The organism is Nocardia coubleae NBRC 108252, assembly GCF_001612805.1.
GTDB classification, from domain to species: Bacteria; Actinomycetota; Actinomycetes; order Mycobacteriales; family Mycobacteriaceae; genus Nocardia; species Nocardia coubleae.
This window is the reverse complement of sequence record NZ_BDBD01000016.1, coordinates 1-57,526: the sequence shown is the minus strand read 5'-3', so window position 1 is coordinate 57,526 and position 57,526 is coordinate 1. Positions and strand designations below refer to the sequence as shown.

Annotated in this window: 53 protein-coding genes, 1 tRNA gene and 1 riboswitch (1 of these 55 cut by a window edge); of the genes, 19 read left to right on the top strand and 35 right to left on the bottom strand. The window is 68.1% G+C overall.

What is annotated here, in order from left to right:
- Positions 1-172 carry the end of a LysR family transcriptional regulator gene (locus NCO8_RS16110; RefSeq protein ID WP_067495793.1) on the top strand. Its footprint begins 725 nt before the window's first position, so the window shows 172 of its 897 coding nt (coding positions 726-897); its start codon lies beyond the left edge, outside the window; the stop codon is at positions 170-172.
- Here the strand turns inward: NCO8_RS16110 and NCO8_RS16105 are convergent.
- Positions 169-1,518, bottom strand: coding sequence for an amidase (locus tag NCO8_RS16105; protein WP_067495903.1), 1,350 nt, complete (start codon positions 1,516-1,518; stop codon positions 169-171). The two genes, NCO8_RS16110 and NCO8_RS16105, sit on opposite strands and share 4 nt — an antisense overlap.
- Before the next feature lie 223 nt (positions 1,519-1,741).
- Here NCO8_RS16105 and NCO8_RS16100 point away from each other — a divergent pair, with 223 nt between their 5' ends.
- Together NCO8_RS16100 and NCO8_RS16095 are read left to right on the top strand one after the other, a co-directional pair.
- Positions 1,742-4,150 carry a protein kinase domain-containing protein gene (locus NCO8_RS16100; RefSeq protein WP_084457226.1) on the top strand — a complete coding sequence of 803 codons (2,409 nt, stop codon included), beginning with the start codon at positions 1,742-1,744 and terminating at the stop codon, positions 4,148-4,150.
- Between the two features lie 32 nt (positions 4,151-4,182).
- Positions 4,183-6,015, top strand: a complete 1,833-nt coding sequence (locus NCO8_RS16095) for a serine/threonine-protein kinase (protein WP_281201982.1) — start codon at positions 4,183-4,185, stop codon at positions 6,013-6,015.
- Here the strand turns inward: NCO8_RS16095 and hpt are convergent.
- The 4 genes from hpt to dacB all read right to left on the bottom strand — a co-directional run bounded on the left by hpt (position 6,006) and on the right by dacB (position 10,605).
- Positions 6,006-6,557, bottom strand: a complete 552-nt coding sequence (gene hpt, locus NCO8_RS16090; RefSeq protein ID WP_067495798.1) for a hypoxanthine phosphoribosyltransferase — start codon at positions 6,555-6,557, stop codon at positions 6,006-6,008. The two genes, NCO8_RS16095 and hpt, sit on opposite strands and share 10 nt — an antisense overlap.
- A 47-nt stretch (positions 6,558-6,604) precedes the next feature.
- Positions 6,605-7,750, bottom strand: a complete 1,146-nt coding sequence (tilS, locus tag NCO8_RS16085; RefSeq protein WP_067640533.1) for a tRNA lysidine(34) synthetase TilS — start codon at positions 7,748-7,750, stop codon at positions 6,605-6,607.
- A gap of 326 nt (positions 7,751-8,076) precedes the next feature.
- Entirely contained in the window at positions 8,077-9,135 is a 1,059-nt protein-coding gene (locus NCO8_RS16080; protein WP_067640825.1) for a zinc-dependent metalloprotease, read from the bottom strand.
- A gap of 12 nt (positions 9,136-9,147) precedes the next feature.
- On the bottom strand, positions 9,148-10,605 hold the full coding sequence (gene dacB / locus NCO8_RS16075) for a D-alanyl-D-alanine carboxypeptidase/D-alanyl-D-alanine endopeptidase (RefSeq protein ID WP_067640531.1): 1,458 nt from the start codon (positions 10,603-10,605) through the stop codon (positions 9,148-9,150).
- A 157-nt stretch (positions 10,606-10,762) separates the two neighbouring features.
- On the opposite strand from dacB, the gene NCO8_RS16070 reads away from it, so the two are divergent.
- Complete coding sequence (locus NCO8_RS16070) at positions 10,763-11,251, top strand: inorganic diphosphatase (RefSeq protein ID WP_067495803.1); 489 nt, start codon at positions 10,763-10,765, stop codon at positions 11,249-11,251.
- 68 nt (positions 11,252-11,319) lie between these two features.
- On the opposite strand, the gene NCO8_RS16065 is transcribed toward NCO8_RS16070, so the two are convergent.
- From NCO8_RS16065 to NCO8_RS16050, 4 genes are all read right to left on the bottom strand, one after another.
- On the bottom strand, positions 11,320-11,550 hold the full coding sequence (locus NCO8_RS16065; protein WP_067495806.1) for a hypothetical protein: 231 nt from the start codon (positions 11,548-11,550) through the stop codon (positions 11,320-11,322).
- Between the two features lie 90 nt (positions 11,551-11,640).
- The gene (locus NCO8_RS16060) at positions 11,641-13,371 is read right to left on the bottom strand and encodes a DHA2 family efflux MFS transporter permease subunit (protein WP_067640529.1); all 1,731 of its coding nucleotides are present in this window, start codon (positions 13,369-13,371) and stop codon (positions 11,641-11,643) included.
- Positions 13,368-13,847 (bottom strand): MarR family winged helix-turn-helix transcriptional regulator, encoded by a 480-nt coding sequence (locus NCO8_RS16055; protein WP_245655389.1) that lies wholly within the window; start codon positions 13,845-13,847, stop codon positions 13,368-13,370. Before NCO8_RS16055 ends, NCO8_RS16060 begins: the two co-directional genes overlap by 4 nt.
- Positions 13,848-13,936: 89 nt before the next feature.
- Positions 13,937-14,758, bottom strand: coding sequence for a crotonase/enoyl-CoA hydratase family protein (locus NCO8_RS16050; protein ID WP_067640525.1), 822 nt, complete (start codon positions 14,756-14,758; stop codon positions 13,937-13,939).
- A 119-nt stretch (positions 14,759-14,877) separates the two neighbouring features.
- Here NCO8_RS16050 and NCO8_RS16045 point away from each other — a divergent pair, with 119 nt between their 5' ends.
- The 3 genes from NCO8_RS16045 (at position 14,878) to NCO8_RS16035 (ending at position 16,335) form a co-directional block, all read left to right on the top strand.
- Positions 14,878-15,354: a YbaK/EbsC family protein gene (locus NCO8_RS16045; RefSeq protein ID WP_084457225.1), complete on the top strand. Its 477-nt coding sequence runs from the start codon at positions 14,878-14,880 to the stop codon at positions 15,352-15,354.
- Between the two features lie 72 nt (positions 15,355-15,426).
- Entirely contained in the window at positions 15,427-15,969 is a 543-nt protein-coding gene (locus tag NCO8_RS16040) for a flavin reductase family protein (protein ID WP_067640523.1), read from the top strand.
- 12 nt (positions 15,970-15,981) lie between these two features.
- Positions 15,982-16,335 carry a hypothetical protein gene (locus tag NCO8_RS16035; RefSeq protein WP_157104941.1) on the top strand — a complete coding sequence of 118 codons (354 nt, stop codon included), beginning with the start codon at positions 15,982-15,984 and terminating at the stop codon, positions 16,333-16,335.
- A gap of 5 nt (positions 16,336-16,340) precedes the next feature.
- On the opposite strand, the gene NCO8_RS32175 is transcribed toward NCO8_RS16035, so the two are convergent.
- Positions 16,341-16,508 carry an excalibur calcium-binding domain-containing protein gene (locus NCO8_RS32175; RefSeq protein ID WP_245655388.1) on the bottom strand — a complete coding sequence of 56 codons (168 nt, stop codon included), beginning with the start codon at positions 16,506-16,508 and terminating at the stop codon, positions 16,341-16,343.
- Positions 16,509-16,539: 31 nt separating this feature from the next.
- On the opposite strand from NCO8_RS32175, the gene NCO8_RS32170 reads away from it, so the two are divergent.
- Entirely contained in the window at positions 16,540-16,878 is a 339-nt protein-coding gene (locus tag NCO8_RS32170; RefSeq protein ID WP_067640519.1) for a hypothetical protein, read from the top strand.
- Between the two features lie 134 nt (positions 16,879-17,012).
- On the opposite strand, the gene NCO8_RS16025 is transcribed toward NCO8_RS32170, so the two are convergent.
- The gene (locus tag NCO8_RS16025; protein ID WP_067640517.1) at positions 17,013-18,326 is read right to left on the bottom strand and encodes an aminotransferase class V-fold PLP-dependent enzyme; all 1,314 of its coding nucleotides are present in this window, start codon (positions 18,324-18,326) and stop codon (positions 17,013-17,015) included.
- 41 nt (positions 18,327-18,367) lie between these two features.
- Positions 18,368-18,482, bottom strand: a riboswitch (SAM riboswitch).
- A 171-nt stretch (positions 18,483-18,653) separates the two neighbouring features.
- Here NCO8_RS16025 and NCO8_RS16020 point away from each other — a divergent pair.
- From NCO8_RS16020 to NCO8_RS16010, 3 genes are all read left to right on the top strand, one after another.
- Positions 18,654-19,091 (top strand): MarR family winged helix-turn-helix transcriptional regulator, encoded by a 438-nt coding sequence (locus NCO8_RS16020; RefSeq protein WP_067640821.1) that lies wholly within the window; start codon positions 18,654-18,656, stop codon positions 19,089-19,091.
- A 129-nt stretch (positions 19,092-19,220) separates the two neighbouring features.
- Positions 19,221-23,102 (top strand): Pls/PosA family non-ribosomal peptide synthetase, encoded by a 3,882-nt coding sequence (locus tag NCO8_RS16015; protein WP_067640515.1) that lies wholly within the window; start codon positions 19,221-19,223, stop codon positions 23,100-23,102.
- Complete coding sequence (locus tag NCO8_RS16010) at positions 23,102-24,433, top strand: M1 family metallopeptidase (RefSeq protein ID WP_067640819.1); 1,332 nt, start codon at positions 23,102-23,104, stop codon at positions 24,431-24,433. Before NCO8_RS16015 ends, NCO8_RS16010 begins: the two co-directional genes overlap by 1 nt.
- On the opposite strand, the gene NCO8_RS16005 is transcribed toward NCO8_RS16010, so the two are convergent.
- Both NCO8_RS16005 and NCO8_RS16000 read right to left on the bottom strand, forming a co-directional pair.
- Complete coding sequence (locus NCO8_RS16005) at positions 24,418-24,603, bottom strand: hypothetical protein (protein ID WP_067495829.1); 186 nt, start codon at positions 24,601-24,603, stop codon at positions 24,418-24,420. The two genes, NCO8_RS16010 and NCO8_RS16005, sit on opposite strands and share 16 nt — an antisense overlap.
- Before the next feature lie 38 nt (positions 24,604-24,641).
- Positions 24,642-25,097, bottom strand: coding sequence for a DUF2752 domain-containing protein (locus NCO8_RS16000; RefSeq protein WP_067640817.1), 456 nt, complete (start codon positions 25,095-25,097; stop codon positions 24,642-24,644).
- Between the two features lie 190 nt (positions 25,098-25,287).
- On the opposite strand from NCO8_RS16000, the gene NCO8_RS15995 reads away from it, so the two are divergent.
- Entirely contained in the window at positions 25,288-26,373 is a 1,086-nt protein-coding gene (locus NCO8_RS15995) for an alpha/beta fold hydrolase (RefSeq protein WP_067640513.1), read from the top strand.
- A 107-nt stretch (positions 26,374-26,480) separates the two neighbouring features.
- On the opposite strand, the gene NCO8_RS15990 is transcribed toward NCO8_RS15995, so the two are convergent.
- The 3 genes from NCO8_RS15990 to NCO8_RS15980 are packed head-to-tail and all read right to left on the bottom strand — an operon-like array spanning position 26,481 to position 28,851.
- The gene (locus NCO8_RS15990) at positions 26,481-26,849 is read right to left on the bottom strand and encodes a hypothetical protein (protein WP_245655387.1); all 369 of its coding nucleotides are present in this window, start codon (positions 26,847-26,849) and stop codon (positions 26,481-26,483) included.
- A gap of 59 nt (positions 26,850-26,908) precedes the next feature.
- Complete coding sequence (locus NCO8_RS15985; protein ID WP_067640511.1) at positions 26,909-28,270, bottom strand: alpha/beta hydrolase family protein; 1,362 nt, start codon at positions 28,268-28,270, stop codon at positions 26,909-26,911.
- Between the two features lie 8 nt (positions 28,271-28,278).
- On the bottom strand, positions 28,279-28,851 hold the full coding sequence (locus tag NCO8_RS15980; RefSeq protein WP_067640509.1) for a winged helix-turn-helix domain-containing protein: 573 nt from the start codon (positions 28,849-28,851) through the stop codon (positions 28,279-28,281).
- 133 nt (positions 28,852-28,984) lie between these two features.
- Between NCO8_RS15980 and NCO8_RS15975 the strand changes: the two genes are divergently transcribed.
- Together NCO8_RS15975 and NCO8_RS15970 are read left to right on the top strand one after the other, a co-directional pair.
- Positions 28,985-29,605: a hypothetical protein gene (locus NCO8_RS15975; RefSeq protein WP_067640507.1), complete on the top strand. Its 621-nt coding sequence runs from the start codon at positions 28,985-28,987 to the stop codon at positions 29,603-29,605.
- 115 nt (positions 29,606-29,720) lie between these two features.
- Positions 29,721-30,353, top strand: a complete 633-nt coding sequence (locus tag NCO8_RS15970; RefSeq protein ID WP_067640505.1) for a hypothetical protein — start codon at positions 29,721-29,723, stop codon at positions 30,351-30,353.
- 393 nt (positions 30,354-30,746) lie between these two features.
- On the opposite strand, the gene NCO8_RS31860 is transcribed toward NCO8_RS15970, so the two are convergent.
- From NCO8_RS31860 to NCO8_RS15940, 6 genes are all read right to left on the bottom strand, one after another.
- Entirely contained in the window at positions 30,747-30,914 is a 168-nt protein-coding gene (locus NCO8_RS31860) for a hypothetical protein (RefSeq protein WP_167353292.1), read from the bottom strand.
- A gap of 67 nt (positions 30,915-30,981) precedes the next feature.
- Positions 30,982-31,057 (bottom strand) — tRNA-Thr (locus NCO8_RS15960).
- Between the two features lie 67 nt (positions 31,058-31,124).
- Complete coding sequence (locus NCO8_RS15955; protein WP_157104939.1) at positions 31,125-31,397, bottom strand: hypothetical protein; 273 nt, start codon at positions 31,395-31,397, stop codon at positions 31,125-31,127.
- A gap of 151 nt (positions 31,398-31,548) precedes the next feature.
- A complete protein-coding gene (locus tag NCO8_RS15950; protein WP_067640500.1) occupies positions 31,549-32,748 on the bottom strand; it encodes a DNA polymerase III subunit delta' in 1,200 nt (399 codons plus the stop codon).
- 300 nt (positions 32,749-33,048) lie between these two features.
- Entirely contained in the window at positions 33,049-35,982 is a 2,934-nt protein-coding gene (gene topA / locus NCO8_RS15945) for a type I DNA topoisomerase (RefSeq protein WP_067640498.1), read from the bottom strand.
- A 268-nt stretch (positions 35,983-36,250) separates the two neighbouring features.
- Positions 36,251-36,457: a cold-shock protein gene (locus NCO8_RS15940; RefSeq protein WP_019044597.1), complete on the bottom strand. Its 207-nt coding sequence runs from the start codon at positions 36,455-36,457 to the stop codon at positions 36,251-36,253.
- A 434-nt stretch (positions 36,458-36,891) separates the two neighbouring features.
- Here NCO8_RS15940 and NCO8_RS15935 point away from each other — a divergent pair, with 434 nt between their 5' ends.
- Positions 36,892-39,282: a DEAD/DEAH box helicase gene (locus NCO8_RS15935; protein ID WP_084457223.1), complete on the top strand. Its 2,391-nt coding sequence runs from the start codon at positions 36,892-36,894 to the stop codon at positions 39,280-39,282.
- Positions 39,283-39,578: 296 nt separating this feature from the next.
- Here the strand turns inward: NCO8_RS15935 and NCO8_RS15930 are convergent, their stop codons facing one another.
- The 7 genes from NCO8_RS15930 to ssd form a co-directional block, all read right to left on the bottom strand.
- Entirely contained in the window at positions 39,579-40,052 is a 474-nt protein-coding gene (locus NCO8_RS15930; protein WP_084457222.1) for an Rv3654c family TadE-like protein, read from the bottom strand.
- Between the two features lie 80 nt (positions 40,053-40,132).
- Positions 40,133-40,447 carry a TadE family type IV pilus minor pilin gene (locus NCO8_RS15925; protein ID WP_067640496.1) on the bottom strand — a complete coding sequence of 105 codons (315 nt, stop codon included), beginning with the start codon at positions 40,445-40,447 and terminating at the stop codon, positions 40,133-40,135.
- A 41-nt stretch (positions 40,448-40,488) separates the two neighbouring features.
- Positions 40,489-40,698 carry a DUF4244 domain-containing protein gene (locus tag NCO8_RS15920; RefSeq protein ID WP_067495857.1) on the bottom strand — a complete coding sequence of 70 codons (210 nt, stop codon included), beginning with the start codon at positions 40,696-40,698 and terminating at the stop codon, positions 40,489-40,491.
- Between the two features lie 72 nt (positions 40,699-40,770).
- Positions 40,771-41,394, bottom strand: coding sequence for a type II secretion system F family protein (locus NCO8_RS15915; RefSeq protein WP_067640494.1), 624 nt, complete (start codon positions 41,392-41,394; stop codon positions 40,771-40,773).
- Positions 41,395-41,675: 281 nt separating this feature from the next.
- The gene (locus NCO8_RS15910) at positions 41,676-42,332 is read right to left on the bottom strand and encodes a type II secretion system F family protein (protein WP_376739946.1); all 657 of its coding nucleotides are present in this window, start codon (positions 42,330-42,332) and stop codon (positions 41,676-41,678) included.
- 476 nt (positions 42,333-42,808) lie between these two features.
- A complete protein-coding gene (locus tag NCO8_RS15905; protein ID WP_067640492.1) occupies positions 42,809-43,990 on the bottom strand; it encodes a TadA family conjugal transfer-associated ATPase in 1,182 nt (393 codons plus the stop codon).
- Positions 43,990-45,075 (bottom strand): septum site-determining protein Ssd, encoded by a 1,086-nt coding sequence (gene ssd / locus NCO8_RS15900; protein WP_067640490.1) that lies wholly within the window; start codon positions 45,073-45,075, stop codon positions 43,990-43,992. Before ssd ends, NCO8_RS15905 begins: the two co-directional genes overlap by 1 nt.
- Positions 45,076-45,526: 451 nt before the next feature.
- Here ssd and NCO8_RS15895 point away from each other — a divergent pair, with 451 nt between their 5' ends.
- Positions 45,527-46,306 (top strand): HAD family hydrolase, encoded by a 780-nt coding sequence (locus NCO8_RS15895; protein ID WP_157104948.1) that lies wholly within the window; start codon positions 45,527-45,529, stop codon positions 46,304-46,306.
- Positions 46,307-46,739: 433 nt separating this feature from the next.
- On the opposite strand, the gene NCO8_RS15890 is transcribed toward NCO8_RS15895, so the two are convergent.
- The 6 genes from NCO8_RS15890 to NCO8_RS15870 all read right to left on the bottom strand — a co-directional run bounded on the left by NCO8_RS15890 (position 46,740) and on the right by NCO8_RS15870 (position 52,992).
- A complete protein-coding gene (locus tag NCO8_RS15890) occupies positions 46,740-47,486 on the bottom strand; it encodes a Fic family protein (RefSeq protein ID WP_067495868.1) in 747 nt (248 codons plus the stop codon).
- Between the two features lie 11 nt (positions 47,487-47,497).
- On the bottom strand, positions 47,498-47,662 hold the full coding sequence (locus NCO8_RS31370; RefSeq protein ID WP_157104681.1) for a hypothetical protein: 165 nt from the start codon (positions 47,660-47,662) through the stop codon (positions 47,498-47,500).
- Between the two features lie 198 nt (positions 47,663-47,860).
- Positions 47,861-49,528 carry an ABC transporter ATP-binding protein gene (locus NCO8_RS15885; RefSeq protein ID WP_067640486.1) on the bottom strand — a complete coding sequence of 556 codons (1,668 nt, stop codon included), beginning with the start codon at positions 49,526-49,528 and terminating at the stop codon, positions 47,861-47,863.
- Positions 49,525-50,454, bottom strand: coding sequence for an ABC transporter permease (locus NCO8_RS15880; protein WP_084457220.1), 930 nt, complete (start codon positions 50,452-50,454; stop codon positions 49,525-49,527). The genes NCO8_RS15885 and NCO8_RS15880 overlap by 4 nt, the downstream gene beginning before the upstream one ends.
- Entirely contained in the window at positions 50,447-51,373 is a 927-nt protein-coding gene (locus tag NCO8_RS15875; protein ID WP_067640809.1) for an ABC transporter permease, read from the bottom strand. Before NCO8_RS15875 ends, NCO8_RS15880 begins: the two co-directional genes overlap by 8 nt.
- Before the next feature lie 59 nt (positions 51,374-51,432).
- Positions 51,433-52,992, bottom strand: a complete 1,560-nt coding sequence (locus NCO8_RS15870) for a peptide ABC transporter substrate-binding protein (protein WP_067640482.1) — start codon at positions 52,990-52,992, stop codon at positions 51,433-51,435.
- A gap of 396 nt (positions 52,993-53,388) precedes the next feature.
- On the opposite strand from NCO8_RS15870, the gene acs reads away from it, so the two are divergent.
- The 3 genes from acs (at position 53,389) to NCO8_RS15855 (ending at position 57,028) form a co-directional block, all read left to right on the top strand.
- A complete protein-coding gene (gene acs / locus NCO8_RS15865) occupies positions 53,389-55,341 on the top strand; it encodes an acetate--CoA ligase (RefSeq protein ID WP_067640480.1) in 1,953 nt (650 codons plus the stop codon).
- 153 nt (positions 55,342-55,494) lie between these two features.
- Positions 55,495-55,980, top strand: coding sequence for a phage holin family protein (locus tag NCO8_RS15860; RefSeq protein ID WP_067494480.1), 486 nt, complete (start codon positions 55,495-55,497; stop codon positions 55,978-55,980).
- Positions 55,981-56,041: 61 nt separating this feature from the next.
- Positions 56,042-57,028 carry an alpha/beta fold hydrolase gene (locus NCO8_RS15855; RefSeq protein ID WP_067640478.1) on the top strand — a complete coding sequence of 329 codons (987 nt, stop codon included), beginning with the start codon at positions 56,042-56,044 and terminating at the stop codon, positions 57,026-57,028.
- Positions 57,029-57,526: the final 498 nt, after the last annotated feature.

Sequence of the window (57,526 nt, the reverse complement as noted above, 5' to 3'; positions counted from 1 at the left end):
GTACCGCTGGCCCGGTCTCACCGCGCGGCCGGTCGCCGGCCTTTCGCCGTGCGAACTGGCCGTCGCCTGGCGCGCCGACGACACCCGTCCGACGATTCTGGAATTCGCCGGTCGCGCTGTCGACGGTGGTTTCTCCGAGCCCGCGCAGGCACCGCAGCCGATCGCGGTCTAGTTCGTCAGTTCGATTTGGGCGGCCAGGCCGAGCAGGGTCGCCTCGGTGCCGGGTGGGCCTGCCAATTGCGCGGCGAGCGGGGTGTGCGCCTCGGGATGGATGCCCATCGGCAGTGAGGCGGCAGGCCAGCCGACCAGATTCCACACGCCGGTGAACGGTGCGTAGCGCACCGAGGACGCGACATTGGCGGCCCAGCCGCGCCTGCTCCACTGCCGCGCCTTCGGCGGCGGGGCGGCCAGCGTCGGGGTGATCACCACGTCGAAGTTCTCGAAGAAGTCGAGCAGCCTTGCTTCGGCCCGGTCGGCTTGGCTCGGCCGGACCAGGCGCAGGCGGCGGATCAGCCGGCCGAGGGCCAGGTGTCTGCGGGTGCGTGGTTGGAGCCGCTCGGGGTCGGCCAGTCGCTCGGCGTCGGCCAATCCCGCTGTGGGCCAGCGCAGCAGCATCGCCAGTGCCGCGTCGCCGTAGGGCAGTTCGACGGGCTCCACGAGGTGCCCGGCCGCTGCCGCGCGCGCACCCGCGGTGCGCGCCGCCGCCGTCCAGTGCCGATCAACCCGGACCAGCCGCGACGGCGGAGCCACGGCCAGTCCGATACGTAGTCGCTGCGGCGGCCGTAGGTCGGCCAGATCGCTGCGGTCGGCCAGGACCGAGAGGGCGAGGGCGGCGTCGGAGACGGTGGTCGCGAGGATGCCGTTCTCGGCCATGCCCGACCAGGAGTCGGCGCCGATCCCGGCGGGAACCACGTCGCGACCTGGTTTGATGCCGAAGACCCCGCAGGCGGCGGCGGGCACCCGGATCGAGCCGAGCCCGTCGTTGCCGTGCGCGATGGGGACCAAGCCCGCCGCGACGGCCGCGGCCGCGCCGCCGGAGGAACCACCCGGCGTGCGGCCCACATCGCGCGGGTTGCGGGTGACGCGCCCGTCGGCGTCGGTGTTGGCCCACAGGCCGAGCTCGGGCATCGCGGTCAGCCCGACGACGATCGCGCCCGCCGCCCGCAGTCTCGCGACCACCGGGTGATCGGCCGGTTCCGCCGCGGCGGACGTGGCGGCCGAACCGGCCGTGGTCGGCTCCCCCGCGACGGCGATGTTCTGCTTCACCGCGACCGGAACCCCGGCCAGCGGCAGCTCGTCCAGGTCGGGTCGCGCGGTGAGTTCGAGTGCCTCCGCGCGCGCCTGCTCGGAGCGCACGACGGTGAAGGCGTTGATCTTGTGGTTCTCCGACGAGATGCGGGTGAGCGCGTCGGCGACGGCGTCGGCGGGCGTGATCGTGCCCGCTCGCACCCGCGCGGCCAGGGCTGCGGCCGGGCCGCCGATCGGGAAGTCGTCGGCGGGTTGGTGGGAGGAGTTCATCGCCACCTCAGCGTCCGTCACGCCGTCGTCGTCGACGGACTCCCATGCTACCGCTGTGAGGTCATCGTGCATGTGCGGATTCGCCCCCGTCGCATGGTCGTCGAAAATCGGGTGATCAGCTCTCCAGGCGCAAGTTATCATTTCGGGTACGGCTCGGGGCACCATGACGTCGGGTGTGGCGGAAGGAAATTCGTACCGATCCGCGCGAACCTTAGGTCGGCTGATGAGTGATAGCACCGCAAGCGGTGAACAACCCGACGCGAGTACCGGTCGGTATCTGAACGTGCGCGCCGACATGGTCGAGGCATTCGCCGCCGCCTGGGGCACGGTCGACGGCGAACCGCCCGATATCGCCGAGTTCCTCCCCGATGCGCGCACGTTGCGCAGGCAGGCGTTGCACGAGTTGATCCGGGTGGATCTGCGTCAGCGGTGGTTGCATCACGCCGCCGAAACCATCGCCCGCAAACGGCTCACCGAGTACTGCGCGGAGTTTCCCGAACTCGAGCCTGAGGCACTGCCCGCCGGGTTGGTCTTCGAGGAGTTCGTGATCCGCAGGCACAGCGGTGAGCGGGTCGACCCGCGCGACTGCCTGCGCGAATACCCGCACCAGGCCCCCAGCCTGCGCGCCCTGCTCAACGCCGACGACCTCGACCAGAGCACCCACCGCGCCGTCGACCCCGACGCGACGGTGAACCAGCCACCCGAGCAGACCCGTAGTACTCAGGTGCCGAACTTCGATCTCACCGCGACAGCGACCGCGGCCGCGTCAGCGCCCTCGGCCGCCACGGCGGCCGGTTCGGTGCCCGGTGCGTTCGTCGCGCTCGACCGGATCGAGATCGGTCAGCGGATCGGCGACTTCGAGTTGCTCACCGGACTGGGTACAGGTGCGTTCGCACGGGTGTTCCTGGCGCGACAGCGGTCCATGCAGCGGCTGGTCGCGGTGAAGATCTCCGCCGATCGCGGCACGGAACCGCAGACGCTCGCCCAGCTCGACCACGACTACATCGTCCGCGTATTCGATCAGCAGTTGCTCGACGCGGATCCCGAGCCCACCGGCGCGCGCCGGTTGCGGCTGCTGTACATGCAGTTCCTGCCGGGCGGCACGCTGCTCGGCCTGTTGCGCTGGGTTCGCGCGACCGCGCCCGCCGAGCGGAGCGGCAGACTGCTGCTCGAGGCGGTCGACGCGGCGATGGAGGAGAAGGGCGAGATCCGCCCGACGGATTCCAGTGTGCGCGCCGAGATCGCCGCCCTGAGCTGGCCCGAGACCGTCGCCTGGTTGGGGCGCAGGCTGGCCGAGGCGCTCGACTACGCCGCCGCGCACGGTGTGCTGCACCGCGACGTGAAACCGGCGAATGTGCTGCTCACCGCCGAGGGCGTGCCCAAGCTGGCCGATTTCAACATCAGTTTCAGCCGGTCGGTCGAGGGCACCAGTCCGGTGGCCTACTTCGGTGGGTCGCTGTCGTACATGTCGCCGGAGCAGTTGGAGGCCTGTCATCCCGGGCGCGGCCGCAGCGCCGCCGACCTCGACACCCGCGCCGACATCTACTCGCTCGGCGTGGTGCTGTGGGAGCTGCTCACCGGGGCGAAACCGTTCGACGACTCCACCGCCGAAGCCGAGGGCCGAGGCGACGAGACCACCCTCGAGGCCATGCTCGAGCGGCGCAGTTCCGGCGTCGACCCGGCCGCGATGGAGCGGGTGCCGCCGAACTGCCCGTCGGCGCTGCGCCGCGTCCTGCTCACCTGTCTGACGCCCGATCGGGCTGGCCGCTGGGCCGACGGCGCGACGCTGGCCAAACAGTTCGACCTCTGCCTGGACGAACGCGCTCGCGACCTGGTCGACCCACCGCCGAACAGCTGGCGGATCCGGCTGCGGCGCTGGCCGCTGCTGGTTCTGGTGCTGGCCATCGGCATTCCCAACGCCCTCGCCTCCTGGTACAACATCCAGCACAATCAGACGCTGGTGGTGAGCCGGCTCGGTGAGTCGGCGCAGCAGACATTCATCATCATCACGGCCGGGGTGAACCTGGTGTTCTTCCCCGCGGGCGCGGCGCTGCTGATCTATCTGGCCCGTTTCCTGTTGGGTGTGCCCGGCGGATTACGCAAAGGCAGACGCTACGACCCGGCCACCCTGCGCCGGGCCAGACACGACACCGTCCGATTCGGCGACCAAGCCGTGGTCGTCGCCTTCTCCCTGTGGGCGCTGGCCGGGGTCACCTTCCCCATCGCGCTGCAACTGGCCACCGGCAATGTGCCCGGACGGGCGGTGGTGCACTTCCTCGCATCGCTGCTGGTCTGCGGGGCTATCGCGGTGGCCTACCCGTTCTTCCTCGTCACGTTCTACCTGATCCGCTGCCTCTACCCCGTGTTCCTGCGCCACGGTGAGATCAGCGCCGACGACAGCGCCTGGCTGCGCGGGTTGAGCCGCCGCTGCACGTGGTACCTGGCCGTGGCCGCCTCGGTGCCGCTGCTCGCGGTGGCCGGGCTGACCTTCCTGCCGCCCGCCGACATCCCCTCGGTGATCGTCGCGGTCCGGGTGCTGTGCGTGGGCGGCATCATCGCCTTCATCGGCTCGTACCTGCTGTTCCGCGCGCTCGAGGCCGACCTGCGGGCCCTGGAACGGGTGGTCAGCTGAACCATCACGTCCCCGCGTGCGTATGCCAAACAGTGAGCTCCACCCGCACCGCGGAGGCGACCCGGCCCTCGCCTGTCCACAGCGCGACCATGCATCCGGCCGATTGCCGTGCGCTCGACCGGATCGAGGTGGGCACACGGCTCGGCGATTTCGAATTGCTCACCGAACTGGGCGCGGGCGCGTTCGCGCGGGTGTTCCTGGCCAGACAGCGGTCGATGCAGCGGTTGGTCGCGGTGAAGGTGTCCGCCGACAGCGGGACCGAACCGCAAACTCTTGCCCAACTCGACCACGACTACATCGTGCGCGTCTTCGACCAGCAGGTCATCGACGGCTCGACCCCGCTTCGCCTGCTGTACATGCAGTTCCTGCCCGGCGGCACCCTGCTCGGCGTACTGCGCTGGGTGCGGGCGACTCCGCAAACCGAACGTTCGAGTGCGCTGCTGCTCGACGCCGTCGACACGGCCATGGAGGAGAAGGGCGAGATCCGTCCGGCCGATTCGGCGGTGCGCGCCGCGCTCGCCGAGCTCACCTGGCCCGAGACCGTCGCCTGGCTGGGCGCCCGACTCGCGACGGCGCTGAGCTACGCCGCCGACAACGGTGTGCTGCACCGCGACGTGAAACCCGCCAATGTCCTACTCAGCGCCGAGGGCGTGCCCAAGCTCGCCGACTTCAATATCAGCGCGAGCCCTGCCGATGTGAACGGCGGTTCATACTTCGGTGGGTCGCTGCCGTACATGTCACCCGAGCAGCTCGAGGCCTGCTACTTCGCAGGCGATCCCGCCGACCTGGATACTCGCGCCGACCTCTTCTCCCTCGGTGTGCTGCTGTGGGAACTGCTCACTGGAACGAAACCGTTCGACGACCCCACTGACGACCCCGCTGCCGTCTTGGCTCGCCGCCGAGCCGGAGCCGTCGGCGATGTCCCCGAGGACTGCCCTCCTGGCCTGCGCCGCATTCTGCTGACCTGTCTGTCCCCCGACCGGGACCACCGCTGGTCCGACGGCGAAGTCCTCGCCGCGCAGCTTGAACTCTGCCTCGACCCACACGCCCGCGCCCTGGTCGACCCGGCACCGCACACCTGGCGAAACCGCTTGCGCCCGTATCTGTTTCCGATACTGGCCCTGGCGATCGCGCTACCGAATCTGCTGGCCGCCTATTACAACCGGCAGCTGAACACTGCACTGGTCCACGACCGCCTCGACGCCGCGACCAGGCAGTCGGTGCGCACCTATTCGATCGTCGTGAACCTGATGTTCTTCACCGTCGGCACGATGGTCCTGTGCCGGCTCGGCAGGCGCCTGCTCACCGTTCCCCGCTGCTTGCGCCGGGGCGGCAGGTGCGAGCCGCACGTCGTCGAACGCACCCGCCGCGACTGTCTTCGCCTGGCCGACCACGCCGTCGCCCTGGCGTTCGTGCTGTGGATCGCGGCGGCCCTGGGGCTGGCGGCGCTGCTCGGTCTACTCGAGGAAGACCTGCCGATGCGAACGGTGGTTCATCTGCTCGCGGTGGCAGCGCTCAGTGCCGCCGTCGCGATGACCTACCCGTTCTTCCTCATCACCCTGTACTTGGTGCGGTGCGTGTATCCGCTGCTACTGCACCACGACCAGGACCTGCGTGCCGACCATGTTGCTCTGTCCGGACTACGTGCCCGCTGCCACCGCTATCTCGTGCTGGCCGCGTCGATTCCGCTGCTCACCATCGCGGGCGCGACGTTCCTGCCGGTCGACGACCTGCTCGCGACGCTCACCCCGCTGCGCACGGTGTGCGCGGGCGGGGTGCTCGGTTTCGTCGGGGCGCTGCTGGTGTTCCGGGTGATCGAGACCGATATCCGCGCGCTACTGCGCGTGGGCTCGGCTCAGGAGTAGACGGCGGGATTCAGGGTGCCGATGTAGGGCAGGTCGCGGTAGCGCTCGGCGTAGTCGAGGCCGTAGCCGACCACGAACTCGTTGGGGATGTCGAAGCCCACGTGGGCCACGTCGACGGGGGTGCGTAAGGCGTCGGGCTTGCGCAGCAGGGTCACCACTTCCAGCGAGGCCGGGTTGCGGGTCGCCAGGTTGCGCTTGAGCCACGACAGGGTCAGGCCCGAGTCGATGATGTCCTCGACGATGAGGACGTTGCGGCCCGCGATGTCCTTGTCCAGGTCCTTCATGATGCGCACGACGCCCGAGGACGAGGTGGACGACCCGTAGGACGACACGGCCATGAATTCGAGCTGGGTGGGGATGGGCAGGGCCCTGGCGAAGTCGGTCACGAAGAAGATCGCGCCCTTGAGGACGCAGATCAGCAGCAGGTCGCCTTCGGGAGAATCCGGCGGGTACCGCTTGGCGACGAGTTCGGCGAGCTCTTCGATCTTTGCCTTGATCTCGTCTTCGGTGATCAGCACCGACGCGATGTCGTCTCCGTACACGGAAGTGGGTATCCCTTCGTGGTGTCGGTCCCGGCTCGACCGATCCATTATGTGGCATCGAAACGCGGCTGGGCGCGCACGGTCAGCGTGCCATGTTCGCGCACCACGACCAACCGGTGGGCCCTGCTCCCGCCCCCGATCGCCACCCCACCCTGGCCACGCCAATTGCTCACCAGCTCGTCGATCGCCTGTAAGTGGGCGTTCATCAGGCCGCTGACGCCCTGTTCGGTCAGCCAGGCACGAACCGCTCGGCGACGCAGGGCCGCCGGTGCAGTGGTCAGAATCTCGATCGCGAGGGCGGACCGATCGCTGTCGTCGGCGCCACTGCCGGGTCCGGCCTCTGCCCCCGCGTGGATCATCGGCCCACCGGTCTCGCCGACGCCACCAGCGGGCCGAGCCGACGACGACCCTTCGGTGGTCGGCGGCCGGCTCTCGCCGAGCACAGCTCGGGGTCGACCGGCAGGCATTCGGGCGGCGTTCAGGAGTTCGCGCGCGAGGTCGTCGAGGACAGCACCGTCGGCGCGCAGCTGGTCGGCGGTGCGGGCCAACGCCTGCGCCGCACCCCCGCCGAGCACGTCCTCGAGCAGCGGCAGCACCTCGTTGCGCACCCGCACTCGCGTGTAGGCCGGGTCGTCGTTGTGTGGATCGCGCCAAGCCTCGATCCCCAGGTCGGCACACACCTGCTCGGTCTGGGCCCGCCGCACCCCGAGCAACGGCCGCCCCCACGGCTCGTTCCACGCCGCCATCCCCTGAATGGACCGGCCGCCCGACCCGCGCGCCAACCCGAGCAACACCGTTTCGGCCTGATCGTCGAGGGTGTGCCCGAGCAGCACCGGGCGCCCGTCCCGCACAGATTCCAGTGCCGCGTACCGAGCGGTGCGCGCGGCCGCCTCCATTCCCCCCGCACGCCCCACCTCGACCGCGACGACCCTGGCCTGCGCGCACCCGAGCGCCAGCGCCTGGTCGGCCGCCCGCCGGGCAACCTCGGCCGATCCGTCTTGCAGCCGGTGATCCACAATCACCGCGGTCACCGGCCCGGTCTCGACCACGGCAGCCGCGACCAACGCCAGCGAATCGGCGCCCCCGGACAACGCGACAACGACCGGCCCCTGCCCACCGTGGGCGAGGACCCACTCTCGCAATGCGCGCCGCACAACGAGCACAGCCGGGGTCTCGGGCAGCTTCGGCGCCATCACCGACCAGCCCGTCGCTGTGCCCACCACGCAAGACCATCTCGACGACACGACCCAGTGCCGCTACCGGTCGCGCAAGTCATACCGGCAGGCTACTCAGCCTCAGGCTGATGCCTGCACCTCGGCCGCCGACGACCGCGAGCTCAGTTGAGCCGTCACCGAACCGACGACTCGCATGGGTTATCCGGTCGGCGAGGCACACAAACGCGCCCCACGAACCGCATCACCGTCGGCGGCCCAGCGGTCGCGCGCACACCATCAACTGCCCACAGATGCGTCGCCCCGAGTCTGGGCGGCCATCAGCGAATCCGCCGGCACGCGAACCGCTACAGCACCCGGTCGATCCACCGTTGCGGCGAATCGACCTCGTCCAGCCGAGGCAGCGTGTCCGCATTCGTCCAGATCGTGTTGAACTCCGTGACGCCCACCCGCTCGACCACCGCGTCGACGAACTTCTTGCCCCGCACGTACTGAGCGACCTTGGCGTCCACGCCGAGCAGCGCCCGCAGGATCCGCTGGATCGGGTTGGACGGCTTCTGCCTGCGCCGATCGAACGCGGCACGGATGTGGGCGACGCTGGGCACCACCGAGGGGCCGACGGCGTCCATCACGTGGTCGGCGTGCCCTTCGAGCAGGGTGCCGAGCATGAGCAGCCGGTCGAGTGCCTCGCGCTGAGGTGGCGCCTGGGCCGCGCGCAGCAGGCCGACGATGCCCTTGGCGTTCGGGTCGTCGGCGAGGTCACCGTTGCGGCGGGCGCGCAGTTCGCCGACGAGCCGGGTGAGCATCTCGCTCATCGGTTCCTCGCCGACCTCGCTGAGGATGTCGACATTGGTGCGCATGTATCCGGCGAGCCAGGGCGCCGAGGAGAACTGCACCCGGTGGGTCACCTCGTGCAGGCACACCCACAGCCGGAAATCGCTGGAGTCCACCCCGAGTGCACGTTCGACGCCAAGAATATTGGGCGCGACCAGCAGCAAGGTGCCGTCCGCACCGGTGAACGGGTCGTATTGGCCGAGGATCGCGGTGGACAGGAACGCCAGCATGGTCCCGGCCTGGACGCCCGCCGGTTTTCCCGCGAACGGGCCTTTGCCCGCGCCGGTGCCGGTGAGCACCGACATCGAGTCGGCGGCCGCCGCGATCCAGCCGGGCCGGTCGACGATCCGCGCCTCGGGTACCGGCCGGTCGTCGAGCAGCCCGCTCACCTCGCGCACCGGCATCTCGGCGAGGATCGAGGCCGAGGCCAGTTCGGCGACGACCTGTTCGGCGGTCTCGCGCGAGGTACGTGGTCCCGGTGGCGCGAGCAGCGCCCCGGTCCTCGCGGCCAGCCGCCAGTCGACGACCGCACTGAATCCGGGATTCTTGCGCCCGGTCTTGTCCTCGCTCATCGCCACCCGCTCTCAGGAACATCCACAGTTGCGCAGGGCACCCGCCACCGCGTCGAGCGCGGGTCTGCTGACCTCCGGCAGCCGGTCGTTGGACATGAGTGCGAAGGTCAGTACCCGCCCGTCCCGGTCGAGCACATACCCCACCAACGCGCTTGCCACGCTCAGAGTTCCGGTCTTGGCCCGCACCCAGCCCGCGCCCTCCCGGTTCTGGGTGACGAAGCGCGGGGCGAGCGTCCCGGTTCCGCCCGCGACGGGCAGGTCGTCGAGCAACGGTGCCAGAGCCGCTGCGCGCGGATCGTTCTCGGGCCTGGCCTGGGTACCGGCGGACACAACGGCGGCGTCGCCGGTCGGCTTGGCGGCGGTCGCGACGATGGTGTCGAGCAGTCGCGGCGGCACCCGGTCGTCGACGGACAGGCCGCTGTTGTCGGCCAGGTGCAGGCCGTTCACATCGAAGCCCGCGCTGGTGAGCGCGGCGGCGGTGGCGGCGGTGGCACCGGCGAAGGACGCCTCGCGTCCGGTGGCGACGGCGAGTTCGCGTCCGATGGTCTCGGCGAGCACGTTGTCGGAATGGATCATCATGTCGTGCAAGCGGATTCGCAGCGGCGCCGACTCGACCTTCGCGATCTCGGCACCGGTGCTCGCGGCCTGGCCGACGCGCACGGCGGCCGGGTCGATGCCGAGTTCGGCGGCCAGGGCGCGGCCCGCGTCGAGTGCGGGGGTCGAGGTGCGCGGGGAGTAGTCGGCCGACGGGTCGAACCGCCCACCGTCGAGCATCACCGGTTCGATGGGGGTGATCGAGCCCTCGGGGATATCGATCGGATCCCAGCCGGCCGCCATGGTCGGACCGGTGTAGGCGGAGGTGTCGACGACGATCGCGCTCGCCTGCCTGCCCGCCGCCTTGATCTGCGCGGCGAGGTCGGCGATGCGCGGGCCGTCGGTGTAGTAGCCGCCGTCGGCGCGGGTGGTGAGCGTCGGATCACCGCCGCCGACGAGTACCAGCTCCCCCGGCGCTCCGGCGAGGACCCGGGTGGCCACTCGCTGATCGTCGGGCAGGGTGAGCAGCGCCGCCGCGACCAGCATGATCTTGGCCGTCGACGACGGGATCATCGCCTTGGTCGGCTCCTGGCTCCAGAGCACGGTTCCGCTGGTCGGATCGGTGACCTGGCCCGCGAACGCGCCGAGATCGGGGCTGCTGGTCACCTGCGCCAGCGCGGCGGCGATCCCGGCGACCGTCGGCGCGGGTGCGTCCGACCTGGCCGGGGCGATGGCGGTGGTCGGGGTGGCGGCCGACGGCGCGTCGGCGACGGTGAGCCCGCCGTGCCGGAATTCCGGCGTCCACGGCCGGGCGATCGCCGCGAATCCGCCGCCGATCATCAGCAGGGCGACGAGCACCGCCGACAGCCAGATCCACCCCGACCGGCGACGTCGCGGCTCCTGCCATCCGGGATTCTGTTCGCTTGGACCGATCACGACCGTCGTTTCTCCTCTAGCCCGCCCGACGCCCGGCCGCGCTGAGCCGCCTGCCGCACCGGTGTTCTGGCACACCACACTATCCTCGTTGCGCAACGGTTCCCCAGAACGATCTGGCGATTCGGCACACAAGCACTCGAACGAGCAAGGAGATGGCGTGGAGTTCGACGTCACCATCGAGATTCCCAAGGGTTCTCGGAACAAGTACGAGGTCGATCACGAGAGCGGCCGGGTGAAGCTCGACCGGTACCTGTACACCTCCATGGCCTACCCGGCCGACTACGGCTTCATCGAGAACACCCTCGGCGAGGACGGCGATCCGCTGGACGCGCTGGTGCTGCTGCCGGAATCGGTGTTCCCCGGTGTCATCGTCGAGGCCCGCCCCGTGGCGGTGTACCGGATGACCGACGAGGCCGGTGGCGACGACAAGATCCTGTGTGTGCCCGCGGGCGACCCGCGCTGGGACTACATCCAGGACATCACCGACGTCCCGGAGTTCGAGCTGGCCGCGATCAAGCACTTCTTCGAGCGCTACAAGGACCTCGAGCCCAACAAGTTCGTGGAGGGTTCGGAGTGGCTCGACCGCGCCGAGGCCGTCAAGATCATCGACGAGGCCTTCGCCCGGCTGAAGGAATCCGGCCACTGAGCCGATAGACGACGAAAAACGGGAAGTCCGAAGGGGATTGGACTTCCCGTTTTTCTGTTCCTGGTGGATCAGTACCAGATGTAGAGGTCCCAGCCCTCCCAGGTCTCGACGCACTGCCAGTAGTAGCCGCCGGTGTAGGACGACTCGCCGTCGGCGCGGCACTGGTAGAGCTCGTAGTAGGTGCCGTAGTAGGTGCCCTCCGGCGCGGCCGCGGCGGCGGTGCCCGCGGTGACCGTCGACACCCCGGCGACGGTAGCCAGGGCCAGCAGTGCGGCGGCGATGGTGGTCTTGATGCGCATGTCGTTCTCCTGATGTTCGTTGCGACATCAGGAACGTTATGGCCGTTCGACCGCCGAAACAGCCACCCCTAGGTGGCCTTTCGGGCCCACCTAGGTCGCTTCACCTTTCTCACCCTTCGTCGACTGCGCGGCGGTGTCGGCCATGGCGCCGATGCCGTCGGCGGCCTTCGCGTCGCCCGCCGACTGCAGGCCACCCGACATCCGCAGCGGCACTTCCTTCCAGAACAGCACGAGCAGCAGCGCCAGCAGCGCGACACCGGTGGCGAACAGGAACACCGTCGACATGGAGTCGGCGAAGCCCACCTGGAACGGTTCGGCCAGCTGCGGGTCGAGTTGCTGGATGATCGAGCTGTCCTGCAACACCTTTCCGGCCGCCGAGGTGTCCTGGGCCAGCAGACCCTGCGACAGCGCGGCATCGGCCGGGTTGCTGCTGCGCGCGCCCTCGACCACGGCCTGCTGGTAGGCCGGGTCGGTCGCCGCCTGCCGCAGTTCGTCGGTGATGTTCGGGGTGAGCAGCGTGAACAGGACCGAGAGGAACACCGCGGCACCGAGGGTGCCACCGATCTGCCGGAAGAACGTGGCCGCGGCGGTGGACACACCCATATCCTTGGGCGGCAACGCGTTCTGCAGGGCGAGGGTGAGCGGCTGCATCAGATTGCCGAGGCCGAAACCGGCGACCGCCATGAAGATCATCGCCAGCCACAGCGGGCTGTGCGCGTCGAGCAGGTGCAGCAGGAACAGGCCGAGGGTCAGCGTGGCCGCGCCGATCAGCGGGAAGGCGCGGTAGCTCCCGGTCTTGGAGATCAACCGGCCCGACAGGATGGAACCGAGCATCAGCCCGAGCACCATCGGCAGCATCTGCAGACCCGCCTCGGTCGGCCCCGCACCGCGCACCACCTGCAGGTATTGCGGCAGCAGCAGCATCCCACCGAACATCGCCGCACCGACGACGAACGAGATGATCACACCGAGGGTGAAGGTGACGTTGTCGAAGATGCGCAACGGGATCAGCGCCGCGTCACCCATGTACTTCTCGATCGCGACGAACCCGATCAGCCCGAGCGCGCCGATCACGTAACAGATCACCGAACCGGTACTGCCCCAGCCCCACTCACGCCCCTGTTCGGCCACGATCAGCAGCGGAACGAGACCCACCGCGAGCACGAGCGCGCCCGCGAAGTCGATGCGATGGGTGGCGTGCGGCTTGCGCGGCAAGTGCAGCACCCGCGTCACGACGACCAACGCGAGCAGGCCGAGCGGCACGTTCACCAGGAACACCCAGCGCCAGCCGGTGATGCCGAGAATGCTGTCCTGCCCGGCCAGCAGACCGCCGAGCACCGGCCCGAGCACGCTCGAAATACCGAACACGGCAAGGAAATAGCCCTGGTAGCGGGCGCGTTCACGCGGCCCGATGATGTCGCCCATGATGGCCAGCGCCAGCGACATCAGGCCGCCCGCACCGAGCCCTTGGAAGGCGCGGAACGCGGCGAGCTGATACATCGACTGCGCCAGCGTGCACAACAGCGAACCGATGATGAACAGCCCGATCGCGGTGAGGAAGAACGGCTTTCGGCCGAACATGTCCGAGAGCTTGCCGTAGAGCGGGGTGCTGATCGTCGCGGTGATGAGGTAGGCCGTTGTCGCCCAGGCCTGCAGCGAGTAGCCGTGCAGGTCGTCGGCGATGGTGCGGATGGAGGTCGACACGATCGTCTGGTCGAGCGAAGCCAACAGCATGCCGAGCATCAACCCGGACAGGATGGTCAGAATCTGACGGTGGGTGAAACCGGCGGGCGATTCCTCCACTGCCACGGTCGTCGTCACGATTCGTTCTCCGATGGGTTGAGCGTGAGGAGCAGGGGCCGGGCCCGGTCGTAGTCCTCCACGAAGCGGGTGAGCAGGGCGGCGAAGTGCTCACGGTCGGGTTCGGGCCAGTCCTTGGTGACGATCGCGATGGATTCGCGACGCCGCTCGCGAATGCGGTCGGCGGTCTCGCAGCCGTAGTCGGTGGCCTGTAGCACGGTGGCGCGCCCGTCGTCGGGGTCGGCGGTGCGGACCACGAGCCCGCGTTCCACCAGCTGCGCCACCTGCCTGCTCACCGTCGAGGCATCCGAATTCACCGCCTCCGCGAGCGCGCCCGAGCGCATCGGACCGTCACAGACCAGCCGGAACAGCACGACGAAGCCCGCGGGTTCGATGCCGGAACGGTCCTTCATCTGGGCGAGGGCGCGGTCGCGCAGTCGGTGTAGGCGCACGAGCTGGACGGCGATCGTGTCGATGGCCGGGTCGAACTCCGTCACCACATCACCCTTTACTTGCATCAGCCAATTAGTTGTGTGATGCAAGTATGTGGGTAGACCGGTTGCCGGGGCAACCGTTTTAGCGGCGTTTACTCCCCCTTGAACTGCGGGGCGCGCTTCTGGAAGACCGCCGTCATCGCTTCGGTGAGGTCGTGCGAGGGCAGGAACGCCGCGTTCCACGCCGAGACGTAGCGCAGACCGTCGGCCACCCCGGGGGCGGTCCGGTGCTCGAGCACATCCTTGATGCCCTGCACCACCAGCGGCGGATTGTCGGCGATCTCGCGCGCCATCGCGTGCGCCGCCGCGAGCACCGCTTCCTGATCGGCGAACACCTCGTTCACCAGACCGATCCGCTCGGCCCGGGCCGCGTCGATATCTTTTGCGGTGTATGCCAATTCGCGCAGGTGGCCCTCACCGATGATGCCCGGCAGACGCTGCAGCGATCCGATGTCGGCCACGATCGCCACCTTCGCCTCACGCAGGCTGAACTTGGCGTCGGCGCTGGCCAGGCGGATGTCGGCGGCCGCGATCAGGTCGAGCCCGCCACCGATGCACCATCCCGACACCGCCGCGATCACCGGCTTCACACAGGTGGCCACCGAGGTGACGGAGTCCTGCATGCGCCGGACCTCCTTGAGGAACTCGGTCCGCTGGGCCGCCTTGGCGCCGTCGGCCAGCACCGGGCCGAGCGTGCCGCCCATCGCGGCCAGGTCGAGGCCGTAGGAGAAATGCTTGCCCGACCCGGTGAGCACCACGGCGCGCACCTGCGGATCGGCGTCCAGCTCGGCGAAGATTTCCGGCAGTTCGCGCCAGAAATCCGGTCCCATCGCATTGCCCTTGCCGGGCCCGGTCAGGGTGACCTGGGCGATGTTGTCGGCGATCTCGACGGCGAAGGCCTTCCATTCACTCATGCGCTGATTATGGCCTCATCGGGTGCACCCACCCCGTCCGGTGTCCGGAGCGAATTCGCGGCAACCCGAAAATCTCACTCTCCCGGCATAATTCGATCGGCCGTCCTACTCTGGATGACATGCGCAGGTCGTCCTTGCCGATGGTCGCGTGCCGGGTGGCCGACACGCTCATCGCGCGCGGCCACCACGGCGTCATCGTCTCCCCCGACACGCCCACCTCCAGCGCCATCGACGCCGCGCGCGCCTTCGGCGCCCACCCCAGCGCCATCACCACCGCCCAGCTGTTCCTGCTCGACAACGACCCGGTCCTGCTGCTGGTAGCCGCCCATCACCAGGTGGACCTGCACCGCACCGGCCCCCGCCTCGAAGGAAAGCTCACCCCCTGCCCCACCGCCCTCGCCGAGCGAGTCACCGGTCAGCCCCTCACCGGCACCGCCCCCGTCGGCCACCCGACCAACCTGCCCACCTGGGTCGACACCGCCCTGGCCGCCCACCGTGAGATCTGGGCCGCGGGCGGTCACCCCACCACCGTCTTCCGCACCAGCTACCGCGAACTCATCCGCATCACTGCGGGACTGCCCGTGGACATCGACTGAAGGGTTTCCCTCGGCGTGAGCCTGTCCATAGGCGGGCCAGGATGGCGGGCGTAGTTTGGGGCTGTGGGTGATATGCGACGAACTCCGGCCGACCTCGTGGTTCCCGACGACCTGAGTGGGATCACCGCCGAGCAGTATCGGGCGTCGATGCGGCACTATCCGGCAGGCGTCACGGTGGTGACGATCGGCGCCGACACCGGTCCGGTCGGTTTCACCGCCACCTCGTTCGCGTCGCTGTCGCTGGAGCCGCCGCTGGTGTCGTTCAATATCGCGCACTCCTCGTCGAGCATCGACGCCCTGCGCGCCGCCGATTCCGTGGTCATCCATTTCCTCGGCGAACACCAGCACCACCTGGCCCACCGCTTCTCCCGCTCGGCCGCCGACCGCTTCACAGACCGAGCGCTCTGGACCACCCTCGACACCGGCGAACCGATCCTGCACGGCACCCCCATCTGGCTCCGCACCACCATCCACCAACTCATCGACCTGGGCGACCACACCTTGGCGGTAGGCCTGGTAACCCGAGTCCACGACGAATCAGCCGACTCGCCCTCCGCCGCCCCCCTGCTGTATTACAACGGCAGATACCACCGCCCCACCCCCCTCGATACGTAGATGGGACCCTCGATGAGCGAGTTCCGCGTGACCGGCGTCTACCCTGTCAGCTTCCGGCCGACGCCCTTCGTAACCGGCTATGCCAGCGGAAACTTCGCCATGGGCGACACTGTCGAACTGCGACGAGCAAGCAATCCGATTGCCCACGGGGTCCTACAGGGGATGCACATCCACCTCAGCCCTCGAGGCGAACACTCGTTCTTCTTCTCCGGCGACATCTCCGAACACGTCCGGGTCGACGATGTCATCCACACCATCGACACCACAACCTTTCTACTCGCCACCCACGGAGGCGCAGACCTCATTGCCTCGGCGGTCGATGCGGCAGCGGGCGGGGTCGATTACCACGACCTGATCGACGAGTAGCAGCCTCATTCGCAAGCGACTCCATCGCTGTTCGCGTCCAGCTCTGGCCGGTAACCGGGCTCGCCGCGATAGATGGGTGCCGCCCCGGCCGCTCGCGCCGCCTTGCAGTTCTTGTAGTAGACGCCGGGCGACGGCGCCTCGGGCCGAGGCAAATCGACTGTAGGCGGCGGCACATACGGCGTGGTTACGGGCGGGGGCGGGGCAATGGTCGTGATGATCGGCGGCGGTGGCGGGGCGACCGTCGTTGTCGGTACCACCGCTGTCGGACGCGCCACCGTCGTCGTCGCCGCCGTTGCGAGAGGCGGCGGCACAATCGGTGACGCCGTCTCGACCGAGGTAGAGGGCAAGACCATCGCGGTGGTCGATGACGGGACGACGCGCGTCGTCGAGGTCGACACGGTCTTGGCGGGCTCCGATTCGCCGAAAACCGCGCCGATCACCGAGAGCCCACACAATCCGAGAACACCGATTCCGACCACCCACGGCCATCGCCGCTTCTTGTCGCGCTGCCTCGGCGGACGAGCCCACGGATCGGGTGGCTGAATCGGTCGCGTCATTATTTCCCCTTAGAAGTACCTGGTAGGTCGGGGGCTTCATCGCGACCGATTCGGGGCTCGTTACCCAAACCGGCGACACGCCAAACATGTTGGCCGAACTTCGCTTCCCGGTCGGGCCGTTCAGCCGATGAGGCAGGGGGTGGCGCCGGTGGGGTCGGGGGTGAGGGGGCGGGTTTCGGGGGTGGGGTTCCAGTGGCCGTTGGTGGGGGCGTAGGTCCAGGTGGGGCCGGTGGTTACCAGGGTGGTGAGGGCGGTGATCAGGCGGTCGATGTCGGCGGGGGTGGTGCCGAGGCCGATGCTGGCGCGGAGGGCGGCGTCGAGGCCGAGGCTGGTCAGGAGCGGGTGGGCGCAGAAGCGGCCGTCGCGCAGGCCGATGGCGTGTTCGGCGGAGAGGTAGGCGGCGACGTGGCCGGGGGTGTAGCCGTCGACGGTGAAGGCGACGATGCCGACCGAGTCGGGGCTGTCGGACCAGATCCGGACGGGGTTCACGCCGGGGATGGCGGCGAGCCCGTCGCGCAGGCGGTCGGCGAGGGCGCGCTCGTGCGCGACCAGTTCCTCGGGGTCGATGGCGGCGAGCGCGTCACAGGCGGCGGCGATGGCAGCCGCGCCGAGCACATTGGGTGAGCCGGCTTCGTGGCGCTGCGGCGCGGGCGCCCACTCCGCTTCCGCCACACCGACATTGCGCACCGCGCCACCACCGGCCAGGTACGGATCGGCCGCGTCGAGCCAGTCGCGCCTGCCGACGAGCACCCCGGATCCGAACGGCGCGTACAGCTTGTGTCCGGAGAACGCCAGGTAGTCGATTCCGCTCTCGCGCAGGGAGATTCGCCGATGCGGCGCGAGCTGGGCGGCGTCGACGAGAATCCGCGCACCACACAGGTGCGCGATGTGGGCCAGCCGCTCCAGCGGCAGCACCTCACCGGTCACATTCGACGCGCCGGTGACGGCGAGCAAAGCCGCAGGCCTGCTGCACAATTCGGCGACGATCCGCTGAATGGTCTCCTCGAGCGTCGCGGCGGCCCGGACAACCCTTCGACCGTTGCGCGTCCACGGCAGGAAGTTGGCGTGGTGTTCGATGTCGAGCACCACCGTCTCCCCCGGCACGCATCCGGCCAGCAGGTTCAGCGAGTCGGTGGTGTTGCGGGTGAACACCACGACCTGGTCGTCGTCGGCGTCGAGGAACCGGGCGACCGAGCCGCGCGAGGCCTCGTAGCACTCGGTGGAGATCCGCGAGGCGTACCCGGCGCCGCGGTGCACGCTGGCGTAGTACGGCAGCAGTTGCGAAATCCGGTCGGTGACCTGGCGCAATGCGGGTGCGCTCGCCGCGTAGTCGAAGTTGGCGTAGGTGCTCGTTCCGCCCTGGACGAGCGGAACGCGCAGGTCGGCACCGGACACGGCGGCGAGGGCACAGGTGGGGTCGATTACAGCGGTCATGACGAATATCCCGTCGGCTCAGGGACTCACCACGTAGCGAGAGTCCGCGCTTGCCGCGTCCACCTCGGACGTCGGCCTGGTCGTCACCCGGAGCACCCCACCGCGGAGGAGGGTTGCCGACCAGCTAGCCGGGGCTTGTCGCTGATACTCGTGACCTGGCATCGAGATTGGCAGACGATCCGGGCCGCTGTCAACCACCGATCGAAAGATGTTGCTCGCCACCAGGTCCCGATTGCCCCTGGATTGCCCCTGCGCCGACAGGCGGCAAGCCCCATCATGGACACCCCAAATGATTGAGTTCCCCCACTATTTGTTAGAGTGGCCGCCATGCCCTCGACCACGAACCCCGAACGCGGCCTGGCGCGCTACCCGGTGTACGCGCTCGGCAGGCTCACCAAGGCCATGCACGCCGAGATCGACGTCCCGCTGCGTGACCACTGGGTGCTCACCTTCATCGGGGAGAACGCCGACCTCACCCAGAAGAAGGTCGGCGAGTCACTCGGCATCGACCGCAGCGAGGTGGTCCGCCTGATCGACGCACTGGAGGGCGCGGGCCTGGTCGAACGCACCCGAGACGGCAAGGATCGCCGCAAATACCGGCTGCGCATCACCGAAGCGGGCCGCAAGCAGTGCAAGCGCACCGACAAGCTGATCGCCGAGGCCACCGCGCGCGTCCTCGCCCGGCTCGACGCCGACGAGCAGTCCACCCTGCACCGGCTCGCGCTCACCGCACTCGGCGAGACATCCGCGGCGCCCGCCCCGTAGCTGCCGGGCGCGCCCGACAACTCCCGGTACCGTTGGCAACTGGTGACCATCCCGTTTGCCCTCCGGTAACCCGACCGTGAAACAACAGACACCGATGGGGGTCAACCGATGAGAGGTGGACTGAGCACGATGCTCGAGCCACGCACCGAGGGCCCGGCGAACCGGCGGCGTGATCCGCTGCTGCGCGCCGATCTGGCCGCGCCGCCACGCACCCTGGTCGACATTCTCACCAGCACCGCCCTCGCTCACCCCGACGCGCCCGCGATCGACGACGGCACGACCGTGCTCAGCTATATGGAGCTGGTTGCCGCGATCGAAGCCAGGATGACCCAGCTCGCCGACGCCGGGGTCCGCCCGGGCGACCGGGTGGGCGTGCGGATGCCCTCGGGCAGCGCCGCGCTGTACGTCACCATTCTCGCGGTGCTCTACTGCGGCGCCGCCTACGTGCCCGTCGACGCCGACGACCCGGAGGAACGCGCCCGGCTCGTCTTCGGTGAGGCGCGGGTGAGCGCGATCGCGACCGCCGCGGGCATCGAGTCCGACACCGCCGTCGCGGGCAACGGTCACAATGATCCGCACACCCTGCCGACTCCCGCCGACGACGCCTGGATCATCTTCACCTCCGGTTCCACCGGCACCCCGAAAGGTGTTGCGGTGACCCACCGCAACGCCGCCGCGTTCGTCGACGCCGAGGCCCGGTTGTTCCTGCGCGACGCCCCGATCGGCCCCGGCGACCGCGTGCTGGCCGGCCTGTCGGTGGCGTTCGACGCCTCCTGCGAGGAGATGTGGCTGGCCTGGCGCAACGGCGCCTGCCTCGTTCCCGCCCCGCGCGACCTGGTCCGCACCGGCGCCGATCTCGGGCCGTGGTTGATGCGCCGCGAGATCAGCGTCGTCTCCACGGTGCCGACACTGGCCGCCACCTGGCCCTCGGATGCCCTGGAATCGGTGCGGTTGCTGATCTTCGGCGGCGAGGCCGTGCCGCCGGAGCTGGCCGAACGTCTGGCGGGCGCCGAGCGCGAGGTGTGGAACACCTACGGCCCCACCGAGGCGACAGTCGTCGCGTGCGCGGCGCTGCTCACCGGCGAGATGCCCGTACGCATCGGCCTGCCGCTCGACGGCTGGGACCTCACCGTGGTCGACCCGCAGGGCAACCCGGTACCGACGGGCGAAACCGGCGAACTCGTGATCGGCGGTGTCGGCCTGGCCCGCTATCTCGACCCGGCCAAGGACGCCGAGAAGTACGCCCCGCTGCCATCGCTCGGTTGGGAACGTGCTTATCGCAGTGGCGATCTCGTGCGCAACGACCCCGAGGGCCTGATCTTCCTCGGTCGCGCCGACGATCAGATCAAGATCGGTGGCCGCCGCATCGAACTCGGCGAGATCGACAACGCCCTGCAGCATCTGCCCGGCGTGAGCGGTGCGGCCGCCGCGATCCGGACAACCAAGGCGGGCAACAAGATCCTCGTCGGCTACCTCACCGGCGCCGGACCCGACTTCGACGCCAAGCAGGCCAGAAAGATTCTGGCCGAACAACTTCCGGCACCGTTGGTTCCGCGCCTGGCGGTGGTTGCCGACCTGCCGACACGCACCTCCGGCAAGGTCGACCGCGATGCTCTGCCCTGGCCGCTGCCGAGTACCGACGACACCGCCGACCACGGGCTGAGCGGCACCGCCGCCTGGGTCGCGGGACTGTGGGACGCCATTCTCGGCGCCGAGGTCACCGATCTGGACACCGACTTCTTCGATGTGGGCGGCGGTTCGCTCTCGGCCGCCCAGCTGGTCGGCGCGCTGCGTGAGCGGTATCCGCATGTCACGGTGGCCGATCTCTACGATCATCCGCGCCTGGGTTCGCTGGTGCAGTTCCTCGACGGCAGCGCCCCTGTCGCCGCCGTCGACGCGCGGGTGGTGGAACCGACTCCCCTGCGCGCACAGCTCACCCAGTTACTGGCCACCATCCCGCTCACCACACTCACCGGCTTGCAGTGGGTCACCTGGCTGGCGGTGGTGTCGGCGATCGCCGGCTGGTCCGGTTCGCTGCCGTGGTTGCCCCGGCTGTCGTGGTGGTGGATCGTGCTGGCCTTCGTACTGTTCATCTCGCCGATCGGCCGGATGACACTGTGCGTTGCGGGTGCCCGCGTGCTGCTCGCCGGGTTACGCCCCGGCACCTACCCGCGCGGTTCGTGGGTGCATCTTCGCCTGTGGGCGGCCGTGCGTCTCTCGGAAGCCAGTGGCGCCGAAAGTCTTTCGGGTGCGCCGTTGATGGTGCCGTTCGCGCGAGCCCTCGGCGCCAAGATCGGCAAGGGCGTCGACCTACACTCCCTGCCGCCGGTCACCGGCATGCTCGAACTCGGTGACGGCGCGAGCGTGGAACCCGAGGTCGACCTGTCCGGTTACTGGGTCGACGGCGACCGCGTGCACATCGGCGGCATCACCATCGGCGACGGCGCGGTGATCGGCGCCAGGTCGATCCTGCTGCCCGGAACCAAGATCGGTAAGCGGGCCGAGATCGCGCCCGGTTCGGCCGTGTCCGGCAAGGTCAAGGGCGAACAGGAATGGGCGGGCTCACCGGCGGCGAAGACCGGTAAGGCACCGCGCCGCTGGCCCGACCACTCCCCCGAGCGCGCCAGGCACTGGCTGATCGTGTTCGGCCTGTCGTCGATGGCGCTGGCCGCGATGCCGGTGCTCGGCCTGGCCGTCGGCGGCACGTTCATCGCCTGGTGGGTGCGCGAGGAGACGACCATCGGCGCCGCCGCCCTGCGCGGCTTCGCGATCCTGCCGGTCGCCACCCTGCTCAGCCTCGGTGTGTACGCGGTGGCGACGGTGATCGCGGTCCGCCTGCTCGGCATCGGCCTGCGCGAGGGCTACCACCCGGTGCGCAGCCGCACGGGCTGGCAGGTGTGGGCCACCGAACGCCTGCTGGACTCGGCCCGAACCTTCCTGTTCCCGCTGTATGCCAGCCTGCTCACCCCGATCTGGTTGCGGCTGCTCGGCGCGCGGATCGGCAAGAACGTCGAAGCCTCGACGGTGCTGTTGCTGCCCAAGTTCACCGTGGTCGCCGACGGCGCGTTCCTGGCCGACGACACCATGATCGGCAGTTACGAACTCGGCGGCGGCTGGCTGCGCATCGGCGAGGCCAAGGTCGGAAAGCGCGCCTTCCTCGGCAATTCCGGGATGACCGCACCCGGTCGCCGGGTGCCGAAGAACGGGCTCGTCGCGGTGCTGTCGGCGGCGCCGAGCAAGGCGAAGGCCGGGTCGTCGTGGCTGGGCAGCCCGCCCGTGCGGTTGCGTCGCGCGGCCGAATCCTCCGATACCTCGCGCACTTTCGACCCGCCGCTGCGGTTGAAGCTGGCGCGCGCGTTCGTGGAGACCTGCCGGCTGATCCCGGTGATGGTGACCTTCGCCATCGGCCTCGGCGTGCTGTTCACCCTCGCCCTGATCGCCCAGCACAGCGACTATCTGGTCGCGGCGCTGCTGTCGGGACTGGTGCTGATGGCGGCGGGCGCGGTGGCGGGCATGATCGCCGTCGCCGCGAAATGGCTTCTGGTAGGCCGTATCCGGGCGGTGGAGCATCCGCTGTGGAGCTCGTTCGTGTGGCGTAACGAGGTGTCGGACGCGTTCGTCGAGACCGTCGCCGCGCCCTGGTTCGCCCGGGCCGCCACGGGTACCCCGGTGATGAATCTGTGGTTGCGCGGACTCGGTGCCAAGATCGGCCGAGGGGTATGGTGCGAATCCTATTGGCTTCCGGAGGCAGACCTGGTGACACTCGGTGACGGCGCGACCGTGGAACGCGGCTGCGTGGTGCAGACCCACCTGTTCCACGACCGCATCATGTCCATGGACACGGTGACCCTCGACGCCGGCGCGACCCTCGGCCCGCACTGCGTCGCCCTGCCCGCCGCCCACATCGGCGCGGGCGCCACCATCGGACCGGCCTCGCTCGTCATGCGCGGCGACGTGGTTCCGCCGTCGACCCGCTGGTGGGGCAACCCCATCACGCCCTGGGCCAGTTGATGCGCTCGTTCTACGAGGACCCGATCGACGTCTACCTCCCACAGAACGGCAATCGCGGCTACCGGGTGTCGCGCTACGAGCTGGAGCTGAGCTACAAACCGGCCAGCAATCGGCTGGCCGGGCGTGCGGTGATCATCGCGGTCACCACCGAGGTTCGTTCGTCGTTCACCCTCGACCTGTCCCCCGCGCTCGGGGTGTCGAAGGTGTTCGTCAACGGGTCCAAGTCGGTGAAGTTCAGTCATCAGCGCGGCAAGCTGGCGCTCACTCCGCAGCAGAAGATCCCGGCGGGCGGGGTGCTCGAGATCGCCGTGCACTATTCGGGCACGCCGAAACCGGTGCGCGGACCGTGGGGCGAGGTGGGCTGGGAGGAACTCACCGAGGGCTCACTGGTGGCCAGCCAGCCCAACGGCGCGGCGTCGTGGTTCCCCTGCGACGACCACCCGAGTTCCAAAGCGTCCTACCGCATTTCGATCACCACCGACAGCCCGTACTACGCGCTGGCCAACGGCACCCTGATGCGTAAGCAGGCCAAGGCGAGCCAGACCACCTGGGTGTACGAGGCACCCGAACCGATGGCCACCTACCTGGCGACCATCCAGATCGGCAACTACCGCAAGTACCGCGTGGGCAGTCCCGGCGAGCCGGTGCCGATGCAGGCGATCGTCCCGCCGCGGTTGCGCGCGAACTTCGAGCACGACTTCGCGCGTCAGCCGCAGATGATGGCGTTGTTCACCGAGAAATTCGGGCCGTACCCGTTCGAGAACTACAGCGTGGTCGTCACCGACGACGACCTCGACATCCCGATCGAGGCACAGGGCATCTCCGTCTTCGGCGCCAACCACTGCGACGGAAGGCGCGGCGCCGAACGACTCGTCGCCCACGAACTGGCACACCAGTGGTTCGGCAACAGCCTGACCCTGCGGCAGTGGCGCGACATCTGGCTGCACGAAGGCTTCGCCTGTTACGCCGAATGGCTCTGGTCGGAGGCCTCGGGCGGGCCGGGCGCCGATCAGCTGGCGCGCGCCGCGCACGCGAACCTCGTCCGCCAACCGCAGGACATCATCGTCGGCGATCCCGGCCCGGCGGACATGTTCGACGACCGCGTCTACAAGCGCGGCGCCCTCACCCTGCACGCGTTGCGCCTGGAACTGCGCGACCACCTGTTCTTCCAGCTCATCCGCGAATGGACCGCGCGCTACCGGCATTCGTCGGTGACCACCGAGGACTTCGTCGACCTCGCGGGTCATTACAGCGTCGCCCCGCTGCGCGGGCTGTTCGCGGTGTGGCTGGGCACCAAGCCGTTGCCGCAGCTGCCTCAGAACACCAAGTAGCGCTGGGCCAATTCCTCGACGAGCGGGTCGTCGGCGGGCACCATCTCGAGTGCTTCCAGATCGTCGGCCACCGAAATGTGGCGGTTGTCGTCCTGCTCGGGGTCGGGCCCGTCCTCGGCGAGATGACGCTGCAACTTCTGCCGGACCCGGTCCTTCAGTGAATCGCGCATAGTTCCAGATTGCCCGTCGACCCGGGCGCACGCCAGCCTCAGACGGGCGTGAGCCAGGTCCCCCACGGGGTGTTGCGCAGCACCGAATACCCGATGAGCAGGCCGAGGAAGGTCCACACCGTCACCGGGCTCAAGCCGGGTAACCGCCAGCCTTGCCCGCGTCTGGCGCGCAGGAACCAGTCGACGACGAAGGCCGCGAACGCGAGGGTCAGCGGCAGCGCGAGCAGGTTGCTGTGCAGGGAATCGATGATGCGGCCGTCGGTGAGGTTGTGCATCGCGCGCATCCCGCCGCAACCGGGGCAGTAGACCCCGAACATCGCGTACACCGGGCACAGGCCGTAGGAACCCTCCACGTGCGGGTCACGGAAATGCAGCAGTGCCAGGGTGCCGATCCCGAGACCAGCGGCGATCAGCGGCGGCGCGAACCGTCGCCAGGGCGGCGCCGGGGTGCCGGCTGCGCCGGAAATCCCGGTCGCGACGTGCGCGTTGTCCACCCTCTTACGGTAACGGCGCCCGGTGGAGGCCGCCACAACGCCTGTAATTCCCCGGCCGCTTCGGACGATTTCACAAGGTAAGCGGGTGTTGATACCCACTCGGCAACAAATGGGACACTCTGACCCGCTAACACTAGCTAGCACGCAAGCTCGCACTGTACGGTGGCCTACGACACAAAGGAGTGCCGATATGCTTGCGAAGTCGATGATGACGCTCGCGGCAGCGCGTTCCACGGTCTCGAGTTTCGAGTCCGGCGCACTGACCGCCCAGTTCCGTGCCGGGCTGCGTACCCGCAGTTTCGCCACCGCGAAGCTCAACGCCCCCGCCGCCCCGCACCGGGTCGTCCCGGTCACCACCGCCGACGGCGCCGAGCTCCGGGTGCACGTCTACGGCGACGACACCGCTCCGACGCTGGTGCTCATCCACGGCTGGGCGTGCAGCATCGAGTACTGGAACCCGCAGATCAGCGCCTTCGCCGACAGCTATCGCGTGGTCGCCTACGACCAGCGCGGCCACGGCGAATCGACGCTCGGCACCGCGGCCCCCAGCGAGCACACCCTCGCCGACGACCTCGCCACCGTCCTCGAAGCGACGCTTCGCCCCGGCGAACAGGCCGTGCTCGCCGGTCACAGCATGGGTGGCCTGACCATCCAGGCCTGGGCCAAGCATCACCCCGAGCAGGTCACCGAGCGAGCCGCCGCCGTGCTGCTGGCCAACACCGCCAACTCCGACATCCGCGCCGAAACCGACCTGCTGCCGCTGCTCAACAAGCAGCTCACCGTGGCCACCACCCCCGTGACCATCCTCGGCGCGCCGATCCGGATGCCGCAGCAGATCAGCGAGACCGTGCTGTTCACGCCGGTCCCGATTCCGGGCGGCTGGCTCACCGAGCAGGTGTTCCGCTACCGCATCCTCACCCCGGAGGCGACCGCCGACGAGATCGATTTCGCGATCGGCATCATCCGCTCGTGTCGTCCGCTCGCCCGCGCCCGGCACGCCGCGGCCATGGCCGACATGGACCTCACCGCGGGCACCGCCAACCTGACGGTCCCCACCACGGTGATCGCCAGCGCCCAGGACCGCCTCCTCCCGCCGCGCATGTCACGGCCCATGGTCGAGGTCCTGCGCCGCTCCGGCCACCTGACCGACTTCCACGTCCTGCCGCACGGTCACCTCAGCAATATCGAAGACACCGAAGCCTTCGACACCACCCTGCGCCGTGTCCTGCTCAGCGCCCACTCCCGGTCGACGCGCACCCGCAAGGCCGCCCGCTGACCGACCACGAACTTCCTGAGCACGGTCAACGGCGACCGGCTCAGGGGGCCAACCGGAAAAGGCCCTCGACCACGTGGTCGAGGGCCTTTTCCGTGTCGGTCGCGAGTTCACTCCCGGTAGACCACCACGTACGCGTTGGTCGCGGTGCCGATGCTGTACGGCCCGATGCAGGACGCCGCACCCTGCCCGGTCGGGCTGATCGCGCCGCTCCACGAGCCCCGGTAGGGCCCGATTCCCATGAGCGGGAACGCATTCGGAATGCCTGCCAGTCCCCAGCATTCGACGATCAGGCTGTACTCGCGGCTCGCGGGCGCACCGGTGTCATGACAGCTGACCGAAGCGCCGACCAGATCGCGGGTGACCACACAGTCCTGTGGGCCCGCGTGCGCGGCGCCGGAACCGACAACAGCCGAGAACCCCACCACCGCCGCTGCGGCGGCTGTGAGGCGAACTGCCGCGACCACTGATTTCCTCATACGGAATCTCCCTTGGCTCGTTATATAGCAGTCGGGCATATCGTTAGCGTTGTTACACATCAGGGCAACAGCAGTCCCCAGTACAGGGCCCACAGGGTGAATCCGATGCCGCCGACGACGACCAGCATCCATCGGACGCGCGCACCCTTCCCCGCGCCATCGAGTATGGTCCCGCGTCGGGCGATGAGGTAGATGAGCGAGCACACCGCACACACCGCGATCACCTGCAAGGTCAGCCAGGGCAGGGTGCGGCCGAACAGCAACGGGCCGAACGAGGTCGCCCTGGTCGACGCCACGTACAACACCTGGGCGATCGTGCCGATGATCCCGATCCCGGCTGTTGTCACCAGCACGCGTGCGACTCCGGCTCGAGGCAGACGCCACGCACTGGCAAACCCGGTGAGCACGTAGCCGAGCAGGGTGAGCACGGTGCCGAGGAAGAGGACCAACAGCGCCGTCGGCGATTCCCACCATGCCTGTGGTGCCAGCGGTGTCACCGAATGCGCTTGCGCGGCGGGTTCATCCGAGTGCTTGCCCGCCGAGCCGGGCAGGCCTTTCACCCAATCGCCCACGAGTTCGGGGTATCCGGGCGCCAGGTCCGCGCCCTTGTCGAAACCGTCGGTGGTCGTGAAGGCGCCGTGCTGCGCATCCAGCGTTCGCAGGGTGTAGTCGGTTTTCCCTACTCGATCGAAAGCGTCGCGGAACCCCCGCAGGCTGTCGCCAGGTGGGGTGAGCCGGTCCTTGTCGCCCCAGATGGCGAGCACCGGCTGTCCGATGGCTTCCAGCACCGGCACCGGATCGTAGTACGCCTGGGCGAACAGGCCCGCGGCCGCACTGACACGAATCGCGTTGCGTCCCAACGTATCGACCATCGAGCCGCGCACACCCGCAGCCCCGAACCGGGTCTCGTTCGCCCAGGCCTGCTGCGCCGCCGGGGCACCGGCATTCGCACCGACGACGATCAGGAACGCGACGTCATCCGAACGCGAAGCAGCAAGCGGCGCAACCCAACCGCCTTCGGACAAACCCCACAGACCGACGCGCGCGGGATCCACTTCGGGTCGTTCGCGCAGGGCCGCAGCACCCGCGAGGGCGTCATCCGCGAGCAGGGAGTAGTCGCGATGCGCCGGCGTGTAGTCCTCCGTTCGCTTCTCGTATCGGAGCGTGACGATGCCCTGACGTGCGAACGCAGTCGCGATCTGCGTGTATTGAGGGCTGCGTCCATCGCCGGAACCGTGCACGAGAACGACTCCCGGCAGCCCGGTGGCACCCACCGGGGCGTGCACGGTACCCGTGGTGGTGGTGCCGTCGGATCGCGTGAAGGTGATGTCGGCGGTGGTGGTCTCGTCGGCGCCTGCTGTCGGCGCGAAGGCTATGAGAGCCGCGATCATACTGGCGAGCAAGATGATTCGGGTGATCATGCGGGTTCCTACTCGTCCATTCCGGGTGCGGGGAACGCGATGAAACGGGTCAGCACCCGACGCGCACCGGGTCGTTTTTCGGCGTGCGTGGCCTGAAAGCGTTTGAGCAACGCGAGATACTCCTCGCAGAAGGCGTCGAGCTCCTCGCGCGTCGCATAGATCGCCCCGCGCGAGAACGGCATCACGTCACCCCACTCGCCGAGCCTGTCCCGCTCGGCCTGGAACCGCCCGAACAGCTCGACATCCTCGGCGATGTGCTGCGCCACCAACCCCTCCAGCAGCTCCCGCATCTCCGGCGACTGCGACTTGTCCAGCCGATACCGCAGATCCTTCGGCGGCGACCGCCACCACCGCTCCTTCCCCTTGGCCAGCTCCGGCGCCTCCTCGATGAACCCGTGCTCAGCCAGCTGCCGCAGGTGATAACTGGTAGCCCCCGTGTTCTCCCCCAACACCTCCGCCAACCCCGTAGCCGTAGCAGGCCCCTTCTCCGCCAACGCCCGCAGAATCCGCTGCCGCAAAGGATGCGCCAACGCCCTGAGCGCCACCGGATCCGTAATCTCCCTGGGTTCCACACCATCCATACATGCACACTAGGCTTTGCACACTCGTCTATGCAAAGAACAATATGCACACTTACTTCAGGTGACGTCGCGAGGTCTGGCACCGCACGATAAATGGGAGGAAGTGCGTGCTCGGCTCTGCTTCAGTAGCCAGGTGATCACGATGCAGGCTGTCGTCGAAGTACCGAACTTCGACTTCGAGCCACCACAGCCCTGGCCGGTGCTCCCGGCCGAACCATATTCCTTCGTACCGATCCATCGTGGTTGCTCGGACGCCGAAGTCGGCCTGTTCGTAAGCGGCCTGACCCGCGGGCTCGAGACCACTGGCAGCCGAGACGAGGTCGTGACAGCCTTGCTTGCCGAGGAGACACTCCTCCAACCCGGTGGCCTGCGCTTGACCGACACAGTCACCGGGGCGGTGATCGAACCGGGATGTTGTGCTGGGCTGGAGGAGTGGCGCGAGTGGGTCGATGTGCTAACAGGAACACCGCCGTGGCTGGGCCACGGCCCGACACCCGAAGTCGAGATCGGTGTCGATGAGCTTCGCGTGTGGCAGGACAGCGGCGCCGATCGCCAGGCAGCACAAAGTGTCGTGGTCGAGCGTTCCTCATTACCGGGGCTGCTGAACAGAGTTCACCGCGACCTGGTCGGGTTCCTGGCCTGTGTCCAGGCATGGTCTGAACGAGGCAGATTGGGCAGCAAAGGCACCGACCTGGTCGAGGCCATCGATCGCAGCTTCCACGTGACGGCTCCGCTGATATTCCCCGGCAGCTGAAGCCAAGGCGCTCGGTGCTGAGTGGGCACGATATCCGTGTCATAGCCGGCCCGGCGCCCTGTGAGGTTAGAGAATTTCGACCTGGGTTCGGTACTCCGCAATAGATCATGTGCGAGTGGATCTAGATGCGTATACCAGGCGTGCTCAGGAACTGGCGGTCATCCTCGATGTCCGGAAGCCTCGCGTGAAACGAGGCAAGGTGTCGGAAAAGGTGCTGCCCGAGGGCATTTGGATTAGAACCGTGGTCCTGCGCCCGTGGATCGCACTGACCCCACAGTTCGATACCCTCTCCGAGGCGGAGCGTGACAGCGAACTGGCCGCAGCGGTCACGTACTCCCACCTGACGGAATCCGGAATGCCGAAGTTCGTAGCCATCGTCACGCTGCTCCCCCTGCCCTTCGCTTGCCTCACCGGCTATGTCGCAGGGGCGCTGGATGTATCTCAGCTGGGCTTCAACCTACTTCTCGCACTGTTCCTCGCCCTCTGGACCTGCATGTACCTGACCGGCGCATTCCTCTGGGCTCACCGGATGTTCTTCCAAACCGACCGCAAGATAGCCGAAACATTCGGAGCCTCCTGGGCGACAACGAACATTCAACTGTCGCGCCGAATGCGCTACAAGCGCCGCGGCATCTTTGGCCTCTATCTCAGTCTGTCGATGCCGAGCGAGCAACGCCGCCTGCAAGCGATCGCCGATCTGTCGACATTGGACAGCCAAGGGGTTCGCGCGCACTCTGAGCCGGTGTAATCGAGGTTTCGGCGACTCATTCCCGGGGCGCAACGAAACCCCGGTGCGTTGCCTGGATTGCTCTGGCAGCATGACGCGATGCCGGATCTGCTGTGGAACGACGTGAGGAACTTCTTCGACCCGAACGCCATGGGCCACCTGCCCGATCTGTGGGTACCCGACGCCTCGATCGAAGACTGGCAGACAGTGTTCGACCTGGTCCGATCCAGCAGGTGGACATGGAAGTACCGGGAAGGCCTCGTCGAGCGACCGCTGCCCGCTGCGGTGGAGGTACTGCCGCGCTCCACCGACGAGGAGATGGCCGATCTGGCTGTCCGGCCTGCGCCGGGTGTAGAGGTCATCTTCAGTCTGATGTCGGCCACGGAGATCGACTTCTACATAAGCCTGCGGGAACTACAGGGTCAGACGGGAGTGGATACCCTCTGCGCCTTCCTGTGCCTGCTCGGCCGCCGGCTGGGCAAACCAGTGTTCATGTCTGCCGACGGCGCGTACGGTCGCCCGGTACTCGGGTTCGACCCAGCAGTCGACCACGTGGTGCTCCTCGCAGATCCAGTAGATCACTTGGCAAGGGCACGACACCCTGAAACCAGAAAGGCCCTCCCCGGCGAACCGGACAGGACCTCTGAACTGGAGCCGCCTGGGGGAATCGAACCCCCGACCTTTTCATTACGAGTGAAGCGCTCTACCGACTGAGCTAAGGCGGCGTACCTTTCGGCGGTGCGAGTCTATCGCCTCGGGGTCGGAACGCGAAAACCGCTGGTCATCGTGGGGTCAGCAGGAAGGTTGGAAGGGGTAGCAGGAGGGGGGTGTAAGAGGCGGGGGCGGCGGGATCAGGGTGGCCGACGGCTCCGGCGCGATCACGGTGGTTGGCGTGCTCTCCTTCTCCGGCGACTGCATGTTGAGGGCGGTCAGAACCGCCAGGAAGAGGAAGGCGCCGACGACGACTGCGGCGAATACCCACAGGATCGGCGTCGGCGCCGTGCTGCGATAACCGTGGACGTGCAGCGAGCGGTAGCGACCGGGGCGGGAACGTCGCCTGCTCATCGATTCGGCCCTGATCTCCGAGACGCCACCTCGAACGCTCCCCCGCCGGTGCCCCATTCCATGGGGAAAGTATGCCGGTACATCCGGCGGGATTCACTGGATCCGTCAGCCAAGAGGGGGGTGAAATGGCTAGGGCGGCAACGTAATCAGGTCAGGTGGAGCGGGCGGCGATGAGGGTGGCGACCATGGCGGCTACCGCGAAGCGGGGTTTTACGTTGAGGTCGAGGGCTTCGCGGCAGGCGAGGACGGCGTCGATGCTGCGCAGGAGGCCTTCGGGGCGGACCGAGGCGGCGAGGTCGGTGATCTCGTCGGCCATGTCGGGGTGGGTGAGGGTGATGGTGGCGCCTCGGCCGGCGAAGCGGAGGGCGAGGGCGTCGCGGTACATGCCTGCCACGTCGATGAGGGCGCGGTCGAGGGCGTCGCGGCCGGTGCGGGTGGCGCGGGATTTCTGGCGGCGTTCCAGTTCCTTCAGTACGCCTGCCGAGCCGCGGGTGGCCGAGGCCGCGCCTTTGCCGGTGCCGCCCGCGCCGAGGGCGGTGGCGAGTTCGTCGCGTTCGCGGTCGTCGCGTTCGGAGCTCATCTGTTTGGCTTCGTCGTCGGCCGATTTCACCAGTTCGTCGGCGGCGGCGTAGGCGGCGCCCGGGCGCTCGGTGGCCTTGACCAGGGCGAGCGCGCGCTGGCGGCGTTTGCGGGCGTCGTCGTCGGTGGCCAGGCGGCGCGCCCGGCCGACGTGCCCGCCGCTCACCGACGCGGCCCACTCGGCAGTCTTCGCATCGAGCCCGTCGCGCTCTTTCAGCACCTGTGCGATGGACGGCACCGACGGCGTGACCAGGTGCACATGCCTGCACCGCGAACGCAGCGTGACCGAGATGTCCTCGGGATCGACCGAGGGCGCGCACAGCAGGAAGACAGTGCGGTCCGGCGGTTCCTCCACCACCTTGAGCAGCACGTTGCCCGCCGCCTCGGTGAGCCGGTCGGCGTCCTCGACCACGACCACCTGCCAGCGGCCGGTACTCGGCCGCCGCGAGGCGACCTGCACGATCTCGCGCATCTCCTTGGTGCTGATGCTGAGGCCTTCGGGTACGACCCGACGCACGTCACCGTGCGTTCCGGCCATCGTGGTCGTGCAGGCGTGGCATCTACCACAGCCGACGGTCTCCGGGTCCGTGCACTGCAGGGCCGCCGCGAAACACAGCGCGGCGATGGAACGCCCGGACCCCGGCGGCCCGGTGAACAGCCAGGAATGCGTCATCGCCCCGGTGACCACACCGGCCCGCGCCGCAGTGGCGGCAGCGGTCAGCTCGGTCTCGACCACGTCTTGGCCGACCAGTCGATCGAAGACTCCTGCCACAGCATCACACCCTAGCCGCGCGCACCGACAACCCCGAGGGCGGTGGCGGCTCCGACCTGGCTACCCGGTGCCCGACCGTCACGCCAAGCACGCCGCTCCATGCAGCCGGTGCATCAGCCGCACCTCGGCGCGCAACCGACTCTCGGCCGCAGCTCGTCGGCCGCACAAAACTACGGCCGTTGCCGGATGACGCGCCGTCGACAACGTCAGCAGCACTCGCTCAGCGTTGGCACGCATTGCTGTCATGCCGCTGACCCATCGGCCACCTCGACCCGAACTATCGCCGAACGGACCGATGTGTCAGTCTTCGCTCGCCCCAGCGCTTTTCGCTGTCGCCTTCTTGGCAGGGGCCTTCTTCGCGGCAGTCTTCTTCGCGGTCGTCTTCTTTGCTGTGGTCTTCTTGGCCGCCGTCTTGGTCGCCGTCGACTTGGCCGCGGTCTTCTTGGCGGGCGCCTTCTTGGCCGCCTTCTTCGCCGTCGCCTTCTTCTTCACCGGGCCACGCGCGCGCCGTTCCGCCAGCAGCTCCGAGGCGCGCTCGTCGGTGATCGACTCCACTTCGTCACCCTTGCGCAGGCTCGCGTTGGTCTCACCATCGGTGACGTACGGACCGAAACGGCCGTCCTTGATGACCATCGGCCGGTCGGTGGCCGCATCCTTGCCGAGCTCGCGCAGCGGAGCCGCGCTCGCCGCCTGCCGCCCACGCCGCTTGGGTTCGGCGTAGAGCTTGAGCGCCTCGTCCAAGGTGACGGTGAACAACTGCTCTTCCGACGCCAGCGAACGGGAGTCGGTGCCCTTCTTCAGGTACGGGCCGTAGCGGCCGTTCTGCGCCGTGATCTCCTCGCCCGAGGTGGGGTCGTTACCGACCACGCGCGGCAGCGACAGCAGCTTCAACGCGTCGTCGAGCGTGATCGTCGACAGGTCCATCGACTTGAACAGCGACCCGGTGCGCGGCTTGACCTCCGCGGCCTTCTTCGTCGTCTTCTTCGCGGGTGCGGCGGCGGGGTCCGGCGCGGGCGGTTCCGGCAGGATCTCGGTGACGTACGGCCCGAAACGTCCTTCCTTGGCGACGATTTCGTGCCCGGTGGCCGGGTCGATGCCGAGCGAACGACCCTCCTGCGGCGTCGAGAACAGCTTCTCGGCGACCTCGGGAGTCAGCTCGTCGGGCGGCAGATCGTCGGGCAGGTTGGCGCGCTGCGAGATCGGATCGCCGTCCGGGTCATCGGGATTGACGACCATGCGCTCCAGATACGGTCCGAACCGGCCGACGCGGACCACCACATCGCGGCCCTCGTCGTCGACGAACATCTTGATCGAGTTCACTTCACGCGCGTCGATGTCGTCGAGCTGCACGGAGACCATCTTCTTGAGGCCACCCGAACGCGCGACCGAACCCTCGGCGCCGTTCTCACCACCGAAATAGAAGCTGGACAACCAGTTTCCGCGCTGCTCGCGCCCTCCGGCGATGGCGTCGAGGTCGTCCTCCATGGCGGCGGTGAAGTCGAAGTCGACGAGCCTGCCGAAGTACGCCTCGAGCAGACCGATCACCGCGAAGGCCACCCACGACGGCACCAGCGCACTGCCGCGCTTGTACACATACCCGCGATCGAGAATCGTCTTGATGATCGAGGAGTAGGTCGAGGGTCGGCCGATGCCGAGTTCCTCGAGCGTCTTGATGAGCGAGGCCTCGGTGTATCGGGCGGGCGGGTTGGTGCTGTGGCCGTCGGGGTTCAGTTCGACGGCGGTGACCGCTTGACCCTCTTCGAGTGCGGGCAGGCGCGACTCGGCGTCGTCGGACTGGCCGCCCGCCTCCTCGTCGACACTCTCGACATAAGCCTTGAGGAAGCCGGGGAAGGTGATGGTGCGGCCCGAGGACGAGAACACGCACTCCTCACCGGAACGCGCGGTGCCGGTGATGCGGAGGGTGAGCGTGGTGCCGCGCGCGTCGGCCATCTGCGAGGCGACAGTGCGCTGCCAGATCAGCTCGTAGAGGCGGAATTCGTCCTGGTCGACCTTCGACGCGAGCTGGCCCGGCGTCATGAAGGTGTCGCCCGACGGGCGGATCGCCTCGTGTGCCTCCTGCGCGTTCTTGACCTTGCGGTTGTACTGACGCGGCGTGGGCGACACGTACTCCGCGCCGTAGAGCTGGGTGGCCTGGGAACGGGCCGCGGCGATCGCCGACTCCGACAGCGTGGTCGAGTCGGTTCGCATATAGGTGATGTAGCCGTTTTCGTACAGCCGCTGCGCGACGCGCATCGTGCGCTCGGAGGTGAACCGCAGCTTGCGGCCCGCTTCCTGCTGCAGCGTCGAGGTCATGAACGGCGGATATGGCTTGCGCGTGTACGGCTTGGCCTCGGCCGAGCTGACCACCAGGTCGACACCGTCGAGCGACTCGGCGAGCCGGCGCGCGTACGCCTCGTCCAGCACGACCACACCGGACGCGGACTTGAGCTGACCGTCGGAACCGAAATCGCGGCCCGAGGCCACGCGCGCGCCCTCGACCTGAACCAAACGGGCGCCGAAGGTGCGCGGGTTGGTCGAATCGGACTTCTCGTCGGGGCCCGCGTCGAGCTTGGCGGCGATATCCCAGTACTCGGCGGAGCGGAACGCGATGCGCTCACGCTCACGCTGCACGATCACCCGGGTGGCCACCGACTGCACGCGACCGGCCGACAGGCGCGGCATGACCTTCTTCCACAGCACCGGGCTGACCTCGTAGCCGTAGAGGCGGTCGAGGATGCGGCGGGTTTCCTGCGCGTCGACCAGGTCGTTGTCGAGGTCGCGGGTGTCGGCGGCGGCCGCCAGGATGGCGGGCTCGGTGATCTCGTGGAAGACCATCCGGCGCACCGGGACCTTCGGCTTGAGCGTTTCGAGCAGGTGCCAGGCGATGGCCTCACCCTCGCGGTCGGGGTCGGTGGCGAGGTAGAGCTCGTCGGCGTCGGCCAGCAGGCCCTTCAGTTCGGCGACCTTGGCCTTCTTGTCGGGGCTGACGACATAGATCGGCTCGAAGTCGTGGTCGACGTCGACACCGAGGCGGGCCCAGGGCTGGCCCTTGTATTTGGCGGGCACATCGGCGGCGCCGCGTGGGAGGTCGCGGATGTGGCCGACGGAAGCTTCGACGGTGTAGTTGCGGCCGAGGTAAGGCGCGATCTTGCGGGCCTTCGTCGGGGACTCGACGATCACGAGACGACGCAGGGGTCGCCCCTGGTCGGCTGAACTGCGGTCTCGTGTTGCCACCGGCGAACACCTTCCTTCTAGATCCGCGCCTCGGGAGGTCCGCTCGGAGCGCGGCTGGGGCAGACGGCGCGACGTTCGACATCGCCACCAGTGACGTTTATACCCTGCGCCCATGGGAAGAAGCGCCGTCGGCGGCTGGCGCCGGGGTTTTCAGGTGCGCGTGCTCGCGTGTCCCGGGTCTGCCGTTCTGGCCGATCGTACCCGGAAATGGCTCGTCCCCCACCTCCGCGCACGGGGGTGGGGGACGGGCGTAGTTGTGTTTCGCAGCTCAGGAGAGCGCGCGAACGCCGGTGGCCTGCGGGCCCTTGGTGCCCTGGCCGACCTCGAACTCGACCTTCTGGTTTTCCTCGAGGGTACGGAAGCCCGTGCCCTGGATCTCCGAGTAGTGGACGAAGACGTCAGCGGAGCCGTCCTCGGGCGCGATGAAGCCGAACCCCTTCTCCGCGTTGAACCACTTCACAGTTCCCTGTGCCATTCTGTTCCTTCTCTTTCTTACCGGAACGGCGGACAACTGGGTTCGTCCACCGGGTCCGTTGAGACCGCTGTACTGTTGGATCCCCCTGCAAGGAAAACCTGAGCACGGCGTTCGCAACATCGATCCTGCTGATGGTTGGACTTTGGATCCGTACCTCGAACACAGAAGCTTGCGACCGAGACCCAGTGAACCATGTCTCCGAGCAATTCAACAGTCGAGTTACCGACAATTTGCAAAATTCTTGATCTTGCGAATGCGCAGGTAAGGGGACGATTGGGTGTATCCGTACTTTCAGTCTGTTTGCTTAGGGATAACCGGGTGAGCTTCCAGCAAACCTCCTGTGACCCAGGTCGCTATTGGGTTACGAAAACCCAGGTAGCCCTCGGCGCACACACACGTTTCACACTTCCGATGTCGCATGAGAGGGCAACCGGATGAATCCGACAGAGCGGACCGAGGTCCGCGCGTCGTCCGCGGCCGAAAGTTACGGTCGATCGTTGCTGAATCGTGTCCTGCTCGATGCGGCATCGAGCACTGGTCCGCTGACCCATGTCGCGGAGCTGCCCGCACGGCCGGCCCGCACGACGGCCTGGCCGGATTGGGTGCCGTCGGAGCTGGTCAGCGCGCTGAGTGCCCAGGGAATCGAGCGGCCGTGGGCGCATCAGACCCGCACCGCCGAGCTCGCCGCAGCGGGCGAACACGTCGTCGTGAGCACCGGAACCGCCTCCGGTAAGTCCCTCGGCTACCAGTTGCCGGTCCTCACCGCCCTGCGCGACGACCCGCGCGCGACCGCCCTGTACCTGTCCCCGACGAAGGCTTTGGGTGCTGATCAGTTGCGGGCCGTCGGCTCGCTGATCCACGACAACCCGCTGCGCGAAGCCCATCCGGCGAGCTACGACGGTGACACTCCCGCCGAGGTCAGGCAGTGGGTTCGGGCCAATGCGCGCTGGATCTTCACCAATCCCGACATGCTGCATGTGGGGGTGCTGCGGTCGCATCAGCGCTGGTCACGGGTGTTGCGCAACCTCCGTTACGTGGTGGTCGACGAATGCCACGCGTACCGAGGGGTGTTCGGTTCGCATGTGGCGCTGGTGCTGCGCAGGTTGCGAAGGCTCGCGCGGTTCTACGGTGCCGATCCGGTGTTCATCCTGTGCTCGGCCACCAGCGCCGATCCGGCCGGGTCGGCGAGCCGGCTGGTCGGGGCGCCGGTCACCGCCGTCACCGAGGACGGTTCGCCGCGCGGTGCGCGCACCGTCGCGCTGTGGGAACCGCCGTTGAGTACCGCGGTGACCGGGGAGAACGGGGCGCCTGTTCGGCGTACCGCGACGGGTGAGGCCGCCAAGATCATGGCGAGCCTGGTAGCCGAAGGGGCGCGGACGCTGACCTTCGTGCGTTCCCGGCGCGGAGCCGAGTTGATCGCACTCGAGGCGCGTCGAGTGCTCGCTGATACCGCCCCTGAGCTGCGAGAACACATCGCCGCCTATCGCGCCGGTTATCTCGCCGAGGACAGGCGGGAGCTCGAGCAGGCGCTGTCGCGCGGCGATCTGCTCGGTGTGGCGAGCACCAACGCGCTCGAGCTCGGTGTCGACATCGCCGGTCTCGATGCCGTCGTCATCGCCGGTTTTCCCGGCACGGTCGCGTCCTTCTGGCAGCAGGCGGGCAGGGCGGGCAGGCGTAGGCAAGGTTCGCTGGTTGTGCTCGTCGCGACGGACGATCCCCTCGACACCTATCTCGTGCATCACCCGGAAGCCCTCCTCGACCGACCGATCGAGGCGACGATCACCGACCCGTACAACCCGTACATCCTGGGTCCGCAACTGCTGTGCGCCGCACTGGAACTGCCGCTCACCGACGCCGAGGTGACCGAGCTCCGGGCCGCCGACGTACTCGCTGACCTGGCCGAACAGGGCCTGATCAGGCGCAGGCCCGGATCCGGGCGTCTGCCGGCGCGCTGGCATGTGACGGCACAGAGCCACCCGCACGACGCCGTCGATGTGCGCGGCGGACTCGGCACGCCCATCGCGATCGTCGACGCCGAGAGCGGGCGGTTGCTCGGCACCGCCGACGCCGGGCGGGCACCGGCCACGCTGCACGACGGTGCCGTGCACCTGCATCAGGGCGAGACCTACCTGGTCGACGAACTCGACCTCGACGGTGGTGTGGCGTTCGTCAACGAGGTGGACCCAGGTTTCACGACCAGCGCCAGACAGATCACCTCGATCAGCATCGAAACGGTGCTCGAGCAGCGGGTATTCGGTGCGGTCACGGCAGCATCGGCGCAGGTCGCGGTGACCAACCAGGTCATCGGCTACCTGCGCACGCTGGTGACCGGCGAGGTGCTCGACCAGGTGGAACTCGACCTGCCCGCGCAGACCCTGCACACCAAAGCCGTCCTCTACACCGTCACGCCGCGGCTGCTCACCGCCGCCGGTATCTCCGACGACCAGCTTCCCGGCGCCCTGCATGCCGCCGAGCATGCGGCCATCGGGATGTTGCCGCTGGTGGCGGGGTGTGACCGCTGGGATATCGGCGGTGTTTCCATCGCCGAGCATCCCGATACCGGCGCGCCGACAGTGTTCGTCTACGACGGACAGCCGGGTGGCGCGGGCTTCGCCGAGCGCGGGTTCGCCCAGCTCAGCGCATGGTTGTCGGCAACGCTCGACGCGATCCGCAGCTGTGGGTGCCACGAGGGTTGTCCGTCCTGTGTGCAATCACCCAAGTGCGGCAACGGCAACAATCCGCTCGACAAGGCGGCCGCCGAACGTCTGCTGGTGGCGGTGCTCGGTGAACTCGCAAGCCATTCCGACGGCTCTGCCACGGCGTGATGCGGCCGTCGCGTCATCGTGACCGCCGCTACACCCCACCGAAGTTTACTGGTCAGTTGTCCGAATTTGCCCTGACCAGTCCAAACGACCTGAGTGTTACTCGTCGGTAGAATAAAAAGGAATCTCCTTTCATTAACTGACACATTGCCAATCAGGCATCGATGGTGTTCATCGTCATTTGTTTCATTTTTTTCGCGGCGCCTCCAATAAAAGCGCTGGAAATGGCCGGGGCGGCGTTCCGGTAAATTCCAGTTAGTTCAGCCCGGAAGCAAGCCGACCTGTGCGAACGCGTGGCATCACCCGCTCTCCTCGACCGGGCCCGCCCGCGCCGCGCCGACCACGGACCGCACACCGAACACCCCGAGCCCCACCTGCCGTTCGACAGTCACCACGGCATCCCACTGCTCCACCTCACACCGTGACACACGCGCCCCCATCCGCCGCGCGACATCGTCCGCCTCCGCGCATCCCACCTCCGCCCCCTCCACCAAAGCGCCTGCAGCGGCCAGCGCCCCGAGATCGGCCGCTGCCTGCACTCGATGCCGTGCCACCACCACGGCACCGACCTGCCCCACCATCAAGGTCGAACAAATGAGCCCCGCCAACGCAATGCACGCGAACGCTGTCGCACCACCCTGGTCGCCGCACGAAGCTGCGGACCGGTTCCGCCACCGGTTGCGGGAGGGCGAGCCACACCGGAGGCCGGCTCGACGGCTGTGCGGTCCCTGGCCGATCGTGTGACGCAGAGCCTGGGCGAGTGCGGTGCGCATCAGTCCTGATTCACGTGGGTAGGGAGGACAGACCGCGTGGTCGACAGATGGCGGTGTGTCTCGAAGAGAGATCGGTGTAGTCATGGCTGGGTTCCGGGTTCGATGACGGCTACCGCTTCGGCTCGGAGGTGCAGGCCGGGGAGTAGTGGGGTGGTTGCGGCGACCGTGGCGATGACGCGGTCGCCGTCGTTGCGGAGTTCGACGGTGGCCCCGGGTGGGGCGACGGTGCGGCCTGCGGCGACGGCGTGCGTGGTGTCACCGCGTGCGGCCAGGCGCGCGGTTTCGCGGGCGGCGTCGACACAGCGCACCTGGGTCGACGCCGCGAGCAGTGCGCCGACGCAGAGGGCGACCGCGCATACGAGGGCGGCGAGGGCGATGGCGGCCTCGACCGTCACCGCTCCCGTATCATCGGCGAGACCGGCAGCGCGGCAGCGATTTACACGCTTGTGTTCAGCGCTTTGTCGATGATCGATGTCAGCGCGTTGACGATGTTGTCCCCCGTGACCACCGCGTAGAGCACCGCGCCGAAGGCGGCCGCGGCAATGGTCCCGATCGCGTATTCCGCCGTCGACATCCCGGCGTCGTCGAAGAGCAGACGGGTGAAACGGGCTCGGACCTCCAGGCAGACGGTGCGTACGTGCGTCATCGTGATCCCCTCTCATTTCCCACCGCGCGGACGATCCGCCCGGTGACGTTTCGTGGCCCGTGTGGCGGGCGTTCACGGCAGGCCGCCGTTGCCGAGGACCCGGCCCGCCAAACCGACTACGACCGGGACGATCCCGAGGCAGACGAAGGCGGGCAGGAAGCAGAGTCCGAGTGGGCCGCCGATCAGCACGCCCGCACGTTCGGCGCGTGCCACGGCGGCGTCCTCCACCACTTCCCGTCGCTGCGTTGCCAATTCGGCGACCGCGGTGGCCAGCGAAGCGCCCGACCGGGCCGAGCGTCGCGCCATCCGCGCCAGCGACTCGACTTCGTCGGCACCCGCGGAACCGACCGCGTCGGCGGCGGCGCGCTCCCATGCCGTGGTGGCGTCGGCGCCGAGTGCCAGTAGGTCGGCGGCCCGCAGCAGAGCCGCGCACAAGACCGGTGGCGCGGTGGGAGCGCTGGCTCGGGCGGCTGCTGCCATCGGCAGCCCGGCTCGCAGGCACGCGGCGAGCAGATCGAATGCCGAAGCCGACCCCAACGGGTCCGCCTTCGCCGTCACCCGCACCGGAGCCGGTGCCGCCGCAGGCCCGAGTCCTCGCAATCGCCGGCTGACTGCCACCCTCCCGGGCAATGCCAGCAGACCAACAGCCAGAATCAGCACCGCGAGCGGTAGCGGCGCACCGAAATCATGCTGCACAACAACCCCTTTCACTCGACATCGACAACCGTCCACACCCATCCACAGCTCTGTGCACAGTCCACAACCGCTGGTGGGCCGACTCTGGTCGGCGCGTGGGCGGTGCATGCCTCGCCGGGTCGGCACACCCGATGCACCCCGGCTCGGGTCGGCCCCAGGCGGACGAATACATGCGGCCAGCTCCGGCCGGCGTACATCAACGCGCGTGTGCACTCGTCCTGGTGGGGACACCCTCCACAGCAGTTCACAAGTCGGCGGTGACTCGACACTCATCGGAACGCTCATGCCGTCCCCCTTCGGGTGATGACATCCGTCCACAGCAGTCCACAGCAGGCCAACGCGGTGCCGAGGGGTAGTAGGAATTCGCCTGCGGGAGAGGCGAAGAGGACGGACAGGGGCGCGGCGCCCATCAGCTGGCCGAGTCCTACCCCTACCAGCGGGAGTCCAGCGAGGACCGTGGCCGAGGCTCGGGCGCCTGCCAGCGCGGATTCGGTGCGGTCGCGAAAGCGGGTACGGGCGAGGAGATCGGTGCGGGCGGCGGAAAGGAGTTCGGCCAGCGCCAGGCCGTGTTGCTCGGCGACGCGCCAGGCGGTCGCAATCCGCGACAGCTCCTCGGCGACAACGGAATCCGGATGCACCAATCCGTCGGCGCCCGAACCACCGAGACGGCTTCGACCCGCGCTGATCGCGAGCACGCGCGCCGCCTCACCCCGCGATTCGCCCGCAGCCGATTCCGCCGCCGCGCTCGGGTGAGCTCCCACCCGCAGCTCACCGACGACAGCTTCCAACCCGGCGAGCAGATGCGCGCATTCCTGCCGACGCTCCCGCTCAGCCCGCCCGCGCCGATTGCGCACAGCCACTGTCACACCGAGGATGAGGGCGGCCAACCCCGTTCCGACTCCGAAGCCGAAAGCCGCACACCCCACCAGGATTCCCACACACCACTCCACAGGCACACGCGGCAACCGGCCCCGCTGCGCCACCCCGAACAGCCGCCCGAACCTCCGCTGCCCTCCCGATACCGGAAGCACAAGCACCGCGACCGCACAACAGAGCAATCCAACGCCCATCTGTCTCACCTCCACTCACGTTTTGCGACAACACGTTCGACGAGCAGCTTTTGTCCACAGGCGTCCACATCGGTTGAAGATCTCTCGCCCGTCGACGGAGCCGCATACCTGCCCGACAACAGAGGAGAAACCGCCTGCACCTTCGCGCCGGTACGCGACTCGCCTTCGAGAGCTCTGCGCACATCACTCTTGGGAGCCTGTGCACAACTCGCGACGAGCGTCTCGAGACAGCGGCGCAGCAAGCCGAGGTGCCCACGACCTCGCGCCTCGTCTCGCAACGCGGGAAGGTGCAGACCGAGGCCGGGTGCGTCTGCCGATGGCCGGTGAGAGCGCAGACCGCACATTCATCCGAGCCTCGATTCCAGGAGCCGGGCCAGTTCCGGAGCGCCCGGGGTCGGGGCCGAATCGGAGCGCCAGGCGGGGGTGATGTGGATGGAGTCGTTGTCGCGCTGGAGGATTCCTATTTCCCGGAGGCCTCGGGTGCCGTCGGCGCGGCGGTGGACGTGGAGGACGACCTGGACCGCGGCGGCCAGCTGGCTGTGCAGGGCGGCGCGGTCCATTCCGCCGAGGGCCGCGAGGGCTTCCAGCCGGGCGGGAACTTCCTGGGGTGAATTGGCGTGAACTGTTCCCGCTCCGCCGTCGTGGCCGGTGTTGAGGGCGGTGAGCAGATCGACGACCTCCGCGCCGCGGACCTCACCGACGACGATCCGGTCGGGGCGCATCCGCAGTGCTTGGCGGACCAGATCGCGAACAGTGACCTCGCCTACCCCTTCCACATTGGCCGTGCGCGCGACCAGGCGCACCACGTGCGGATGTACGGGCGCCAGCTCCGCGGCGTCTTCCACGCAGACGATCCGCTCGGCGGGATCCACGGCCGCCAGCAGCGCGGACAACAATGTCGTCTTTCCCGCACCGGTTCCGCCGACCACGAGGAACGCGAGGCGGGCGCGCACGATATCGCCGAGCAGCGCACGGGCCGCGGGAGGTAGCGAGCCGGCGGCCGCGAGGGCATCGAGTCCCTGGGTGGCTGGGCGCAGGACGCGTAGCGACAGGCAGGTGCCGTCGTGGGCGACAGGCGCGAGAACGGCATGCAGCCGCACGCCGAACGCGTCGCCGAGGGTTGCCTCGGTGCCGGTGAGTTTGCCGTCGACCCACGGCTGGGCGTCGTCGAGCCTGCGACCCGCCGCCAGGGCGAGACGCTGGGCGAGCCTGCGCACGGCCGCTTCATCGGCGAAACGCACGTCGGTGCGCTCGAGGCCGTGGCCACGATCTATCCACACCGCATCGGGACCGGTGACCAGAACATCGGCGACGCGCGGATCGTGCAGCAGCGGTTCGAGCAGGCCTGCGCCGGTCATCTCGGTCTGCAGCAGACGCAGGGCGCGCAGTAGGTCGGTGTCGGCGAGGACACCGCCCGCTTCGGCGCGGATCGCGGCGGCGAGTTGGGCGGCATCGGGCGCGCCCGCGTGTTCGGCGAGGCGTTCGCGGACCCGCTCGAGCAGGTCGACGGTGACGAATGTCGTCATCACACCTCAGCCCCGACCATGGCGAGAACCGCGTCGGCCGCGTCGCGCAGCGGACCGCGCCTGCGCACGCTGAGCCCGCCGCGTTCGAGCCGCGCAGCCAGCCCGGCTTGTCCACGCACGGCCGCGAGCAGCGGCAACCCGAGCACCTCGGCCACCTCCGCGCCGCGCAAGCCGCCCGGCGCCGGGCCACGAACCACCAGGCCCCTGTTCGGGTTTCGCTCGCCGATGTATGCCGACACCACCTCGGCGGCGGCCACCGAACGCAACCGGGCGGGCACGACGAGAACGACCAGATCGGCGGCATCGACCATCACGTCGGCCGCCGCACCGCGCTCCCCCGACACATCGCAGACGACCAGATCACCTGCGGACCTACCGGATTCGATCACCGCACGCACCGCCGCGGGCGCCAGTTCGGCGGGCGGGCCCGCGCGCCCGCAGGAGAGCACAGCCAACCCGGGACAGGCGGCAGGCAGCGCGTTGTGCAGCGCGGCAGCGGAAACCCGCCCGTCCTCGATCACCAGGTCGGGCCAGCGCAGCCCGGCGACGTTCTCCATGCCGAGCACGAGGTCGATGCCACCGTCCAGGGGCGCACCGTCGATGAGCACCGCGTCGCGCCGCACTCGCAGCGCCGCACCGCGTAAGGCCGTCGCGGCGGCGAGGGTGGACGCGCCGGCTCCCCCACCCGCACCGGCCACGGCGACGACCACCCCCTCCCCGGTGCGCGCCTCGGCATGCTCGGCGAACTGCTCGACCAGCGCGACTGCCGCGCCCGGCAGCCCGACGACGCGTTCGGCACCGACGGCGGTGGCGGCCTGCCAGTCGGCAACGGCCGGTTCACCTTCGGTGACGAGCACGATCCCCGCCCGTCGCGGGCAGCCCGCCGCGGCGGCGGCGATCGCGGCATCGGTGTCGAGGATCACCAGGCCCGCGCCCGCCCAGGCGTGCCTGCCGACGGGCATGTGCCGTTCGTCGGTGACCCGCTCGGCGGCCGCGGCCACCCGGCGCACCTCGGCGCGCAGCCGTTCGTCGCGCACGAGCACGAGGGCGGGCGAGATCGGAGCGGAGGTTGGGGCGAGGTTCATGCGGTTCAGCGTGCTCGCGGAGGACCTCGGCCGACACCCGTCGAACGGCGATTGTGGATAACTCGCGGGGTGTGGATAACTTCCGAATACGCTGCCGGATGAAAGTAATCGTCCTGAAAATAGAGGACGGCCCCAGCCGGGGGGGAGGAGGCTGGGGCCGTCGGGTTCAGCCCCGGGGGGTCGGGCTGAACGCGCCTGGACCATGTCCAGGTGTCAGCAATACTACACCCATAACCCGCCGACGGCGCAAGTAGCGTCGGCCGACATTCTTCGGCGATTCGCGCCCTCCGGCGTCCGCGGGGCAAACGCCGAACAGTTGCCTGAGCGGGCGGATCCCCCACCCGTCGGTGCGCGTGCCTATCCTGTTGTCGTGACCGCCGATCGCCGCCAGACTCCGCCTACGGACACAAGACTCGATTCCTCGGGCCGTACACCGACGGCCGGCGGGCGGGTGGCCGCGTTCTTCGATCTCGACAAAACGGTGATCGCGAAATCGAGCGCGTTCGTGTTCAGCAAACCCTTCTACGCACAGGGGCTGATCAACCGCAGAGCCGTACTGGAGAGCAGCTACGCGCACTTTTTGTTCCTGCTGTCGGGTGCCGATCACGACCAGATGGAACGAATGCGGGCAAACCTGGCCAACATGTGCGCGGGCTGGGATGTGCAACAGGTGAAATCCATTGTGGCCGAGACGCTTCACGAGTTGGTCGACCCGCTGATCTACGCCGAGGCCGCCGACCTGATCGCCGATCACAAGATCCGCGGCCACGATGTGGTGATCGTTTCGGCGTCCGGCGAGGAGATGGTCGGGCCGATAGCCGAGGCGCTCGGCGCCTCCCACACCGAGGCGACGCGGATGGTCGTCGAGGACGGAAAATACACCGGCGAGATCGAGTTCTACTGCTACGGAGAGGGAAAGGTGGCCGCGATCGAAAAGCTGGCCGCCGCAGAGGGTTACGACCTGTCCCGGTGCTACGCCTACTCCGACTCGGCGACCGACCTGCCGATGCTGGGCGCGGTCGGCCACCCGACCGCCGTGAACCCCGACCGCGCGCTGCGCAAGGAGGCCGTCGCGCGCGGCTGGCCGGTGCTCACCTTCTCCAATCCGGTGTCGCTGTGGTCGCGGTTCCAGGCGCCGTCGAGCACCACGGTGGCGGCGACGGCGGCTGTCGGGCTCAGCGCCGTCCTAGCTGGCGCGATCAGCTACCGGTTGCTGCGTAAACGCCGCTGACCTGCGACGCAGCCTTGACCCGCAAGCACGGATCGCCAGCTGACACGCCGAAAACAAGCGGATTCGGTAATGCCACAGAAACGCTTGAAGTGAGCGCGGTCACAGTGTAAGAATGGAGTCACGGAAGGACGGAAGGCCAAGACGGGACCGGAAGAGAAGGTTTCGCCTCCCATCCCACCCTTCCCAGCACGGACGCCAGGCACCCACGCGGAGCGCGCCGCGACAAGGGCAGCAGAGTTGTGGGCCTGCGAAATTCGGGCAGTCGTCGGCGAGAGCCTCGCACAGGTTGCGGGGATGAACCGGCGGGGTTCGGATGATCGCCGAGGCCACCGAACACAACCCACCCCAGCACGCTTGGTAACCAGGTGTTCCGTGCTAGCGGGCGGCGAAGTCGAGCAATCGGCACGCCGCCCGTTTCGATGTGTGGGGAAGGTCAGCCCGCGGCCGCGTCGGCGATCGAGTTGGCCTCTCGCGCACCGTCTTCGAGCGCACCCGCACAGAACAGCACCCATCCGCCGACACCCTCCGGCGTACCCATGCCGAAGCCGGCGGCCGCATCGAGGTAGGCCTGCCTGCGACGAAGCCAGAACACCTCAGGAACGCCGAGGCTGCGGGGATCGAGCCCGGTCGACACCGCGACCAGTCGCGACGCCGCGCGGGCGACCACACCGTCGGCGGTACCGAACGGGCGAAGTGTCATCAGCTCGCCGTGCACCACGGCGGCGATCACCGGCGCGGGTGCCGTGCTGGTCTGGACGGTCTGAGCCAGCAGGTCCAGCCGCTCCGCTACCCCGGGTACCGGGCGTGGCCTGCCGAGTTCCTGTTGATCGGTGACGAGGTCGGCGGCGGCGAGCAGATGCAGCCGGGCCAGCGCCTGCAGCGGGGCGCGGCGCCAGGTGCCCACCAGGTTGGTGAGCGCGTCACCGTCGAGCGCCTGGCCCACCCGCAGCGCACCGGCCAGCACCGGATCGCTGACCTTGCCGTCGGCGGGCAGATCGGTGCTCGCGCCCTCGATGGCAGCCGACGAACGCGCCGCGCGGACGGCGGCCTCGGCGGCGGTGGTCGCCCAGCCGCGCCGGTTGGACTTGTGCCGGTGCACCGCGGCGAGCGCGTCGCGCGCCTTGTCGGCGGCCTCACGCACGCCGGGCAGGTCGACCAGGGGCTGCAGCGGATCAGTCACGACATACGAGGCTACCGTTCCAGCGCACCGTCCCCGACGGCCACATGCAACCCGCCCGCCCTCGGCCAGACCCGGTCGGGCCACAGCACCTCTGCCAGCCGCTTCGCCGCCGGCGTCTTGGCCCGGCGGCGGCGCGCCTCCAGCTCGGCCTGCCGCTCCGCATCGATTCGATCCACCGGCGCCTCCCCACCTCAGCGAGCCACGTCGCACCACCTCGGACCCGTCAGCGATACGCCGCTGAGCTGCGCTGACGCCGCTATTTCACGAGCTGCTGCCCCCGCACATCAGCGACAGTCCCAGCCAACGTTCTCGCTACTCAACCCAAGCAGACAACCATCGCTATCCAGCCGCCGATGCCCGCCGACGCACAACCACTACCCAGCCAAGAGCTCCCGCCCCGGAATCGCCTCGAGCAGATCCCGCGTGTACTCCTCCCGCGGCGCGGCGAACACTTCGTCCGTCGTGGCCGATTCGACGACCTTCCCGGCTCGCATGACCAGCACGTTGTCCGCGATCTGCCGGACGACGGCCAAGTCGTGGGTGATGAACAGGTACGTCAAGCCCAGCTCGGCTTGCAGGTCGTTGAGCAGTGTGAGGATCTGTGCCTGCACCAGCACGTCGAGCGCGGACACCGCCTCGTCGCAGACGACCAGTTCCGGCGACAACGCCAGCGCCCTGGCGATCGCCACCCGCTGACGCTGCCCGCCGGACAACTCGTTGGGGTAGCGCCGCAGCACCGACGAAGGCAGCGACACCTTGTCGAGCAGGTCGCGCACCACCTTCTCGCGTTCGGCGGCGGTGCCGATCTTGTGCACCCGCAGGGGTTCTTCGACGGTGCGGAAGATGGAGTACATCGGGTCGAGGGAACCGTAGGGGTTCTGGAAGATCGGTTGCACGCGACGGCGGAAGGCGAAGGCGCCCTTGCTGTCCAGCGACGACACCTCCTGACCGTCGAACACCACCGAGCCTGCCGTCGGTTCGAGCAACCCGAGCACCATCTGCGCGATGGTCGACTTGCCCGATCCGGACTCACCGACGATCGCGGTGGTCGTGCCGCGTTCCACACAGAAACTCACGTCGTCGACGGCGGTGAAAGCCGTCGACTGCCACGGTCGTTTGCCGCGAATCTTGAACGCCTTGGTGAGGTTTCGCACGTCGAGCACGGTGTCGGGCAGCGCCTCGGTGGCGGCCACCTCGACGGCACGGTCGCGCACCTTCGCCCGCTGCCGCGACGACGACATCCGCTGCGCCGCAAGCGAGGGCGCCGAATTCACCAGCTTCTTGGTGTAGGCGTGCTGCGGGTCGCGCAGGATCTGCAGGGCCGGACCGGATTCCACCACCCGCCCGCGATACATCACCACGAGGTGTTCGGCGCGTTCGGCGGCCAGGCCGAGGTCGTGGGTGATGAGCAGCACGGCCGTCCCCAGCTCGGTGGTGAGCTCTTCGAGGTGACCGAGGATCTGGCGTTGCACGGTGACATCGAGCGCCGAGGTCGGTTCGTCGGCGATGAGCAGTTTCGGCCTGCACGACAGCCCGATCGCGATGAGCGCACGCTGGCGCATACCGCCGGAGAACTCGTGCGGGTACTGGTTCACCCGCCGCGCGGCATCCGTCATCCCGGCCTCGGTGAGCAGTTCCACCGCCCGTTCGCGCGCGGCCGAACCCTTGGCGATGCCGTTGGCCTCCAGGGTTTCCCGGATCTGGAAGCCGATCTTCCACACCGGGTTCAGGTTCGACATCGGGTCCTGGGGAACCAGGCCGATCCCGTTGCCCCGGACCGCGACGATCTCCTTGGCCGAGGCCTTGGTCAGGTCCTTGCCCTCGAACCGGATGGACCCGCCGGTCACCTTGCCGGTGCCGGGCAGCAGATCGATGATCGCGTGCGCGGTCGTCGACTTGCCCGACCCGGACTCGCCGACGATGGCGACGGTCTGCCCGGGGTAGACGGTCAGATTCACCCCGCGCACGGCGGGCACCGACTTGCCGTCGGAGGTGAAACTCACCTCCAGATCGCGGATTTCGAGCAGCGGTTCGGTGGTCATCGGGTGCGCTCCTTCGGATCGAGCGCGTCGCGCACCGCGTCGCCGAGCATGATGAAGCTCAGCACCGTGATGGCCAGCGCGGTCGCCGGGTAGAACAGGATCGGCGAGGTACGGATCTCGGACTTGGCACGGGAGATGTCGGCGCCCCAGGCCACGATGTCGGGCGGCAGACCGACACCGAGGTAGGACAGCGTGGCCTCGGTGACGATGAAGACGCCGAGCCAGATGGTCGCCACGACGATGAGCGGGCTCGCCGCGTTCGGCAGCACGTGCCGCATCAGCGTGCCGAACCGCGACACACCGAGTGCCTTCGCCGCCGTGACGTATTCGCTGTTCTTGGCCTCGATCACCGCGCCGCGGGCGATACGCGCGGCCTGCGGCCAGGTGAACGCGACCAGGATCGCGATCACCGTGGTAATCCCGGCCGGGCGGAGCAGCTGCAGCAGCACGATGGCGGCGAGCACCATCGGGATGGCGTAGAAGATCTCGGCGATGCGCGAGACGACGGTGTCGAGCAGGCCGCCGTAGAACCCGGACAGCGCGCCCAGCACCCCGCCGACCACCAGGAACAGCAGCGCCGAGCCGACGCCGACGGTCACCGAGGCGCGCGCGCCGTAGATGGTGCGCGCGTAGATGTCGCAACCCTGCTTGTCGAAACCGAACGGGTGACCGGGACGGGGCCCGTCCATCCCGAATTCGCCGAGGCAATGGCGCGGGTCCTGGCTGGTGAACAGCGACGGCCACACCACGACCAGCAGTACGAGCACGATCAGCACGACGGCCACGAGGAACACCGGGTTGCGCCGCAGCCGCCGCCACGCATCGCCCCAGATGCTGGTCGGGGTGCCCGCGTCGAGCACGCGGTCGGTGGCGAGCACCTCCACCTCGTCGGCGGGGGCCACGAAATGCGATTGCTTGTCATGCATAACGGATCCTCGGGTCGAGCGCGGCATAGAGCAGGTCGATGACCAGGTTCATCAGCAGGAACAGCACAACGAGCACCGTCACGAACGACACCACCGTCGGCGGCTCACCGCGGATGATCGCCTGATACATGGTTCCGCCGACACCGGGGATGTTGAAGATGCCCTCGGTGACGATGGCGCCCGCCATCAACGCACCGAAATCGGCACCGAGAAAGGTGACGACCGGAATCATCGAATTGCGCAGAATGTGCACCGTCACCACGCGCCGGCGGCCGAGGCCTTTCGCCGTCGCGGTGCGCACGTAGTCGGCGGACTTGTTCTCCGCCACCGAGTTTCGCGTCAGGCGCAGCACATAGGCGAACGAGAGCGAGCCGAGCACGAAAGCCGGGACGATCAGTTCACCGAGACTGGCGTTCCCGGTGACGGTCACCGGTGCGATGCCCCATTTCACACCGAGCAGGAACTGCGCGAGATAACCGACGACGAACACCGGGAGCGCGATGATCACCAGACTCGCGATCAGCATCGTCGAATCGAACAGTTTGCCCTTGCGCAAACCGGCGATCAAACCGAACAGGATGCCGAAGAAGCCTTCGATCAGCACGGCGAGAAACGCAAGTTTGATGGTGATCGGGAAGGCGCGTTCGAGTTCCTCGCGCACCGGCCTGCCGGAGAACGAGGTGCCGAAGTCGAGGGTGAGAATGCCCTGCAGGTAATGCAGGTATTGCATGATGAACGGCTGATCGAGGTGGTAGCGGGCGCGCAATGCCGCCTCGGCCGCCGGGGTCAGCGCCTTTTCACCGGCCAGCGCCTTGATCGGGTCGCCGGGAATCAGGAAGACCATCGCGTAGATCAACAGCGTGGCGCCGAGGAACACCGGGATCATCTGGAGCAGGCGCCGGAGTATGTACCAAGTCATCATTCCTCCGAAAACGGCCGGGCCGAGCCACTTTCGTGACCCGGCCCGACGGCGAGTGGTTACTTCTCGATGTTCTCGAAGTCGAACAGGCCGTTCCAGGCGAGTTCGGCCTTGGTGACCCGATCGGAGCGGCCCGCGGCGGCGATGTAATCGAACACCGGGATATCGGCCATATCCCGGATCAGGATCGCCTGTGCCTGCCCGATGAGTTTGTAGGACTCCTCCTGCGTCGCCGCGGCCATGGCGGCGTCGAAGAGGCGGTCCACCTCGGGGTTGTTGTAGTTGACATTGTTGGTCTCGGAGTAGCTGTAGTAGTTCGACCCGAGGAACTGCATCATCGTCGGGTAATCACCCTGCCAGCCGTAACGGAAAGCGGTGCCGATGGTTTCGGCGTTCACCGCGTCACGCACGTCCTTGAACGTCGGCACCGGATTGGCGACGGCGTCGATGTTGAGGGTGTTCTTCACGCTGTTGGCCACCGCTTCGATCCAGGCCTGGTGGCCGCCGTCGGAGTTGTAGGTGATGGTGTAGCGCGAGCCTGCCCACGGCGACATGGCGTCGGCCTGGGCCCACAGCTTCTTGGCCTCCTCCGGGTTGTAGTCGAACACCTCGGCGCCCGGGAGGTTCGCATCGAAACCGGGCAGTGTCGACGCGGTGAAATCACGTGCCGGGTTACGCAGGCCGTTGAAGATCTTCTCGATGATCTGCGGCCGGTTGATCGCCATGGAGATGGCCTTGCGACGCAGCACGCCCTCCGCACCCGCGAAATGCGGGACATTGGACTGGATCCCGATGTGCTGGTTCTGCGCCGTCGGCTTGGTGATCGCGCGGTCGCCGAGATCGCTCTTGTAGGTGCTCAGGGCGCTGTCGGGAATGGTGTCGAGCGCGTCGAGGTTGCCTGCCTGCAGATCGGCGTAGGCCGTCTCGTAGGACTGGTACATCACGAAGCGCAGGCCCTTGTTCTTGGCGGGCCTACCGCCCGGGTAATCCGGGTTGGGCTTCAAATCGATCTTGACGTTGTGTTCCCAGGATTCGAAAGCATAGGGGCCGTTACCGACCGGCTTCTCACCGAAAGCCTTCATGTCCTTGAACGCCACCTCGGGCAGCGGATAGAACGGCGCGTAACCGAGGGCGCTCTCGAAGTCGATCGACGGCGACTTGAGTTCCACGGTGAAGGTGCGATCGTCGACCAGTTTCAGACCGGACATGGTCTGCACCTTGGGCTGTTCGGCATTCACTTCGTCGAAACCGGCGATCTGGCTGAACGCGTAGCCCTGCAACTGCGCGTTGGTGCCGAGCGCGCCGTAATTCCAGGCGTCCACGAAGGACTTGGCGGTGACCGTGGTGCCGTCGGTGAATTTCCAGTTCGGCTTGATGGTGATGCGATACGACTTGCGGTCGGTGGTCTCGATCTTCTCGGCCATCTCGTCGTGCGCTTCGCCGTTGGCGTCGTAGTACTTCAGGCCCGCGAACAAACGGTCGACCACGCGACCGCCCATGTTCTCGTTGGTATTGGTCGGTACCAGGGGATTCTGTGGCTCTCCCGCATTCGTGGTGACAATGCTCGCGTCGGCACTGTCATCGGAGGAGCACGCGGTGAGACTCAGGCTTGTGGCCATTAGTCCCGCCGCGATCAGCGCGGTCGCTCTTCTGAATCTCAACGGTTTCTCCCGGTTCGCTTCCGTGACATGAAGGGGCGCAGCCATCTTCCGCGTCACATGTATCCCTGCGGTTACATGCTTGATACGCGAAAAAGTTTGCCGAACCCTTCCTGTTCGACAGAAAAATATGAACAATTCTCGGAACCATCAGCTGAACGGTTGATCTAAAACGATAGCCCGCGACGGCCGGTCGTGTCCGCGAACTCACCGGATGAATCAAGCCCACTGAACGGCCCGGAAACCGAGCTCACGCAACCCTCACGAGGAGGCGGGCAGGTTCGTTACTGTCGAGGTGCCACGGCTGCGCCCTGGCGACCGACCCGACCGCACCAGGCATGTGAGGCTGACATCGACATGACCGAAACCGCTGCAGGACATCAGGATTCGTATCCGCCGAGCGCCGAGTTCGCGGCTGCCGCCAATGCCGGTGCCGAACTCTACGAGCGGGCCGACGCCGACCGCGAGGGCTTCTGGGCCGAACAGGCGCGCCGCCTGCACTGGCACACACCCTTCACACAGGTCCTGGACTGGGACGACGCACCCGTGGCGCGCTGGTTCGCCGACGGCGAGCTGAACATTAGTTACAACTGCGTCGACCGCCATGTTCTCGACGGCCACGGCGACCAGGTGGCCATCCACTGGGAGGGCGAACCCGGCGATTCGCGCGCCATCACCTATCGGGAACTGCTCGAGGAGGTTTCGCGGGCGGCCAACTACCTGACCGAGCTCGGGCTGGTCGCCGGCGACCGGGTGGCGATCTACATGCCGATGGTGCCCGAGGCGATCGTGGCGATGCTGGCGTGTGCGCGGCTGGGGCTGACGCATTCGGTGGTGTTCGCCGGATTCTCGCCGAGCGCGCTGCGTCAGCGGGTCGACGACGCGCAGGCGCGGCTGGTCATCACGACCGACGGGCAGTGGCGGCGGGGTAAGCCCGCGCCGCTGAAGGAGGCTGTCGACGAGGCGCTGGCCGCCAAGGGCGATGTGCCGTCGTCGGTGGAGCATGTGCTCGTGGTGCGCCGCGTGGGTACCGAGGTGCCGTGGACCGACGGACGCGACCTGTGGTGGCACGAGACCGTCTCCGCTGCTTCGCCTGTGCACGAGGCGCAGCCGTTCCCGGCCGAGCATCCGCTGTTCATCCTGTACACCTCCGGGACCACGGGTAAGCCGAAGGGGATTCTGCACACGAGCGGTGGGTATCTCACCCAGACCGCGTACACCCATCACAACGTGTTCGACCACAAAGCAGGACAAGACGTCTACTGGTGCACCGCTGACATCGGGTGGGTCACCGGACACAGCTACATCGTCTACGGGCCCCTGGCCAACCGCGCTACCCAGGTCGTCTACGAAGGCACCCCGAACTCGCCGAACGAGCACCGCCACTTCGAGATCATCGAAAAATACGGCGTCACCATCTACTACACCGCTCCCACGCTGATCCGCACATTCATGAAGTGGGGCCGCGAGATCCCGGACGCCCACAACCTCACCGGCCTGCGTCTGCTCGGCTCGGTCGGCGAACCGATCAACCCAGAAGCGTGGCGCTGGTACCGGGAAGTGTTCGGCGACAACAAAACCCCCATCGTGGACACCTGGTGGCAGACCGAAACCGGCGCCATCATGATCTCGCCGCTGCCCGGCGTCACCGACGCCAAACCCGGCGCCGCCATGCGCCCCCTGCCCGGCATCTCGGCGAAGGTCGTGGACGAAGAAGGCAAGGCGGTGCAGCTCGGCGAAACCGAGGCCAACGGGTACCTGGTGCTCGACAAGCCGTGGCCGTCGATGCTGCGCGGCATCTGGGGCGATATGGACCGCTACCGGTCCACCTACTGGGAGCGCTACGCCGAGCAGGGCTGGTACTTCGCCGGTGACGGCGCCAAACTCGACACCGACGGCGACCTCTGGGTCCTCGGCCGCGTCGACGACGTCATGAACGTCTCCGGCCACCGCATCTCCACCGCCGAAGTCGAATCCGCCCTCGTCGGCCACCCCAGCGTCGCCGAAGCCGCCGTCGTCGGCGCCACCGACCCCACCACCGGCCAAGGCATCGTCGCCTTCGTCATCCTCACCGGAGCCACCACACCCGACGACACCCTCGTCGACACCCTCAAAGCCGAAGTATCCAAACAGATCAGCCCCATCGCCAAACCCCGCGAAATCCACATCGTCCCCGAACTCCCCAAAACCCGCAGCGGCAAAATCATGCGCCGACTCCTGCGCGACATCGCCGAAGGCCGCGAACTCGGCGACACCTCCACCCTCGTCGACCCCGCCGTCTTCGAGGCCATCCGCACCGGCGGCAACTGATCGGGGACCGGCACGCTACGGTTGCGGCGATAGCCGTGTCGGTCACCTCCAGGGCAGCATCGCTGATCGGATCGGCGCTAGTGTTGCGCCAAGACGTGTGCACACCGCGCGCCGCGATGCGGACCAGTTACCACAGGGAGAAGGGTCGACGAAGTGAGTTACACCCAAGGCGGAAATGACGGTCGGACGGTCACTTCCATCCCGTTGACCGACGCCAATCCGCCCGGATCGGCCAGCATCGGCAGCCTCGTCCGCGACGCCACCGAGCAGCTGTCCACGCTCGTGCGCGCCGAGGTCGCGCTGGCCAAGGCCGAGGTCACCGGCGAGGTCAAGAAGGGCCTCACCGGCAGCGTCTTCTTCATCCTCGCGCTGACGATCCTGCTGTTCAGCTCGTTCTTCTTTTTCTTCTTCCTCGCCGAACTGCTCGACGTGTGGCTGTACCGGTGGGCGGCGTTCCTCATCGTCTTCACGCTGATGGTGCTCGCCACCGCGCTGCTGGCCTTCCTCGGCTATCGCAAGGTGAAGAAGCTGAAGGCGCCGGAGAAGACGATCGGCTCGCTCAAGCAGAGCGCCGAGGTGCTGCCGCAGGCACTCGCCCACCGCGAGCACACCCCGTCGCTGGAGAAGGCGAAGAACTGACGAGTCCAGCCCCGGCGGGCCCGGTCGCCACGACCGGACCCGCCCACTAGGCTCGATCGGCGTGTCGTCCAACTCATTCCCGGATCCGTCCACCGTCCGCTACGACGGCCCGTGGACCCACCGGGACGTGCACGCCAACGGGATCCGCTTCCACGTCGTCGAAGCCGACGCCACGGTGCGCGCCGACGCGCCGCTGGTGCTGCTGCTGCACGGATTCGCCGACTTCTGGTGGTCGTGGCGTCATCAGCTCACCGGAATCGCCGACCACGGGTACCGGACCGTCGCCGTCGACCTGCGCGGATACGGCGACACGGACAAACCGCCCCGCGGCTACGACGGATGGACCCTCGCCGGTGACATCGCCGGACTCATCCGCGCGCTCGGCCACACCGAAGCGACCCTCGTCGGCCACGCCGACGGCGGCCTCGTCTGCTGGGCCACCGCGGTTCTGCATCCGCGGCTGGTTCGGTCCATCGCGCTCGTGAGCTCGCCGCACCCCGCCGCGTTGAAGAGTGCCGTCCTGCGCGACTCCGCACAGCGCTCCGCCTGGTTGCCCCAATTCCTGCGCTACCAGTTGCCTCGGTACCCCGAGAACCTCCTCACGCGGCGGGGTGGGGCCGAGGTGGAGCGGTTGCTGCGCGAGCGGGTCGGTGAATCCTGGTCACGTACCGCCGAATTCACCGAGACCGCGTCACGGATGCGGACGGCTATTCGCATACCTGGTGCCGCTCACAGTGCGCTGGAGTATCAGCGGTGGGCCTTTCGGAGCCAATGGCGGCCTGATGGTAAGCGGTTCATGGCGACGATGCGGGATCCGATCGATATTCCTGTTCTCGGATTGCGCGGTGCGAATGACCAGTATCTTTTGGCCTCGACCATCGAGCGGGATCAGGAGCTTTCACCTCGTCGGGCACTGGTGACTATTCCGGATGCGGGCCATTACGCCCATCAGGAGAATCCGGGCAAGGTCAATGAGGTGCTTACCGCGTATTGGCATGAGCAGAACGGTGCCAATGATGCTCCGAAGGATGACTTGGTGTCGCCTTGACGTTGTCTGGCGGTGCGGTGGCGGGGTGTTTTCGGTCGAATGGCATCAGTCGTAAGCGGCTACTTGTCGAACTTTAGCCACACGGATCGGCCGGGGGCGCCGGTACGCGCTTCTAACCGTGCGTCACTACTCCAGGCCGACGCTTACCGCATTCCCAGCCATGCGGCACGACTCCATGCTGCGGCTTACCGCATTCCCAGTCACACGGCGTCACTCTAGGGCGCCGCCTTCCGCACATTTAGCCGTGCGGCACCACTTCAGGCTGCCGCCTACCGCATTCCCAGCCATGCGACACCACTCCAGGCCGCCGCCTACCGCATTCCCAGCCATGCGACACCACTCCAGGCCGCCGCCTACCGCATTCCCAGCCATGCGGCACCACTCCAGGCCGCCGCCTACCGCATTCCCAGCCATGCGACACCACTCCAGGCCGCCGCCTACCGCATTCCCAGCCATGCGGCACCACCTCGGTGTTTTGTGCACCAAGGAGGTATTCGG

What these genes read in the sequence shown, in the direction of transcription:
- NCO8_RS16105 (WP_067495903.1), bottom strand. Translation starts at nt 1,518, where the DNA reads ATGAACTCCTCCCACCAACCCGCCGACGACTTCCCGATCGGCGGCCCG.
- NCO8_RS16100 (WP_084457226.1), top strand. Translation starts at nt 1,742, where the DNA reads ATGAGTGATAGCACCGCAAGCGGTGAACAACCCGACGCGAGTACCGGT.
- tilS (WP_067640533.1), bottom strand. Translation starts at nt 7,750, where the DNA reads ATGGCGCCGAAGCTGCCCGAGACCCCGGCTGTGCTCGTTGTGCGGCGC.
- NCO8_RS16080 (WP_067640825.1), bottom strand. Translation starts at nt 9,135, where the DNA reads ATGAGCGAGGACAAGACCGGGCGCAAGAATCCCGGATTCAGTGCGGTC.
- NCO8_RS16065 (WP_067495806.1), bottom strand. Translation starts at nt 11,550, where the DNA reads ATGCGCATCAAGACCACCATCGCCGCCGCACTGCTGGCCCTGGCTACC.
- NCO8_RS16050 (WP_067640525.1), bottom strand. Translation starts at nt 14,758, where the DNA reads ATGAGTGAATGGAAGGCCTTCGCCGTCGAGATCGCCGACAACATCGCC.
- NCO8_RS16045 (WP_084457225.1), top strand. Translation starts at nt 14,878, where the DNA reads ATGCGCAGGTCGTCCTTGCCGATGGTCGCGTGCCGGGTGGCCGACACG.
- NCO8_RS16040 (WP_067640523.1), top strand. Translation starts at nt 15,427, where the DNA reads ATGCGACGAACTCCGGCCGACCTCGTGGTTCCCGACGACCTGAGTGGG.
- NCO8_RS16035 (WP_157104941.1), top strand. Translation starts at nt 15,982, where the DNA reads ATGAGCGAGTTCCGCGTGACCGGCGTCTACCCTGTCAGCTTCCGGCCG.
- NCO8_RS32170 (WP_067640519.1), top strand. Translation starts at nt 16,540, where the DNA reads ATGGTCGTGATGATCGGCGGCGGTGGCGGGGCGACCGTCGTTGTCGGT.
- NCO8_RS16025 (WP_067640517.1), bottom strand. Translation starts at nt 18,326, where the DNA reads ATGACCGCTGTAATCGACCCCACCTGTGCCCTCGCCGCCGTGTCCGGT.
- NCO8_RS16020 (WP_067640821.1), top strand. Translation starts at nt 18,654, where the DNA reads ATGCCCTCGACCACGAACCCCGAACGCGGCCTGGCGCGCTACCCGGTG.
- NCO8_RS16015 (WP_067640515.1), top strand. Translation starts at nt 19,221, where the DNA reads ATGCTCGAGCCACGCACCGAGGGCCCGGCGAACCGGCGGCGTGATCCG.
- NCO8_RS16010 (WP_067640819.1), top strand. Translation starts at nt 23,102, where the DNA reads ATGCGCTCGTTCTACGAGGACCCGATCGACGTCTACCTCCCACAGAAC.
- NCO8_RS16005 (WP_067495829.1), bottom strand. Translation starts at nt 24,603, where the DNA reads ATGCGCGATTCACTGAAGGACCGGGTCCGGCAGAAGTTGCAGCGTCAT.
- NCO8_RS15995 (WP_067640513.1), top strand. Translation starts at nt 25,288, where the DNA reads ATGCTTGCGAAGTCGATGATGACGCTCGCGGCAGCGCGTTCCACGGTC.
- NCO8_RS15990 (WP_245655387.1), bottom strand. Translation starts at nt 26,849, where the DNA reads ATGAGGAAATCAGTGGTCGCGGCAGTTCGCCTCACAGCCGCCGCAGCG.
- NCO8_RS15985 (WP_067640511.1), bottom strand. Translation starts at nt 28,270, where the DNA reads ATGATCACCCGAATCATCTTGCTCGCCAGTATGATCGCGGCTCTCATA.
- NCO8_RS15980 (WP_067640509.1), bottom strand. Translation starts at nt 28,851, where the DNA reads ATGGATGGTGTGGAACCCAGGGAGATTACGGATCCGGTGGCGCTCAGG.
- NCO8_RS15955 (WP_157104939.1), bottom strand. Translation starts at nt 31,397, where the DNA reads ATGAGCAGGCGACGTTCCCGCCCCGGTCGCTACCGCTCGCTGCACGTC.
- NCO8_RS15940 (WP_019044597.1), bottom strand. Translation starts at nt 36,457, where the DNA reads ATGGCACAGGGAACTGTGAAGTGGTTCAACGCGGAGAAGGGGTTCGGC.
- NCO8_RS15935 (WP_084457223.1), top strand. Translation starts at nt 36,892, where the DNA reads ATGAATCCGACAGAGCGGACCGAGGTCCGCGCGTCGTCCGCGGCCGAA.
- NCO8_RS15930 (WP_084457222.1), bottom strand. Translation starts at nt 40,052, where the DNA reads ATGCGCACCGCACTCGCCCAGGCTCTGCGTCACACGATCGGCCAGGGA.
- NCO8_RS15920 (WP_067495857.1), bottom strand. Translation starts at nt 40,698, where the DNA reads ATGACGCACGTACGCACCGTCTGCCTGGAGGTCCGAGCCCGTTTCACC.
- NCO8_RS15905 (WP_067640492.1), bottom strand. Translation starts at nt 43,990, where the DNA reads ATGACGACATTCGTCACCGTCGACCTGCTCGAGCGGGTCCGCGAACGC.
- ssd (WP_067640490.1), bottom strand. Translation starts at nt 45,075, where the DNA reads ATGAACCTCGCCCCAACCTCCGCTCCGATCTCGCCCGCCCTCGTGCTC.
- NCO8_RS15885 (WP_067640486.1), bottom strand. Translation starts at nt 49,528, where the DNA reads ATGACCACCGAACCGCTGCTCGAAATCCGCGATCTGGAGGTGAGTTTC.
- NCO8_RS15880 (WP_084457220.1), bottom strand. Translation starts at nt 50,454, where the DNA reads ATGCATGACAAGCAATCGCATTTCGTGGCCCCCGCCGACGAGGTGGAG.
- NCO8_RS15875 (WP_067640809.1), bottom strand. Translation starts at nt 51,373, where the DNA reads ATGACTTGGTACATACTCCGGCGCCTGCTCCAGATGATCCCGGTGTTC.
- NCO8_RS15870 (WP_067640482.1), bottom strand. Translation starts at nt 52,992, where the DNA reads ATGGCCACAAGCCTGAGTCTCACCGCGTGCTCCTCCGATGACAGTGCC.
- acs (WP_067640480.1), top strand. Translation starts at nt 53,389, where the DNA reads ATGACCGAAACCGCTGCAGGACATCAGGATTCGTATCCGCCGAGCGCC.